Raw genomic sequence first — 57,671 nt, forward strand, 5'->3', positions numbered from 1 at the left:
TTGCCAAGGTTGGGGTCGCGAGTTCGAATCTCGTCTTTCGCTCTAAGTGCCTTCCCAACCAGAAGGCATTTTTTGTTTGCCGGTGCTTGATGATAGCGGGCATTAATGTAAACTAATCACTTTTTCCGCTTGTTTCTTTTTACCTGCTTCAGGAAAACCGCTTATTGAACCCATAATTTTACCACGATGACTTATAACGTTCCATCCGTTCCATATCCTCAGACATAAAATTTGGATCGCCCTTTTGAACTCTTAGCTGCGCTATCGCACTGATGAAGCCCAGTACGCCCTGCTTAAACCAGGGAAACTCGTCAGCCAATGACGACAGTTTGGCAATTGCTGGCAGTTCTTGATGATCATTGGAAAGAAACACAGCATGTTCCATACGAAATATGGGACACCAGTAATACTCATTGGCAAGAATTTCCCATGTGTGGCTATCAGCATTTCCAGCTCTTAAAAAATGGATGGCAAAAATAGAAGAATCCAGGTAATCCTTTCCAAATAAGAAATAATTAAGCAGCCCGATTTTCGTTTGGCTATCCTTGCTAATTTTCCCTTCCAACACCCCGTTGAACAAAGTGTGCGCAAGCTCCCTATCTGACTGATCACCAGAAATATGCAGCATATTAGCATACTCTACCTTAACCATATCCAGGTCTGGGCGAAGTTCATAGGCTCCCTTAGCATAACGCATGGCTTCCTCCCTCATATCTAAGCAACGGTACAGTTTAGAAAGGGCAACAATCAGCCGAATGTCCTGAAAATCTTCTTGGGTTACCTGTTCCCGGAAAAAAGCCAAAGCCCTGGTAGGATAACGGTCCTTGACCCAACGTTCCAGCACCTGCCATTTGGCCAGTTTGGTCAATTCAGTTTCGTCCCAGTGGGCAAACAGCACACCTCTTCGATCAGAGACGGAGCGAATGCCTTTCCAATGGGCGTAAGTTCCATCAAATGCCTCGTGTTCCAGATAGGTATTTCCTTCCGCATCGGTCAGGTTCAGGTTAATTTCGAGATCTGGAACACTATAATATCTTTGCAGGGAGGCATAGAGTTCAGTCTTAAACTGGTCTGGAGTATTCTGTTCCAGAGCCTCTGACCTACCGAGCATTTTAAGTAGCAGCTCCCGCTCCTCTTCAGAGAGCTGATCTTGCGAAGCAATATTTCCGGTTAATTGTTGCTGGACATTGTTATGGGGCTGAGCGGAAACATTTTCAGATTGTTCTTCCTGCTTGGAGGAACGGCCCAGCCACTTTTTAAGGAAATTCATTATTAATATAGATTTGACAACAAGTTAATTTTTTTAGGCAACAAAAAACAACTTTATTTTCAAGTATTTACCGCAGCACAAATCAGTACTTAGCCATAAACCACCAAGCTCATTGCATTGTTAGTATTTTATTTAGGAACGTAAATTATTAACAATGAAAAAATTAGCATTAGCCGTATTAGCCATAGGCTTGATATTCTCGGCGTGTAGTACGAGCCGAAACACGGATTCGACTACTACAGATTCGACAAGAACCGATACCGTATCGGCAGACACCACTAGAATGGAACGACCTCAACAATAGCATTTGGAGATTGCTCAAAGCTGGTTATTCTTTGGGCAATCTCTTCATGTAACGTGTACAGGCATTTACCCGTAATGGGTTTCAAGCTCAACCAACATCAATAATTACCTTTTCTGATTTGCACCTACGCCGGAAATAATGACAACATTGGAAACTTATAACCTACTTATGCTAGTGTGTAAACCGGATGTCATTAATTTGAGCAACCCATCAAAATGTTTTGATTTTCTTAACTTTGCTTTATGGCAACAAAACCAGAACGTTCCGTATCTAAATTTAACAATGAGCTTAAGTTAAAAGGCTTTAATGTGTGGGAACTGGACGAAGATTGTAAAGCGACGAGGGTTTACAGCCGAAAAGACTTTTACAAAATTTGCCTTTCTACAGGAACCAGTACCATTCACTACGCCGATAGAAGTTTTGAAGTAAATGATACGGTATTGTTTTTTGGAAATCCTCATGTTCCCTACTCATGGGAAACCCACTCTCCCCACTACACTGGCTATGCCTGCCTGTTTTCGGAAGATTTCCTGAGGCTATCCGAGCGTTCGGAAAGTTTGCTTCAATCGCCTTTTTTTAAAATTGGCGGTACCCCTATTTTAAACATTGGTCAAGCACAACGGGAGTTTTTGAATACCATTTTCCAAAAAATGATCGAGGAACAGCAAACAGAGTATCTCTACAAAGATGATTTGATGCGGAATTACATCCATCTCATTATTCACGAGGCGCTTAAGCTACAACCTTCCGAAAGCTTCGATCAACATAAAAACGCCCTTTCTAGAATCACTTCGGTTTTTCTCGAATTACTGGAACGTCAGTTCCCCATTGAAACGCCAGACCGTCCGTTACTGCTCAACACCGCCCAAGCCTATTCCAGCGCTTTAGCCATTCATGTAAATTACCTGAACCGGGCCGTAAAGGAAACCACTGGCAAATCAACCACCACTCACATTACCGAACGCGTTGCCCGAGAAGCCAGGGCCCTATTGCAACATACAGATTGGAACATTGCCGAAATCGCTTACGCTCTAGGCTTTGAATATCCTACCTATTTCAACAACTTCTTTAAAAAGATAACGGGAACCAATCCCTCAGCCTTTCGCGAAAATTTAGTTTGAAATTCTTAATCATTGGTTTGATGATTATAAACTGCCAACATCGCAATTAACGAACTTTGTGATATTAAAATCCTAGACTTAACCATAAAGTATTTTTTTTTTGCGCCTGGCAGGCAATGCTGTAAGCAGCTTAACGATAATGCTATTTAGTACGATCAAACTTTAATAAATTAGAATAAATTTCAAACCCCAACAAAAATAATAATCATGAACACCATCAACGTAAAAGCATACGGCACCGAGGCGGCCGATGCCCCATTACAAGGCCTCAGCATTCCGCGGAGAGAAGTAGCCGCACACGATGTAAAAATCGAGATCCTTTATTGCGGAGTATGCCACTCTGATTTACACACGGCCAGAAACGAATGGCATAATACCGTTTATCCAAACGTACCTGGACATGAGGTGGTTGGAAAGGTAGTAAGTGTGGGCAGCCATGTTAAAAAATTCAACGTTGGTGATACGGTAGGTATCGGTTGTATCGTAGATTCGTGCCGCGAATGCCAGTATTGCAACGAAGGTTTGGAGCAGTTTTGCGAACCAGGTATGACAGGCACCTACAATTCTCCCGACAAATATTTGCCAAACGTTCAAACTTATGGCGGTTATTCGGAGAGCATCGTGGTAGATGAAAATTATGTGCTTCGTATTCCTGAAAACCTTGACCTTGCTGCTACAGCACCTTTGTTATGCGCAGGGATTACCACCTACTCGCCTTTGAAACACTGGAACGTAGGCCCTGGTAAAAATGTAGGGATTGTAGGTATTGGTGGTTTAGGGCACATGGGCATCAAAATTGCCAAGGCTATGGGTGCGCACGTAGTTGCCTTTACCACTTCGGAAAGTAAATTTAAAGAAGCGCAGCGTTTAGGTGCTGATGAAGTCGTGCTTTCTAGCGATCCTGAGCAAATGAATAAATTCAGAGGTAAATTGCACTTCATTTTAGATGCGGTATCTGCCGAGCACGATATCAATGCCTATTTGAGCCTGCTTCGTGTAGATGGTTCATTAGCATTGGTTGGTGCTCCTGAGCAACCACTTCCTGTAGCCGCTTTCAGCGTTATTTTAGGTCGCAAAAGCTTTGCTGGCTCAATGATTGGTGGCATTGCCGAAACTCAAGAGATGCTTGATTTCTGTGGTAAACACAACATTACTGCCGACATTGAAATGATTGAAATGAACCAAATCAATGAGGCTTATGAACGCTTGTTAAAAGGTGACATCAAATATCGCTTTGTAATTGATATGGCTTCGTTGAAAAACTAATCCTAAAAATCTATTCACATCAAAGCCTTAGTCAATCGTAAAGAGTGGCTAAGGCTTTTTTTTTGGAATCGTTATGCAATAATAGGCCTTAATAACGTTTAAGGTTCCCAACTTACTTTCACAAAACGTTATTGCAAGGAAGGAAGCAATCTTCATACAATTGTCTTAGATAAGTTGTGAGATTCCCGCCTATGCGGGAATAACGCAGGGTTGAGAGGCAATGCTAAACCAAGCAAACTCCCTTGCCTACTCCTCGTCGCCAGTGTTCTTTAGTTTCATGAGTAACGAGTAAGCGCCTTTTATGGCCAGTTGCTTGCCTTTCAAATCAGTAGTGATGGCTGTTTTACCCGCTGAGGTTTCTCCCACCTGTACTTCCTGCATCACAAATTTACGAACCGCGGTCTGTACAAAAACATAATCCTTGTTTTCGAAACTTACTACGGCTTCTTCTGGCACAAACTGTACCTTTTGATTTGCAAATTGCAGTTCGGCATTCATATACATCCCTGGTACAAGGCTTTTATCATATTTCTCAAAATGGCAATGAACCTCGCTGCTTCCGCCCTCATCCACGTTGTGGCTAACCAAAATCACCTTGGTTTCATATTTTACCTCGGGCTTTACATTAGTGAAAGCGATCACCGTTTGACCAATACCTATTTTAGGTAAGTCCTTCTCAAAAATGGTCAGGTTCAAATGAATATCACTCGGATTGATCAGTTCTAAGATCACATCCGACGGCATCACATATTTACCAATATTCACATTTACTTTACTCACGTAACCGCTAATGGGCGAATAGATATTTACTGATTTAGAAATCTTTCCCTCATTAAGCTGGGAAGCATTGATATTGATCAGCTTCAATTTTTCAATCAGTGCCGCATGCTCTACCTTTAGGTTTTGGTATTCTGTTTCTGCTTGCTGCAAGGTTTTATCGCTATTGGCCTTACTTAAATTAAGTTCCTTTTGTCTGGCGAGCTCCTTGGTGGCATAACTGAGTTTATTGTTCACATTCAAATAATCTTGCTGCAATTGGATATACTGCGGATCTTCCATCACGGCAATCACTTGTCCTTTACTCACCTGTGTTCCTGGAAGCATTTTGGTAGCTTTAAGGTAGCCGCCCAATGGAATACTTACCGACACCAAGTTTTGCGGCGGCACGTCTATCTTTCCTTGCAGTTTCAAGGTCTCGTTAATTTCTCCAAAAGCCACTTGTCCAGTTTGCAATTGAATATGTTCGGCTTGCGCTGGGGTTAAGCTTACTTCATTTTCATTCACCGTTGCCTCAACTTCCTTTTGAGTTTCGGGTTTACTGTTACAGGCAAAAGTGAGGGCTATGGCTATTATGCCTAAGTATAATGGATACTTCATGTTATTGCGCTAAAAGATAATTAAGTTCTATAATGCTTTTGTTCAATTGTTGTACAGCTTCAAAGTAGCTTTCGTTAATGGCTATGGCCTGATTGTTCAATAGGGTCCATTCCAAATAATTGATTTCGCCATTTTGCAGTTGCTTGTTTAAGGTGGCCGTAATTTCCTTGGCAGATTTTAACCCGCTTTTTTCCAATCCTTCTACAATATCCATCTGCTGTTGATATTGAAGATAAACCGCTTTTAATTGCGTGTTGACCTGCTTCATGGCATTTTCGGTTTCCGATTTCCGATACGCTTGGTAAACCTTGGCCGATTTGACCTTGTTGCGCTGTGAGCCTCCAAACAACGGTATGCTCAAACCTAGCTGGAACGACTGAAAACGGTCACTCTGATCAAACCTGACATCATCTCTCAAGGTGGTATTGTTATAACCTAAGTTAAACTCCGGCAAAAGCTTCGCTTGCTCGGCTTTTGTGCTGGCCAATGCGGCTTTCTCCTCTTGCTGCTGTAGCTTAATCAAAGGATGGGCCGACCAATTCAGTGTGTCAAGGCGTGAAATAGGCACTTTCAAATCTGTTGCTTTGGGCTTTAACCATAATTGGGTGTTAAGCAAAAAGGCTAATTGCTGTTGCAGCGTTAATTGTTGCACTTGCAGGTTTTTCAGTTTGGTGTTAATCTGCAGCAATTGATTTTCGGCGCTTGCTTCTTCCAACAAATTACTCTCACCGCTTTTTAATCTTATTTCTGCCAACTGTTTCAACTTTCGGTAAGCACTATCGGCCTGTTGGTAAAGTTTCTGTTGTTGCAACAGTATTAGCAGGTCGTAAAATACTTGGGTAGTAATTTTAGTAAGCTCTGCCTTACTCAGTTCTTTTTGTAAAAGTGTGGTCTTCCACTCTTCCAGCAATTTATCTTTTTGCCTGGCATAAACACTTGGCAAGCTAAAACTTTGGTTAACACTCAGCTTATTGTCTGCCAAATTGCTATTGAACTTGCCATATTCCCCATTGATATTTAAAGGCGCAATGGTGGTAGCAGTTTTGCTCAGTTGTTGGCTGTAATCGGCCATTAACTGATGGCTTTTTAAACTGATATTGTTTTTGTACAAACTATCTAAGGCAGCATTTAAGGTAATGCTTTGTTGCGCATTGGCAGTAAGCGAGCCACCCAAGCAAATCAATATCACTGTCAATACTTTAAGGTGCTTCTTTTTTCTTTTCAAACCTTTTTCAAAACTCACATACAAAATTGGCAGTACAAATAACGTCAGCAAAGTGGCGATCATCAATCCGCCAATGACTACAGTAGCCAGCGGGCGCTGTACAGATGCCCCCGCACCATTACTAATGGCCATGGGCAAAAATCCCAAGGAGGCTACAAAAGCAGTCATCAGCACGGGTCTCAATCTTGTTTTAGTTCCCTTTAGTACTATTTTTTTCATATCCGGTTCTCCCGTTTTTTTGATGCTGTTAAACTCAGCAACCAGTACAATTCCGTTCAACACTGCAATACCAAATAAAGCGATAAAACCAACCCCCGCACTGATACTGAACGGCAATCCTCGCAGCGCCAATAAGAAAATCCCGCCTATGGCTGATAAAGGAATGGCGGTGTAAATAAGCAAGCCGTATTTGATAGAGCCAAAGGCGAAATAAAGCAACAGAAAGATCAAGATGAGCGAAACGGGCACGGCAATCATCAACCTTGATTTGGCTTCGTTAAGGTTTTCAAATGATCCGCCGTAGGTAATGCTATAGCCCGTGGGCAATTTAATTTCGGCCTTGACTTTTTCCTGCAGTTCGTTCACGATGCTTTCCACATCGCGGCCACCCACATTAAAACCTACCAAAATACGGCGCCTGGTATCTTCTCTTTGGATTTGGCTCGGGCTATTCACTAAAGAAACATTTGCCACCTGTGCCAAAGGAATTTGATTGCCATAAGGGGTAGGAATCAATAGGTTTTGTACGTCTTTAATGTTTTTCCGTTTATCATTTTGTAAACGTACTACTAAATCGAAACGCTTTTCACCTTCAAACACCAAGCCGGTACTTTGTCCAGCAAATGCCGTATTGATGTTTCGGTTGATGTCGGCAATGTTTAAACCATATTGAGCAATGGCCGCCCGGTTATATTGGATCACAATTTGTGGCGTTCCTGAGATTTGCTCCACATAAATTTCGGTAGCGCCAGGTACTTTCTTTACCAAGTTGCCCAGTTTTTTAGCATACAGTGCCAGCGTATCAAAATCCTCCCCAAAAATCTTACACACTACGTCCTGCCTGGCTCCTGTCATCAATTCATTAAAGCGCATTTGCACCGGAAATTGGAAACTGGTGGTTACTCCGGGGATTTCGCTGGCAGCTTCGCCCATTTTTTCTGATAATTCTTCGAAACTCTTGGCCGAGGTCCATTCGCTTTTGGGTTTGAGGTTAATGATCATATCGCCCATGTCCATTGGCAATGGCTCTGTGGGCACCTCGCTACTTCCTATCTTGGAAACAATGTTTTTTACTTCTGGAAACCTTGCTTTAAGGATGCCAGCCACTTTCTGCACATTATCGATGGTGGTGTTTAAATTACTTCCGGAAAGCACCCGTGTTTCTACCGCATAGTCTCCTTCTTCGATAGACGGAATAAATTCGCCACCTAAATTAGACAAGATCACTACCGCAGCCACAAACAGGGCCAATACTACCCCAATCACTATTTTGGGGATACCCAACACTTTACGAAGCATATTGGAATAGCTGTTCTCCACCTTGGCCATTACTTTATCGGAAATATTCGGTGTGGTTTTGATTTTCTTGCTTAAGAATAAGCTCGAAATCATTGGAATGTAGGTTAACGAAAGGATAAATGCGCCAAGCAAGGCAAAAGCAACAGTTTGTGCCATAGGTTTAAACATCTTCCCTTCAATGCCTTGTAAACTAAAAATGGGTAGGTAAACAATAAGGATGATGATTTGACCAAACACGGCGCTGTTCATCATTTTGGAAGAAGCACTTTTCACTTCCAAATCCATCTCATTTTGTTTCAGGATGGATAGGCCCGCAAATTTTTTACTGTGACTGAGCTGATGCATCACGGCTTCCACAATAATGACGGCACCATCTACAATCAATCCAAAATCTAAAGCCCCTAAACTCATCAAGTTGCCACTTACGCCAAACATGTTCATCATGATGATGGCAAACAGCATAGAGAGGGGGATTACCGAAGCAACAATGAAACCCGCACGTAAATTCCCCAGAAATATCACCAGCACAAATACCACGATGAGCGCACCTTCCAGCAAATTGGTTTCCACCGTTTTGATGGCATTGTTCACCATGCTGGTACGGTCCAGGAAAGGAACAATCTCTACCCCTTCTGGCAGGGTTTGTTCTATTTGTTTGATTTTGGCCTTGATGTCGTCAATCACCACATTGCTATTGGCACCTTTCAGCATCATGACAATGGCACCCGAAACCTCGCCTTCGTTGTTAAAAGTTAAGGCACCGTATCTGGTGGCAAAGCCGATTTCGATATTGGCTACATCCCTAATGAGCAGTGGTGTTGAGGCCTGGTTGTTCCTTACCACAATATTTTCGATGTCTTCTTTACTGCCAATCAAACCTTCACTTCTGATGTACAACACGGTAGATTGCTTTTCGATATAAGCGCCGCCCGTGTTTTGGTTATTACTTTCCAGCGCATTAAAAATATCGCTGATGGTAACCTTGTGGGCGACTAACTTATTAGGGTCAATGGTTACCTGGTATTGTTTAAGCTTGCCGCCAAAGCTACTCACCTCGGCTACGCCCTTAACGCCCAAAAGTTGGCGTCTAATTACCCAATCCTGAATAGTACGCAGTTCGGTAATGTCATATCGCTTTTCGTAACCCTTTTTGGGTTTTACGGCATATTGGTAAATTTCGCCCAAACCTGTAGAAATGGGTCCCATTTCTGGTTTACCAATGCCTTGCGGAATTTGCTCCTGTACCACCAATAAGCGTTCGGCCACTTGTTGTCGGGCCCAGTACACATCAACATCATCGTTAAAAACAAGGGTCACCAACGAAAGCCCAAAACGGCTGTAGCTTCGTATTTCTTTAATGCCAGCAATATTGCTGTTGGCCTGTTCCACTGGAAAAGTTACCAAGCGCTCAATGTCTGTTGCACCGTAAGACGGCGCAGTGGTGATGATCTGTACCTGGTTATTGGTAATATCTGGCACGGCATCAATGGGTAATTTGGTCAGCTCAAAGCTCCCGTATATGATTAGGCTAATGGTAAATAGCCCAATAATGAGTTTATTCTTGATAGAAAACTCAATAATTCTATTCAGCATGAAAATGGGGATAATCGTTTCTAATCAATCATTACGGCCTTATAAAAGCCGTTCAAGTATTAAGAAAAGATGACAGATTTTGGCGGTTGCCAAATTTTTCCAGCATAGGCTGAATTTGGAATATGATCATTGTTGATCAAGATCTTTTGTTTGGGTAGTATTTGATAGACTTTTTTAAGGCTTAGCCCAAAGGAAGGCGGCAAAGCAGGACTTAACGCATTAGCCGCGGAAAGGCCATGCGTTTTAAAGGGAAGTTGATTATCTCTTGCTTCGTCGTTATCGGTATGCGGAATATCGTTATAATGATGCTCCAAATAAGCGAAGAAGGTCATGTTACTATCCAGGCTTTTATGCTCAAAATAGTGCTGAAAAAGCACGGGCAGCCGGGCCAGTTCCTGTAACTCGGTAGAGGAAAACAAGTACAAGCTCAACAGCAATATGTGGAACATTCTTTTCAACACCCCAAAATTAGCCAAATGAGGCAAAAATGCAATGGTTGGTTGCCAATTGTTACATAAAGAAGGCCTTATGATGATTTGTTTTGTAAATTTACCCGAAAGCGGGGCAGTTTACGCCTAATTTTAAACCTTTTATCCTACACCGTTTGTCGGTATTTGGCAAACGGATGTTCATGCATTAGATAAACACCTCTGAACCTTCAATTTGATTTAACCTCATGCAGGGCACAAGTTAATATGCACTTAATATTCGGCAGCTAATTTTGTGCTATGATCAGAAGAGACTTTCTTAAAACCAGCACACTATCGGCACTGGGTATTTCTTTATTAAGTGCTACAGATACCTTTGGGCAGTTCTTTTCGACGGACGAAAAAGCCATCGGCACTGCTAAAAACATTATTTTTTTAGTGAGCGATGGAATGAGCAATGGTACCCTTACCATGGCCAATCTGCTATCCAGTCGCATGTACGGTCGCGAAAGCAAATGGATATCCCTATACCATGAAAACAAGGTGGTAAGGTCCTTCATGGACACTGCTTCGGCCAATTGCATGGTAACGGATTCGGCTGCATCGAGCTCAGCTTGGGGCGGTGGTGTAAGGGTTAACAACGGAAGACTAAACGTAAACGCCGACGGCTCATTTAACACGCCCATATTGCAAAAATTTAAAACAGCAGGTAAAAAAGTGGGTTGCGTTACTACCGTTCCCATTACACATGCTACCCCTGCGGGTTTCTGTATTGCCAATAAATCTCGGAACAACCAAGCCGAAATAGCCCTGCAATATCTTCCTCTTAAATTTGATGTAATGATGGGTGGAGGCGACAAATACTTTAACGCAAGTAAAAGAAGCGACGGGGTAGATGTCTATTCGCAATTTGAACAGGCAGATTATCAGGTGGTAAAAACCAAACGGCAAATGTTGGCACTGGATCATAAAAAACCCATACTTGGCGTATTTGACCACGATGCGCTCCCTTTCAGCATAGATTATGTCCACGATCAGAAATATCAAAGTACTATCCCAACCCTATCAGAAATGACCATGAAGGCCATTGAACTCATGAAAGATCACCACGAAGGCTTTGTATTGCAGGTAGAGGGTGGAAAAGTGGATTGGGCTGCGCATTCAAATGATACGCCGGGCTTATTGTTTGATCAATTGGAATTTGATTTGGCAGTAGAGCAGGCCATCAAATTTGCCGAAAAAGATCAAAATACATTGGTTATCATCACTACCGACCACGGAAATGGAAATCCTGGCCTTTTTGGAGAAGAAAATACCGATCAGAAATTTGATCTGTTACAGAAATTCAAACATAGCAACGACTGGGTACTGAACAATATCAAGCCAAATGATACGATAGCTAACCTCATTGAGATGATTGATGATGCGCAAGGCTACGCTATTTCCAACGAACAAGCAAAAAATCTATTAGCGCACTACGAAAAACTAGATGGCGAGGGACTATACAATGTGCGTAAACTACCTTTTGAGTTGTTTGGAAAAATACAAAGCAATTATACTTCAGTAAACTGGGGTTCAATGGAACATTCAGCAGATTACGTAGAATTGGCAGCTTTTGGCCCGGGCAGTACTTTAATGTCTCCCTTGGTACGCAACACCGAACTGCATAATCTCATGCTTAGCGCAACGGGTATAAAAGTTTAAACTTTTACACGCCAATACTTGGACAAATATTTAAACCGCAAGCTCAACAGCCCGTTTTTTTGACAAAAAATATACCGCTTAAAAGTTGTTATATTTACACAAATACAACATAACCAACCTTAAACTATTCAATAAAAAAATTGAATAGAAACAATAAAAAGGCTATCTTTGTTCATCATCAAAATTAAAGCAGAAAAGTGAACAGGCAAGAATTTAAGGACAGTGTATATAGCGAGTTATCAAAAGTATCCAAAGCAATAGCCAACCCAGTTAGACTAGAAATCATAGACCTATTGGTACACGGGCCCCTATCTGTGGAGCAAATTGCCTACAATATTGACCAATCAGTAGCAAACGCTTCGCAACACCTACAAAAATTAAAGAATGCCAAATTGGTAAAAATAGAACGCGAAGGCAATTTTATCTATTACTCCCTTACTGGCGATAATGTATTTAGGGCTTGGATTGCATTAAGAGATTTGGGAATTGCCTACAATGCGGAAGTAAAAAAAATCATCGAAGATTTTAGGGCGGGATACGGCAGTGGCCTTGATGCCATAGATCTGGACATGTTGAAAAAAATGCTCGAGAATAATGAAGTGATTTTATTGGATGTTAGGCCCGAAGAAGATTTTAACCGTGGACACATCCATAAAGCTATATGTGTTCCTATCGATAAATTAAAGGCCTTTATTCAAAAGCTACCTCACGATAAAACAGTAGTGGCCTATTGCAGGGGCCCATTGTGCATTTACTCTGATATGGCTGTTGCCATGCTCAAAGACCATGGGTACGATGCCAAACGAACTGACGAAGGTTATCCGGAATGGAAAATGAAGGGCTATCCTATACAAAAAACTCAAAACCATAAGTGAAGCGATCAACCGATCGCTTTTTTTATGCCCCCAAAACACGATCCGAACATATTTTTAAAAAAACTATTCAACAACTTAATTGAATGATTGAATTTTTTATATACCTTTGACTCAGACCCTATAAAGACCTATGAACAATCAAATTATCTTTAAGTACCGAGAGCTCTCCTGCATTGCTTCCTAACATGAGGCATATTTACAACATCCTGATCAGGTAGAATGGACATGAAGGAGTTTTTTGAAGGATATGGATTTGGCCAACAATATTTGACAAATGACATTAAAGGGGAAATCCATCAGAAAATGTAGATATGAAGGAACTCTCGGCACTTGAGTTAATTAAAGCTGAATACAGCAGGTTGTTTGCGGGCCAAAACCAAAACTAACAGGCCAATGGCAGCAAGGATTTTTAGCCACTGTAAATGCGGCATTTTGCTCGCCCACAAACCTATGTACCAAGCATCAATCAATAAAAAACAATGAAATATCAAACACTTAACACAAAAATTAAAATCAAGAAATCATGGAAGCAAGCACATTATTTTATGCTGTACTAGCCGCTTTGGGCTATATCGCTCTACAATCGTTTTTTATGATTGGGGTATGGATCTCTGCGCACGGAGATACCGAGAAAAAACCAGATGGAAAGGATTATGATAGTGAGATGATCCTCTTCCCGATTAAAAAATTTTTGACGCAATCCACCAAAGAAAAAGTGTTTTACGAGGGGAAGTACCTACAGCAGTTGGTTGAAAGGATAAAAGTTCAGCTGCCAGAGTTTGAATTTTCTTTTTCGGAGAAGGAAATATTGATGACCAGAGAACATCCCAATTATGTACAGTTTGTTCACTTATTGAACGAAAGGACTCCACGCATAGATCCCAACTTACAGGTGGAACTGCGTGATACCGGTTTAAGATTTTACAAGATGTACGTGCAGTATCGTTTCAATAAATACTTGCGCAAACCAATTATGCAATGCCCTGTTTGCATGTCTTCGGTGTGGAGTATTTTCAGCTACTGGATTCCGGTAATCTACGTTTTTGGCCTCAATGCCACAGTTATTTATCTTGGCGTAGCTAACTCGTTTATTCTGGCTGCAGTTAATTGGTGGATTGCTACCAGCAGGCCTCCAGTGCCTCATAAAGCATAGCCCATATTGTTTTTGAAAGATGCTCGACCTATCTTTTCCCCATAAAAGGCACTTCGAGCATCTCCAAAGGCACACATCAAATTATGTTGCCAAATAATGGATACGGCCTATTGATACACTACAATGCCTTAAGCTTGTTATAGCACTCCCGGTAAGCTTTCAGATCACCGGTGCTACTTTCATACATAAAAGGACCACTATAATTGATTTTTGTCAAAGCTTCAAAAATGGCCTTCCAGTTGTTTTCGCCCTTACCATCACAAGGGAAATAGTGCCTTTCGGCCTTACCATCCCCATCCGCTACGTGCAATGTTTTTACCCGTTTGCCCAAGGCCAGCAACAATTGCTCTGGTTTTGCGATATGGTTTAAATCTACCGCCGCATACACATCATGAGGAAACATCTTAAATATTGCGGTGGCCTCCTCTACGGTACGCAACAGTGGTCGTTCCTGATCGCCTTTAGTTACCAATAGTGCTGGGCCCAGCATATTTTCGACCACCATAGTAGCTTTAGCTGCTTTTACTTCAACATTAAGCTCTTTCACTGATTTAACCAATTGTTTGATACGCTCCTGACGTTCGTTTAAACCCAAGTAATAGCTTGGGTGAAACAAAATAATTTTTGGTTGTAATAGCTTAACATATTCGAGGGCCTTTTTATGGAAAGCGATCACTTTTTGACGGCGCTCTTCATCAACAAAAGAGATGTCTATTTCTTTTCCGTACGGCATGTGGATAGACCAAATCTGTATGCCCGCATCATCAGCAGCTTTTTTTGCGGCTTTGATCTTGCTGATCATCACTTCATCTGGAAATTTAAACGTCAAGGAATCTTTGTTGATATAGGCCGTAAGTCCGGTTTCGATACAATCAATATTTGCTTCCTTAATTTGCTGCATTTTTTTTGCGGTTAATGCATTAATACCGATAGAAAAGCCAATTTTGTGCGGCCCCTGGGCATAACTCAATGCTCCCATCGAAGCAAATAAAGTCAAAAGGAATAGTCTAATTTTCATTTTATGATATGCTGAAATGTGTTTAACATTTATTTTTACAATAGCTATTTATTTGATAAACAGGGCGGTTTCTACCATGCGCTGCCCATAGTGATCAAATTTTTTGTTATCTGTAGGGTAGTTTACGATACCGTTGGGCACCTGTCCTTTGATCCACATCATGGTTGAGCCACCTCCATCAATATTCATGGCAGCTTTGGGATTAAAAAAACGTTTTAAAAACTGGGTAAGTTCCTTTGCCGACATTCCCTTGGCCAAAGGGTTTCTACCGTCCACGGTAATGAGTAGCAATTTGCCCGCTTTAGTAACTGCCACGGCAGTACGTGGATGACGCACGCCTTGATGTTTAAGATAGTGTTCATAATGGAGCTTTTTCAAGTCTACCTTTAGCCCTGTAGTATCGGCAAAGGTTAAGCCCACGGGCCTGAAATCATCAATCAACATGGGAGCGCCGGTAATGATGTTAGATGCTTTAACTTTTGAAAAATCCGCTGGAGAAAACCCGATCTCAAACTGGGTACCCTTATCGTTAAAAGTCATCATCCCCTGATGTTTCCACCAATAGATACTGCTTTGGGGAACTTTTACCTGCTGGATATCCTTACCTTTCAAACGTAGGTGCATGTAATCTGCAGAGTCTTTCTTTTCAATAAAATAGGTAGCATTTATACCAGCAATGGCCCCGTCAATTCTGGAAGCGAATACGGAAAGCGAGTCTTTCTCTTTTTTATATTCCAACAGCGCAATCCCCATTTTCTTGTTGGGATCAAAGCTTACTACATTTACGTTTTGGTTGGCAAATTCAGGGTCGTTAGCCGAGCTGTACTGGTACCAAATAACATCTTTACGCAGGGTATCTATTTTCCAACCTTTTTTATCCAACAGTTCAGCGTTGGTGGCCAAACTTGCCACATGCGGTTTTGGAGAACATCCTAATACCCAAAAAGCAGCTAAAAACATTGCCAGATGTGCTTTATTTTTCATTTTATGTCCGTTTATTTATTTATATAAGTTGTGTGGTTTTGGAAGCCCTGCCATTACTGCTAAAAGCTTTAAATTTTAAGCTTTTGGTATAGTTAATGGGGGCAGTGTATAATTTACTTTTAATGGTAGGCTCCTTCCCGTCCGTAGTGTATCGTATTTGTAAGCCCGGGAACTGCGTTTTGGCAACAAGCTGGCCATCAATCAATTTTAGGCCAACCGGCGGAACCCGATAGGCAACGCCTCCCATATAGTAATCTAATTTTGGCAATTCCTTTTGCCCAATAGCATTCGCAAAAATTGACCAGGCTTGTCTATATTTTTCATCCGCCAGTTTTTCATCTTTTTCCTCGGCCCAAGCTGGCGAAACTGCCCATGCCCGCTCTGCGAATCCCAACAATTTAGGGAACAACATATATTCCAGGTGTTGTGGTGTGGTCACTTTTTCTGACCATAGCAAACACTGCAAACCTAATATATTTGTTTTTCCAAAGTCTGTTAAGCGTTCTTTATTTGCTAGCAATTGCTGATCTACCATTTGTCCCAAATAATTTTCTTTCGCTGTTTTATAATAGTCAAAAGGCACAAAATAGAATGGTTTATCAATATCTACATAGCCTCCCCAATACAGTCCCCGTTCATCGTTATCCCTGGAATAAGCCATATCCAGATAGAAATTACTTACCGAGGCCAGTACCGTTTTATAACCGGCATTGGCCAATTTATAGGCTAAATCTTCGTTTCCTTTGCCCCAAGCGGTATTCCATACATACACCTGAAAGTTTTCGTTTACAAAACCGGTATTTACAAGGTGCGTTGATTTTCCATTGAGCTTGGTTTTACGCAGAGCTATCTCCTCCCAACCTGCCAACGACAAACCTTTAGGCATAAACATTTTGCTTACTTTAGAAAAGTAATACTGCCACAAATGATCTGTAGTTTCAATAGTTCCCAATTGCAGCAGCTGCTTTACAGCTTTGGATTGATGCCAAGAGCCATTTGGCACTTCATCGCCTCCCAGGTGCACGGTCTTTAGTTTTAATCCAGCCTCGGCGTACATGCTGATCAGATCGTCAACCACTGTTTCAATAAAGCGATAGGTAGCGTTTAGGGCTACATTCATGACATTATCGGTAAAACCCTGAACAGATGTGCACAGAAGGGTCATCAGTTTCTACCAACAAAAATTCTTCAGCGGCCTCTTTTTTGCCCAAGGCCATCAGTTTCCGGTAGCGATAGTTCATGGCTTTTATTGCCGCTCTGGCGTGGCCGGGCGTTTCAATTTCTGGGATTACCTGAATGTGACGCTGGGCGGCGTACTGTAGTATTTCAATAAAATCTGCTTTGGTATAATGGCCTGTACCTGCTTGATTGGCGGTAGTTGGCCCCGACCCATAACTGGGCTGCAGATTGGCATCGGTGAAGTTATGGGCTCTTTTGGCGCCTACTTGTGTAAGCTCTGGCAGCGAAGGAATATCTAAACGCCAACCTTCATCGTCATTAAAGTGGAAATGCAGGGTATTTAACTTATAGATAGACATGAGATCTATTACCTTTTTCACTTGTGCCTTGGGTTGGAAATTTCTGGCAACGTCCATCATAAACGCTCTGTAGCTAAATCTGGGCTGATCTTTGATCGCTACTCCTTTCAGAATAAAAGGTTTGCTTTTGCCTTTCCAAACATGCGCAGGAAACAAATTAGTAAGAGACTTTACCCCATAAAACGCACCTGCCGGATAGCTTGCTTTGATCAAAATGTTATCCGAAATGATCAGCTCATACGCTTCGGCACCCAAACCTTCCACACGCTGCAACTGAATTTCACCTTTTAAAATCCCATTGCCCTCAACCATCAATTCCTTACCAAAGATTATTTTAAAATCACCGGCCAACAATTTTGCTTCATTAAGGAATGCTTTATCAGTGCTAATTTTCAGGTTGGCGTGCACGTTCACTGCGCCAGCTTTATTAACAGAACTTTGGGGCGTTGGAAAAACGCCCAGGTTTGCATAACTCAAATTTGCAGCGTGTCCATATTTTTCGAATAGTGTTTCTGCGCTTATATTTTCTACTCCTGCAGTCAAAATGGGTTTCACCGTAAAATTATGCACAGGAATAGCCTCGTTAGCCATCACAAAATACACTCCCGATATGGCATCTGTAATGTTTTGCGTAAAGCCCTTGGCCACAAATTGAATCATTATTTTTTTACCGGGCAATATGGCCTTAAAATCTCTCGTTGGCTGCATACTACTATAATCGCCTCGCAAATAATTAAAGTTCACCTCTTTTGTGAGTGTTTTGATTACTTCTCGGGGATAATTAAAGTACATGGTCCAGTTGCTTGCAGGAAAAACCTCCGTTTTTGATGTGTTATGGATAGTTAATTGGGCCAAAAACTGGTTAGGTTTACTTTCATATTTATTTTGTACCAGTTCCCAAGTAATGTCAAGATAATCCAGACGTCGGTCGGGACCTGATTGCGCTTTTAAATTAAGCACGCAGCAAACGTATGCCAACCATAATATGATCTTTCTTTTCATTATGTTTATTTTTGACTATGCTTTGTGCAGATGGCCCAACCATTTGCTACTTTTCTGGGGCTTCCATCTGAAGGTTGATTGCTTACGCTGATTTGCGTTTTATTGACTACGAAAGTTGAGGAACCTCCGCCATCTAAATTGATGGCTTCCTTTACCTCCAAAGCCTTCATGATAGCCGTTACGTCTGCCAAGGTCAATCCATTGGAATAACTTGGATTTCTACCATCGGCCACCAGAAAATACACGATTTTATTTGCTGTAAAACCTACTGCAGTTCTGGGATGCACACTTAAATCTGTTTGGGCAATGGGAAAGTTTTGTTTAATTAAGCGATGATAGCCGCCCAGGGCATCAACAATAGTAGTTTGCTGTGTTGAAAAAACAGAATAGTCGCCTATTATGGGTGCTCCGCTTTCATTAATCCCAAAATAACTGCGAATGGTTGGCAGGGTTGTACGCACTGCTTGTTTGTTTAAAATGACAATGCTCCGTGGCTCTCCGGTGCTGGTATTAAAAAAGTCGGAATTTACGGCACCTACAATTTTATATCCCGAAAATGTATTGACTTTCACCATATCTGGAATACTTTGCATGGCATATCGTTTTTCGCCGTTTGGTGTTAAAGGTTTTAGTTGGATATCCTTATTGTTCAGGTCTACCTTAAAAAAGAATAAAGCCATGGGTTGCGAATGTTGGTTAAGGTATTCCAACCTTGCTTCTTTTACACCGTCTGCTAGCTGAGCTTCGTTGAAAGAAACCACTTTTTTAATTAATGTGGTATTTCTTACGAGTTTAACCTCTAAACTTTCTTCAACTGTACCGCCAGTTTCGGTTGGGGTTTGATCTCCAACGTTGATGGCTGGCCTATCTTCTTTACAGGAAACCAGTAGAAAAATGAATGCCCAAATTAAGCTGTATTTATTCATGAGTAATTGGCTTTTTAGTTCCCCACTATAAATTTCTCCGATTTTTTCCCCTCGGTGTTGTAAAGTGCCACAACATACAAACCTTTATGCAGGGCAATAGGTAGTACCACTTCATTGGTTCCTTTTTGCAGGTAGGTTGTTTTTGACGCTAAAGCTTGTCCATTTAAATTATATACCACTATTTTAGCATCGCCTTGGGCAAAACCATTGGTAAATATTTTTATCGATTGAGCATGGTAATTAGCCATCAGGTTGGCGCTTGGCACCAGGCCAAAATCTATGCTTAGTACTTTGGATAAACTACTTTTCCCATCAAAATCAATTTGCTTCAGTTGATAGTAATTGAGTCCGGCTGAAGGCGCATGGTCTACAGTTCTATAATTGATCAGTTGATTACTATTGCCCGCTCCTTTAATTGAGGCCAGTTCGATCCATTTTTCACCGTCGTTGGATTTAAGCACTTCAAAATGGGAGTTATTTTGCTCAGAGATGGTTTCCCAAAATAAGTTTACCGAGCTATTTAGCCTTTTTGCTTCAAATTTAGTTAAGGTAATGGGAAGCGGTGGCGTGTAGGTTGAGGTTCCGGTAATGGTAAGTGCATCGTCTGAATTGCTTTCAGAAAGGCCTAATGCAAATGAGCCAGCGGCGCTGGTATATTCCCAAGAGTAAAGCCTAAATTTGATGGCTTTGGCGCCTTCCAAATTTTGCAGTGCTGAAATTGCGGTCAAATTTATAGGCTCCTGTTGTACGCCACTGGTAGCTGCATTGGTAAAACTAACCGGTGTAGTTGTAATCTCTTCAAAAGTGCCACCATCAATGCTGTAACTCCAGGAATATTTTTTTGCGCCAGCTCCCGAGCGGCGCAGCTTGGCATAAATTGTTTCTAAAGAGATTTTATAATTTGGTTTTATGTTGATGGAAAATTCCAGATAGCTGTTATTTGCTACCGCCGAAGCTTTATCTACGATATTGGAGAAATTGAGATTTGCATTTGTTCTGGAACTATATCCTTTGCTCAGCGACGATGCCTCTAAACCTGATCCCCTGGAAATTGCGGCGGGGCTTATTGCGGTTGAATTTAAGGTTGAATTTAAGGTTGAAGCTTCTCCCGACGATGAATTGGCACTCCAACCAATGAGCAGTTTATGATCCAACACCGCTTCGATATCGCCATTTATCACTACGCTGTTAGTATTATTTACCGAATATGGGCCCAGGCCAAAGGTTGCGGTAGTAGTTGTACCGCCCCAGGCGTACAACCTGAGGGAAACAGTTTTTCCAAAGCCAATGTGCTGGAGTTGCTGAACTTGGGTTAAGTCAATGGCGGCCTGCTGCCAGCCAAGTGAAATATTTGCCGAAGTATTTGCACCTTCGTGCCTAAAAGAAAAATCTGGTGTAATGAATGTTAAGGGCGTTGCAATTCCCCCCTCCTCTATCACATAAGCCCAGGCCCCTGTTGACGGTGCAGCTGTAGATGATCTTCTGATTGCATATTCTATTTCAAATAAGCTAACAGACCGCCCTGGCTTTGGTACGATTTTGAACTCAAAGTACTCATTTCTGGCAATTGCATTATCTCTTGTGGTCGCCAAATCTGTATTTACCCTAGATGATCCCATTCCTTTGGAAAGGCTTGAAATCTTAAAACCACTTCCTCTTTGCAAAGTGGCATTAAAAACACCCCCTGAGGTTAGGCTTGAAAGGTTGTTAAGTTCATTACCTGTAGTGTTTAAAGTGTTAAAGTTCCAGGCCAATAATTGGACACTTGGCACAACCGTTTTAAATCCTTCGAAATAAGCTGCATATTGGGTAAATAAATTAGCATTCAACAGGGTAACTAACACTTCATTATTGGTTTTTAAGGCGCCATCCGTATAATTATGGGACCCGGTTAAAATAACCTTTGCATTGGCAACGCCATTCCATGTTCCTTCTATCAACATCATTTTAGCATGGATGTTAAATTTGGCATCGCTACCTTCTTCCAGATTAAAAATTCTTACCGTAGCTCCCAAATTCGCTAATTGACGAAGTTTTGCCTTGGTTTGTACGCCTGCGGCATCTTTTGCATAAACCTCAATGGTAGCGCCCTGGTTACGCAACTGAATCAACTTATCGGCAATTGCTGGGCGGGAATCTGACCAATCAGACATGGCTATCTTAATTTTTGCATTTGCCACATCGGTAATTGCTGTTAAGTTTTCTACAATATCATCTCCGCCATCATGTACCCCATTAGTAATTCGAGGAAAGAATGTGAGTTTAGCATTTATCGCGTTTAAGTTGTAAGTATGGTAATTAAAATTCTGCTTCATTCCCGAAGCGGCATTTTGCTTCATCACTTGCCAATTGTCCAAAAACGCATTATAAATATCCGTTTCGTTAAATATCAGCGCATCCTGAATTTTGCCCATATCTGATGTGGTAAAATTATGAGAGGTTTGGAAAGTAACGTTGGTGGCCAATCCAGCTGTAGTACTTACACCAGAAAATAGCACATGCTTATGGTGATTAATGGCATTGGCACTCACATCATTTGTGGTTACGATAACTTCTGAACTAGCTAAATTACTCTGCAACCAAGGCAATGAGGTTGCATTGGCATTTTGTGGGTCGGGCCGGCTCATATCTACAATGAGGTGCAAATCAACACCTCTTGTTTCAGCGTTTTTCAGGGCATCCATTAAGGGCTGATAGTTAATCATATAAATGGAGATATGGATACTTTGCCCTGTTGGTGTGTTATCTATGAGCGTGATCAACCTATTCATTATTGTTGTAGAGGAGTTGCCCTTTGCTACGGTGGCCATGTCTGTAAACACTACTTCTGGAAATGAGATATTTACTTGGGCTTTAGTTCCCAAAACAACAAACAATAACATGATGCTCAGTAAGGCATACTTAATTTTTTGTAGCTTTTTCTTCATTTGATTTGATTTTTTTATAGGCTTGCAGTTGATCAATAGCAATCCCATTATCCGTTGAAAAGGATCCAGGTGATTTGGATATTCGTTTTTTGAATTGATAAGGAGCCGCTGCCAATGGCAGCAGCTCCTTATGTTTCGAAATTAGATTTTAGGTACCTTAACAATTTTTCTAATTCTATTGTTACTCATGTCGGCAATGAAGATATTGCCATCTTCATCTACAGTAACATCCGTAGGGTTGTAAAACTGAGATACCCCGGGTTTCCCTTCGGCAAAGCCTAGGGTACCATTACCTCCAATGGTAACTACCCTACCTTCGGGCGTAATCATCCTTACCGCATTATTGTTCAGTTCGGTAACGTAAATATTATTGTGTTTATCCGCATGGATACCGAAAGGATGGTTAAATGTGGCTTTTAGGGCTTCATCGTCTTTAAAACCGGCCGTACCCGTTCCTGCAATGGTAGTTGTTTTCCCGGTATGTCGGTCAATTTTTCGGATGGCGTTATTATATCGATCTGCCACCAGCAACATCCCATCTTTATCCAGGCAAATGCCCGAGGGTCTATTTAGTCTCACGTTGGGCCACGTCCCATCAACCAGTCCATTTTGAGAAGGGCCTGCGCCTGCCAAGGTAGTCACCGTTCCATCAGGGCTAATTTTTCTGATGGCACTGTTATTTGCATCAGCTACGTAAACAAACCCTTCATTATCCACCACGGCATCAATGGGAACATTAAACCTTGCGGTGGTACTAGGCCCATCAATAAAGCCGGTAGTTACCGTAGCGCCAGTTGGCCCGGCAAAGGTAGAGACCAAATTGGTGGCAATATCAATTTTCCTAATACGTGCCCCACCGTTATCTACCGTAAAAATATTCCCAAATTTATCTACCGCAACCTTGTATGGATTGTTAAATTTGGCCACATCCACTGCGCCGTTTACGGTACCTGCACCTTTTACACCGGCCACAAACTCCACCAAAGTTCCATTTTTCCTGATCCTTTTGATGATCTGGTTTCCCCTATCTGCCAAAATCAAATCGCCAGTACTTTCGTCAAGTGCCACGCCTTCCAGTGTTGAAAATTGGGCTTCGAGCAACGGTCCGTAGGTATTGCCAGCGGTTGCGGAACCAGCGTAAGTAGAAGTGACGTATTCGTATTCCACGGGGTCGTTTCCGGCAACTCCGTAGGTAAAAACAGGCCCTTTAGAAGTGTGGTTATTAATGGTGATGGTTACATTGCCCGTACTGCCGTTAACAGGAACTTTCACCTTTAACTCTGTTTCGGTTGCCGAAATGACCTCAGCCCTCACGCCTGCAAACTTGACTATATTTTCTGCAGCATTTTTTGAAAAACGTTTTCCATTGATAGCCACTATTTGATTGGCTTGTGCTACAGCGGGCACAATACTGCTGATAGATGGATTGGTAGGCGTATTTTCAGATGTATTTTTCTTGCAGGCAACCAATAAAACAACCGCTGCAAAGAAAATAGATAATATCTTTTTCATAATTATATGATTAATGTTTAATCGACATTTTGATATACTTTAAAATCGTCTATGTTCAACAGGCCGTTTTTCACCACTGCCCCGTTGGCTCCCAAGCCCAGCTTATTGATCCTAAACCTTACATTGCCAACAATATTCAAACTAAATGACGCTTCTTTGGCCACGGTGGCATCGCTGGTTAAGGAATTGCCAATTGGTGCCCAAGTGGCTCCGCCATCTTTAGAATATTCCAAAATGAAAGTGCTTGGCACTGCGGTACCCGTTGCGGGATTGGTAGCACCGTAGGAAAAGGTGATCTGCGATGCGCCGTTTGGCAGGTCAAAGTCCATCTCCAAATAAGCTGCTTCACTCAGTTGTTCCTGTAGCCTAATGGCTTGCTTTCCTATCGGATTAAACTTATCCTGATTAACCTTATCGCCTATAATGCCCTGATAAATTCGCCATGTACCCGTTCTGAAAGTAACTTTATCATTAATTGCGGGCATTAAAAACTGTGATTTAGCACTTGCCGGTGCCGCTTCAAAATCTTCTGGAAAATTTAAATAAACAGAGCCCGTTTGATTAAAGACCGCGTCTTCATTAGGCATTTTGAACAGCAGCTTTGCGGTGTTATAATAATCGGAACTTTCGTTGTAATAGGTAGGGATTCCGATAAAAGAAGCCACCATGGGCAAAAACTTTTGGGCAAAGCTCGCATCGGTACGTGTGCTCAACAATAAAGAGATCGCGGTATTTTCGCTCAATTTATACTCCCCTGCAAAAACTTCACCTCCCGTTAAATTGGGAATAGTGGCATTATTTAGTTGGATTAAGGTACTTTCTCTGGTGTAAAACTGCGAAAACAACTGTGTTGGGGTTAACACGGTAGGTTTAAGGGTGTTGTTGGAAGATACCTTGGTTACTTTTGAAAGTGCCAGATTGGTCCCTTTAATTTTCATCACACCTTTTTCCCGGGTTAGCACACAGTTTTCAATTTCTACTTTAACTGAATCTCCATAATTGATGGAGGTGTTTGCATCGTTTAGTTTGATGATCAAACCTGCAGTAGTTCCTTTGTTTGTATTTTGCAGTACAAACTCTTTGTCATCAAAGTTTCCGCTGTTCTTATCAGAGATTACCACGCCAGCAATTTGTGTGGCTCCCATTAATTTATCTTTAACCAAATTAACGTCGTCGCCATTATGAAGCGCCTTTACGTAATTGATGCCCACCACAGGGCTCACCATTCCAACGGCTTCGTTTTCATTTTTTGAACATGATGTTAAAACGAACAAGGCTAAGATAAATCCCAGGGCTATTTTTAAATTCTTTTTCATTTCCATCATTATTTATTCCACCAAACTTTAGTCTTCAAATCATCGCCGCCCATATTGGCTACGGCAGTTAAATAGTTTTCCCTGTTTACACGCTGTACGTTTACCGGGTATTTTAATCTGGTTGGCATTACGCCATCGTTTTGCAAGCCAAAACCTTTAGGTAGCACCGGGAAACCAGTACGACGATATTCTATCCAGGATTGGAAATCGGTAAAAAACAAGGAGTAGTATTTTTGGAGCATGATTTTATGCAGTTTCAAAGAAGCATCGTCATTGGGATACCATTGTGCGCTTGAATCGGTAAGGTAACCTGTAGGTACGGTAAGGCCCCACATGGTGATGGCAGCGGTTACCCCTGCTTCGTAATAAGGTTGCGCATCACCTGGGATATATCCTTTTAAAGCGCATTCTGCCAAGATGAATTGCAGCTCGGGATAATTTATGATATTTCCCAGCAATGGTTCACTTTTTAAACTGGCAAGGTATTGCGACTGCGGTGCGGGAACCTGCCCAACGGGATAACCGCTTTGAATGCCCACATAAGCATTATCTCTTTTAGAAGCCCATTTTTCGCGTCGTGGATCATTCCACTCGTTGAGGTTATCGATAAAAAATTCGCCCAGGCTGTTGTTCACCTGAAAATCAAGGTCACGATATTCTGCAAATTCTGACAGATAGGGAGCCGTAGTTTGAAATTTCAGGATTGCCGAATCGTTGTTGCTGGTAAAAATGGGATAATTGGTCTTCTTGGTATCCACAATTTCCCCTATTTTGCTTACGGCATTTAGTTCGCCAGTGCCCGAAACCCTTAGCAATAATCTTAAGTAAAGGCTATTTCCAAATTTTCTCCATTTGGTTAGATCACCTGCGTAAATGGGGTCTAATTTAGCTTCTGTATCAATCAAAGATGCAGTTTTAAATAGTTCATTGGCCTTTTCCAATTTCTTGAACAGGTCTTCATAAATGGCTTTTTGCCTATCAAAACGAGGTTGTAAAATACCTTCGCGGCCTTTGTTGGCATCAAAGTAAGGGATATCACCATATACATCCGTTAGTAGCGAAGATACCCAAGCATCCAAAACCAAAGAAATGCCCATGTAAGCATTGCTGTTAATGGCGTCGCCTCCGGTGTACATATCCCTAATGTTGGTTAACTGCAGGTACCAATTGTTCCACATATAGTCAGATTCCTGTGGCCTAATAACATATCGGTGTATTTCGTCGCTATCTGAAAGCGTTACGTGTACCTGCATCAGCTCGTGGGTAAGTCTCAAACACCTGTTCAGGTTTCTCTTCAATACATCGTGCACTGCGGGGCCCAACAAAGTTTCGGGGGTGGTCATTACCGCACCGTCTTTACTGGTATTTAATTCGCTAAAATTTTTGGTACAAGAAACTAAGCTTCCTGTAATGATTAATGTTGCTATAATCTTTTTCATCTTGGTTTCTTTTTAAAAACTAAATGATACGTTAACGCCGAATGATCTAACGGACGGGAATTGGGCCACCTCAAATCCTCGCTGGATATCGCTATTGCCCAAGGTCCCAAACTCTGGGTCGTACGCGGGCCAGTCGCTCCACACCCAAAGGTCGCGGCCATACACACCTACTACCGCCTTTTGCAGTTTCAGTTTCTTCGCCAATTTGGCTGGCAGGGTATAATCCAATCTCATTTCTCTTAGCTTGATAAAATCGGTGCTGAAGGTATTTGCCTCTACGTTATCACCTTTAAAATGCTCTGTGTAATAGGTGCCAATCTGCTCTGCTACCACATCATTCGGACGGTAGGTCCCATCAGGGTTTTGCTGTACGCCCTTACCAATAATCCCTGTATACCTTCCAGGTAGGCTATTGGTCAATTTACCTGCAACCGAGGCTGCCGAATGGGTATGAGAATAAGCTACGGCACCATATTGGCCATCAACCAATACTTTTAACCTCCATTGTTTGTACCTAAAATCATGACTAATTCCCCAATTGAAATCTGGTGTGGCCCTGCCCAGATAAATGGCCTGCTCGGTTAGCATGGGATAGCCCTGTGAATTATATACGATTTGTCCGTCTGGCGAGCGCAGATAGCCCAATCCATATAAATCGCCCATACGGCCACCTACCCTTGCTTCCATTGAACCGCGGGGGCCGGTTTGCATCAAATACGTATCTACGCTATCGGCCAAGGAAACAATGGTATTTCGATTAGCGGCAAATGTGGCGCTAATATTCCAGTTCAAGCCATTTTTTGATTTTAACGGAACCCCATTTAGTGCCAGCTCTATGCCCTTATTACGCACCAGGCCCGAGTTCATCACTTTATAATTATATCCAGCTGCCCGGTCTAACGGTACATTCAGGATTTGGTTCTTGATGTTACTTTTATAGAAAGTTGCATCTAAACCTAGCCTGCTATTTAAAATGCGAATATCAGTACCTAGTTCAATGGTCGTAGATAATTCATTTTTCAGGTTTTCATTGGATATAAATGTTGGATTGGCCATGCCTGACGGGTACACGGATTTAGGTATATAATAATACCCCGTTCTATAAGGCGTGGTGCCACCTCCACCAACCTGCGACCAAGATGCCCTTACTTTCCAAAATGAAATACTTTTAGGCAGCTTGATCATTTCCGACAGCAAACCGCTTAAATTTAAAGATGGATAGAAAAAACTAACATTACTTGTAGAAGATCTTGAAGCCAGAACTGAGGCCCAATCTACACGGCTGGTAAAATCAGCAAATAAATAATTTTTGTAGCTGGTTTGTATCATGCCGTACAAGCTATTTACCGCATATTCACTGGTAACGGAGCTAGATTCGACCTTATCCTGTACGTTTGCAAAAGTGTAAATGCCAGGATATCTCAACCTATCTGCGCTTAGCGAAATCATTTTATAGCTATTAAACATGGTTGATCCGCCAAATGTAAATGTAGTTTCGAAGTCTTTGGCCAATGTTGGTTTATAAGTTAACAGGAAATCGGTATTGGTTTCTTTTTGGTCTATATCCTGTGTACGGAACATCCCCTCCGGAAATCTCGCTGCATCTTTTGGTTTTTGCTGTGATCTCCCCTCAGCTGCCCAATCAATGGAACTTCTTACCATCAGGTTAAGGTTTTTAGAGAATTCGTAATTTGCGCTAATGGTACCGATAAGCTGATTTCTTTTCATCTTGTTCAGCATTTCATATACCGATAGGTAAATATTGTCTAAACCGTTGCTAAACATGCGCAGCTGTTTCAGTCCTTCGCTTCCTGGTACCCAATAGGTTTTATACCAATCAAGATTTGCATTTGGCACCAAGGCGATGATATTGTACATCACCGTTTGGTTATTGTACCCCGTAGTTGGGAGGTTATCGCTACTTTTATTGTTATAACTTAATTTAGTAGTGATGGAAAGTTTATCGTTTACTTTTTGTGCAACGTTTAAAGCAATGGTATTTCTATCGTACCCTGTATTGGGGACAATCCATTTATTTTGAAGATTGGTGAAGCTTAAACGTGCGGTAGTTTTTGCATTGCCGCCACTGATCGACAAATTGTTGGTGTAGGTTTGTGAAACATCAAAAAAATCTTTCCTATTGTTTTTGTATGGTACCCAGGGTGTTCTTTCGTTACCTCTGGTAAATAAGTTTGGATCCCATTGATAATATTCCTGTCCATCAAACTTAGGGCCCCAAGCGGCTCCCGTGTTTTTGGTATTTGGCCCATCCTCGGTAACTCCCCACGAGTAATAATCGTTAACGCCAATGGCACCCTGTCCATATTCATATTGAAAATCGGGCCATCTGTTAATGGTGCCAAAGGTTGCATTTGAGTTGAACGAAATACCTAAGCCCTTTTGGCTCTCCTTACCTGATTTGGTGGTAATGATAATGGCTCCGTTGGCGCCCCTTGAGCCGTAAAGTGCCGCAGCACCTGGCCCCTTCAATACCGATACACTTTCGATGTCTTCGGGGTTCAGATCGCTAATTCCGTTACCGTGATCCACCGGATTTTCCGAACCCAAATAAGATCCATTGCTTTCCGATATTTTTGAACTTACCACTACACCATCTACCACAATGAGGGCCGAGTTGTCGCCACTTAAAGTGCTTTCGCCCCTTAGGATGATTTTATTGGTACCTGCCGGGCCACCGCCTGATTTGATCATGTTTAGGCCGGCTACCTTACCCGTTAGGGCATCGGTCCAATTGTTAGACATGGCGTCGGTAAGTTCCTCGCCCTTGATTTGGGTTACCGAGTAACCTAATGACTTTTCTTCGCGTTTAATGCCCAAGGCCGTTACCACTACCTCGTTCAGCGCACTAACATTTTCTTTGAGCACCACCTTTAAATTGGTTTGATTGCCCACTTTGACTTCGGTACTTTCAAAGCCCAAAAAGGAAAATACCAAAACGGCATTGCTATGGGGTACGTTAATGCTAAATTTCCCGTCGGCATTAGTGAGCTCAACCACTTTAGTGCTCTTAAGCGTTACCGAAACATTGGGAATGGGGATATTGTCCTTGTCAACCACGGTGCCCGTAATTTTAATTTGGGCTTGCTTTTGCTCCTTTTCTACAATAACAACGGTATTGCCATTGATGGTAAAGCTTAGCGATTGATTTTCCAAGGCCTTATGGAGCACTTGATTGAGGGAAGCATTTTTAAGGGATATGTTGATATTACCGATCTTGCTGATCATCCCAGAGTTATAGATAAAGTTATAACCCGTTTGCTTTTCCAGTTCGGCAATTACGCTTTCCAGTTTTGCGTTGGTTTTGGATATGGAGATTTGCTGGGCAAAGCTTGTAGCACTGGCCATTTGCAAACCTACCGTGGTTAATAAAACAATGATGAGTTTCATTATGAGCAATATTTTTATAGGCACGCGGAAAACTCCACGTAATAAAGAAGTATAATTTTTATACATTTGATTACTGGTTAAATTAAATCTGTCTCTTCTTTTGTCAGTTTAGTTACCGGAAAGCATTTGATGCTTGTAAATCGGGAGAGGGTCCAAGCTCTCCTGATTTTTTGTAACTGTTGGGGATTTGGTAGCATTATTGCATTACAGTTACCCTCCTTCCCTCGATTTTAAATTTCACGGTTCCTGTAAGTTCCAAACTGCTGAGCAGTTCGGCGAGCGAGCTGTCTTTCAGGTATTTTCCACCAAAAGCTTCGTTGCTGATATTGCCCTGATAATTAACTTCTATATTATACCATCGGCTTATCTTTTTCATGATCTCGCTGATGGGCTCGTTTCTGAAAATGAAATAGCCATTTTTCCAGTCCATAACCTCGTCAGGGTCAAAGTTTTTCGCCACAATTTGTGATGAACCTCTTTTTAAAACAGCTTGCTGGTTGGGCTTTAACAACTGGGCTGAGTTCCCGTGGCTGGCTTTAACGGAACCTTCAATCAAACTTGCCTCAACCACGTTATCGTCATCGTAGGCTGAAATATTGAAATGTGTTCCCAATACCTGGATATTCATCTCTCTGGCCGAAACCAGAAAAGGCTTGGCCTTGTTGTGCACAACTTCAAAATAACCTTCGCCCTCCAATTCAACGCTACGTTGGTTTTTGCCAAAAGCCACAGGGAATTTAAGTGTTGACTTGGCATTTAGCCAAACCTTAGTTCCGTCTGATAAAATCAGTTGGGAGGTTTTGCCCACAGGCGTAGAAATGGTATTATAGGCCAATTCATCATCTCCCACGTCCATGTTTTCTAAGTTATAAATGATCTGTCCATCCGAAGTTTTGGAGATCAGCGCATGCTTGTCACTCCCCAGCTCTCCATCGGCAGTTTGATCTAAAACAAGTTTTTTCCCGTTAGACAGGGTTAATACGATGTGTCCGCTTTGTTCATCCAACTTCCTGGCATACGATGCATTTGTTGTGTTTGTGCCACGCTTTAATTCTAGTATTTGATGCCTATAAACATATAGCCCCAAGAAACAGCAAATAAGTACTGCCGCCGCCGCGTAATACCTTAAGGCATTGCGATTAGTTAATTTAGCGATGAGGGTTTGCTTCTTTGGAGCAGCGGTTTTGAAACGAGGGTGGTTAACAATTTTGGCATACAGTCCGTCATCAATATCGTCAGCAGCAAGGTCGCTACTTTCCCAGTTGCGCCTCATTTGCGTTTCAATGCCTTCGCTATCTTCAAAATGTTTCAGCAGCGCTGCAAGCTCATCCAGTTCTTCCCTGGTAATGGTTTGATCAATCAGTGCTTGTAACAAAAATTGCAACCGGTAGTTTTCTGAGTTCATATTGGTTAAAGAGCAGCAAATTGCGGCTACCTATCAAGAATACGTACCAACAGCACATTAGGACTAGTTGAATTGTTCCATTTCATCAAATAAAACACAACCAACTAATAATGAGCACAATAATTTTAAACAAAATAAATCAGAAAGGCTAGTGCGTAAGTCATCTCTTGGCTAGCCAATTGTGTTTTCAAGGTTTTTAAGGCCACTACCAAATGATTTTTCACGGTATTTTTTGAAAGGTTTAAACGTTCTCCTATTTCCTCATAGGACAGTCCTTCAAAGCGGCTTAAACGAAAAACAACTTGTTGTTGCCTGGGCAGCTCCCGTATCGCTTTTTCGGCAAAAGCCATCAAATCAGAAAGAATAATACTTTCTTCGGTCTCGTTATGGTTTTCGGAAATTTTCAGCATTAATTTTTCCCTTAAAGCTTGAGAACTGGTTGCCTTTCTGAGACTATCTAATACCAAACGTTTGGATATGGTAAACAGATAAGGCTCCAATGGCCTTTCTTGGTCAAGTTTTTCTCTGTTTTCCCAAAGCGTGATAAAGGCTTCCTGTACCACCTCTTCACTTTGCGCCTTATCTTTCAAGAAGCGATAGGCAAAACCGTATACTTTTGGCGCAAGGGATTGATAAACGTGTTGAAACGCAGATTCATTTCCTTCTCGCAAGCGCTTTATTTGTTCATTACTAAATGTCCGGAAAGGAAGCATATCTTAACCCCAAAATATTGTTTTATTTTCTATCGTTTACTTTCTTTTTGAAATGAAGCACGCAAGTAAAAGTAACAAAAAGAAAATCAACCTACAACAAGGTAGATATTCTTAAAAGTTTTATCTATAAAATGTGCTTTTTGAACTTTAGCCGCAAAATAACAACCTTATTGTTAAGCAAACATTAAGCAGAGATTAGCAAAAAACTTGCAAAGAGGGGCTATACCTATCCCACAATATAAAGTTAGCAGCGGAAATCCATCCACATCACCAGCGGAAAATCCATGGAAAAAGCTTGTGTAGTTCACCAAAATGAGGATACATCCAATGAACATACCCCAATCTCTATAATATCACTCTGCATATTTTCTGGAGAACTGCCTTCCCAACAAGTGGCCTCAATATCCACCACTAAAATCTTATCTAAATTTTTTGCCATTTTACTTACTTACAGCCAGTTAATTTGGTATGCCAATCATCCAACATGAAGTTATAGTTTTTATAAATCCATTAAAAAAATTCAACCCCTTAAATACTGGACACAGTTTTCAGAAATAAAAAAACCCTTCAGAGTTATTATCTGAAGGGTTTCGTCGGGGTGGCAGGATTCGAACCTACGACCTCCACATCCCAAATGTGGCGCGATACCGGGCTACGCTACACCCCGATGGTGGTATCACCTTTTGGCGGTGAGGGCGGGATTCGAACCCGCGGTACCGTTACCAGTACGACAGTTTAGCAAACTGTTCCTTTCGGCCTCTCAGGCACCTCACCTTCTCTACACATTTTCTGCGTTTCGAGGTTGCAAATATAGCAATTCATTAATGTTTGCAAAAAAAAATTACGTAGTTTGTGGATAATCTACGCGAACATGGTAGATGCTCATTAACATCGTCTTGAAAATCAACTTAATAGTTTCCAAATCTTTTAACGTCAAATCACAATTATCTAATTGGTTTTGCTCCAATTTGTAGTCAATAATGCGTTCAACCAGGTCATTGATGTTCTGTGCATCCGGATTTTTTAAACTTCTGGAGGCCGCTTCCACCGAATCGGCCAACATTAAAACGCCTGTTTCTTTCGAAAACGGAATAGGTCCAGGATAGCGGAAAATATTCTCGTCGATGAATTTTTCTGGCGAATTTTTCAGGAAAGATTGATAGAAATAATCCACCCGGGTATTCCCGTGGTGCGTACGTATGAAATCGATGATTGACTCCGGCAATTTATGTCTCCTGGTAATCTCAATACCTTTATGCACATGACGGATGATAATTTGCGCACTTTGCTCATATGGCAATTTATCATGCGGACTCTGCCCGGTTTGGTTTTCGATAAAATATTGCGGGTTTTCCATCTTGCCGATATCATGGTACAAAGCTCCTGCCCTCACCAGCAAAGCATCCCCTCCTATTTTAAAAATTGCCGCTTCCGCTAAATTGGCTACCTGCAACGAGTGTTGGAAAGTGCCTGGCGCCTTAAACGCAAGCTCCCTTAATAGTTTATTATTGGTATTGGTCAGTTCGATCAGTGCAACATCAGAGGTGATTCCAAAAACCCTTTCAAAAGCGTAAATTAATGGATAGGCCAATAACGATAAAAGCACGCTGAAAACAAAGGGAAGGAAATTAGCCCACTCAATATGGCTTAACGAGCCCTCTCTGAGCAAAGCAATCCCCACAAAGGACACAAAGTAGGCACTCAATATAAATGAGGCCGAAATCAGCAATTGCTCACGTTTCACCAAATTCTTGATGCTATAGATGGCCACCATGCCCGCAGTGGTCTGGTAAAATACAAACTCAAAGCTGTTGGGCACAAAAAAACCGGCAATTAAAATCACCAACAAGTGAAGGTTTAACGCCAACCTTGTATCAAACAATATCCTAATGATAATTGGTACAATACAAAAAGGGAGCAAATAAAGATTAGAAAGGTTGAATTTAATGGACCAGGTAAGTACCAGCAACATCGAGGTGATCACTAACAACAACAAAGAGAGTTGGCGGTTATCTGCATAAATATCCTTTCTGAAAAGATAAAGGAATACCATCAGGAGCGTTACGATAAAGCCCACCAGCAATACCTGCCCAAAAAACACCAATTTATCGTCGCCTACACTTTTGGTCTGTGCATCGTAGTTTTCCCTAAACGATACTAGCTTTTGATATACCTCCTCATCAATTACCGTTTCCTTTGCCACAATCAGTTCGCCCTTTTGCACCATCCCTTTGGTAGTAGAAATACTGTTTAGGGCATTGTTTTGAACCGTAGCCGTTAAGGTTTCGTTAAATTTAATATTAGGCTTAAGATGGCTTTCTGCCAAATCAAACACCGTTTTGGCAATTTCAGGCTCACTGGCTTTAAAACTTGCTTTCAAATAAGCCAATGCCGTTTCTGTTGTAAAAACATCTTGCGAATTGCTCTTGGTCGAAATATTGTTTCGCACCAGAGAGAAATCGTAATAGCCGCCCCCTTTTTGATGTTTGGGATTAATATCGATAATGCCTTTGGTATAAATAGATTGCAGGATTTGGTACGAACGTTGCCTGTTCACCTCCTTATCGCGATCGTTCAAGGTGTTTGACTTCCATTTCACATCAAACTCGTTTAAATAAGCATCGCCTTGGTCCTTAAACACCTCCTCCTGATATTCATAAATAGGCAAAACATTATCAAGTACCGTTTTTTTATCCAGATTGATTTGTTGTGGCGTTTTTAAAATGGCAAAGCTAAAAGGCGAAACCAGGTCTTTGTTCAACCAAGTTTTACCTTTCTCAAATTCATACCTGAATCGCGGCTGCTTGGGCAAATAAAGTGTAATTATCAATACACAAACCGCCATCATCACGTACTTTAGGTTAGATGAATACTTGCGGTAAAGTATTTTGTGCGAGTTCTTTTTAATTTTGGCCAAAATGTATAGTCCTTTATTTCAACCAAAATTAGTATTTATTTCTGCAATAGCCTACAAAGCACCTCAGAGAAACAAATCTCTTGCGCAAAAAAGCATTTTATTCTCCAATTTTTTAATTTATATTTGATATCAAAATAATATCAAATATGCAAACAGAAAAAATCATCAGGCCACCATCGGGCTATCTTACCTTAGGCATTTTTATCGTATTACTCGCAGCTGGCATCTACCTGATGGCCATTCGTCAGTTTGGCTGGGGCGCCGCAGTACTATTGGTAGATTTCATCTTGGTTTTACCGGGATTAATTATTGTAAATCCTAATGAATCCAAAGTATTAACATTATTTGGCAAATACGTAGGCACCGTTAAGTCGGATGGTTTCTTTTGGGTGAATCCCCTAACCACCAAGAAAAAACTATCACTGAGAGCCAGAAACCTCAACGGCCAGCAATTAAAGGTAAACGACAAGATGGGCAATCCCATTGAAATTGGTGCCGTGGTGGTATGGCAGGTACAGGAAACTGCCAAAGCCAGTTTCTCGGTGGAGGATTACATCCAATATGTAAGCATACAGAGCGAAGCCGCCGTTAGACACCTGGCCAATAGCTTTGCCTATGACAACTTGGAAGATGAAGATGCTGGAATTACCCTTAAAGATGGTGCGGAAAAGGTAAACGCATTACTGGAAGAAGAGTTGAATGAACGCTTGTCAAGAGCCGGCATTGAAGTGATAGAAGCCAGAATTTCACATTTGGCCTATGCACAGGAAATTGCCAGCGCCATGTTGCAACGCCAGCAAGCTACCGCCGTAATTGCCGCCCGAAAACTCATTGTTGAAGGTGCTGTGGGCATGGTAGAAATGGCTTTAGAGCGACTGTCGGAAAAAGAAATTGTTTCCCTTGATGAAGAAAGAAAAGCCGCCATGGTAAGCAATTTACTGGTAGTGCTTTGCGGCGACAGGAATGCGCAGCCAGTGGTAAATGCCGGTACACTTTACAATTAATAACCTGAGTTCAATTAGTAATTAACTAATTTGTAATCGTTTTACCATTTTAATGTACGGCGGTCCCTGAAATAAATTTATTGCATAACTTTCTGTTTCGCTACAGGTCAGGGTGACGCTAAATCAATGCTCCGTCATGCTGAATTTAGTTCAGCATCAGCTATACAGATTAACTACCAATCGAACTCAGATGAATAGAATCGATGTAATATAAGGCGAGCAGGAGCCAAATAAAACATCATCTTTTAATGATAAAAACAATGCCCGAGAAAGATAAGAAAGCATTTGCATTGAGGATAAGCCCCACATTGCTCAAAGAGATAGAGACCTGGGCAAGCGAAGAGTTTAGGAGCACCAATGGCCAAATTGAATTTTTGCTGAACGAGGCGGTAAAATCTAGAAGGAAAAAAGCCAATAGAAAAACGAACGATGATAATGTATAGCTAACGTAAATAAAATGTGGCTTGTGGCGGTATTTTAAAGATTATCCCTAAATTGCGCCCAACCAAATATAATATAAACATTACTATATGAAAGAAGTAGTTATCGTATCAGCGGTTAGAACTCCTATTGGTAGTTTTGGCGGCTCACTTTCAGGATTTTCGGCTACGCAACTAGGTGGTTTTGCCATCAAAGGAGCCTTAGAAAGCATTGGTCTTAAACCAGAATTGGTACAGGAAGTGTACATGGGCAACGTATTGTCGGCCAATTTGGGTCAGGCACCTGCTACACAGGCGGCAAAGTACGCTGGCTTACCTGATTTGCCCGCTACCACCATCAACAAGGTCTGCGCATCAGGCACCAAAGCCATTATGCTGGCTGCGCAAAGCATTGCCTTGGGCCAAAACGACATTGTAGTTGCTGGCGGAATGGAAAGCATGAGCAACGTTCCCTACTACTTGGACAAAGCCAGAAATGGCTATCGCCTGGGGCACGGACAAATTACCGACGGCTTGGTAAAAGATGGTTTGTGGGATGTGTATAATGATTATCACATGGGTTCGGCAGCGGAGCTTTGCGCCGAAACTTGCAACATCAGCCGCGAAGATCAAGACAACTTTGCCATCCAATCTTACCAAAGAGCGCAACAAGCGCAAAGCGATGGAAAATTCAAGGACGAAATTGTTGCCGTAGAAATCAAGGACAGAAAAGGAGAAATCACCTTGTTTGCCCATGATGAAGAACCAGCAGCAGTAAAATTCGACAAAATTCCTACGTTAAAGCCTGTTTTTAAAAAAGATGGAACCGTAACCGCAGCCAACGCCTCCACCCTAAATGACGGTGCTGCTGCCCTAATTTTAATGAGTGCCGAAAAAGCAAAAGAACTAGGACTTACTCCATTAGCGAAAGTATTGGCTTACGCCGATGCCCAACAAGCCCCAGAATGGTTCACTACGGCCCCTTCTAAAGCTATTCCTTTGGCTTTGCAAAGAGCAAATATCACCAAAGAGCAAGTAGATTATTTTGAAATCAACGAGGCTTTCTCGGTGGTATCTTTAGCAAATAACCAAGCTTTGGGCCTTAATGGCGACAAAGTAAATGTGAATGGTGGCGCAGTAGCCATTGGCCATCCTCTTGGTGCTTCAGGTGCCAGAATTGTGGTTACGTTGTTATCCGTATTGTCTCAAAACAATGGAAAGATAGGCGTTGCCGGAATTTGCAATGGCGGAGGTGGTGCCAGTGCAATAGTTATTGAAAATCTTCGTTAAAAAGGTTTAAATGCAAAGCAGTTTTTTGAAGACATTTTTTCCACTTTTAGTAGTGTGCTTGATTGCAGGGAATTTAAAAGCCCAACAATCCGCAGCACCTGCTCAACTGCCCCAATTGTTAAAAATTCAAGACACCCTTGCGGCCTATAGCGATTCGACCGTAAGTGTTAAGGATGACGTAGAACGGGCGGCGTACAACACCATGTTTGTAAAAAAACTCATCAGCGTCTTAAAAACCCCTCATTCCTTCCGGTTTAATTTCGATTCCCTTGCCAACGTAACGGTGCTCAATGCCCCTAACCAATCGTTCCGGATTTTCACTTGGTCGGTTCCACTTACCGATGGTGGCTATAAATTTTATGGCACAATCCAATTAGCCACCAAAGATGGTTCTTTAAAAATGATCCCCCTGAACGATGCGACGGAAACTTTTACCGACGACAACATCATTACCAACCAAAAGAAATGGTACGGCGCCCGTTATTATGAAATGATTCCAGTGACCTATCCTGGCAAAAACCCCTATTATATTTTATTGGGATGGAAAGGCAACAATAACAAGACCAACAAAAAAGTTATCGAGGTTTTATCCTTCGAAAAAGACGACGCTGTATTTGGCAAAAATGTTTTCGAGTTGAGCAGAAAAGTACCTGTAAAAAACAGGATAGTATTTGAATATGCCAAGAAAAACTCCATGACTTTAGCTTTCGACAAAAAGGTAAATATGATTGTTTTTGACCATTTGGCTCCTTTTGAAGCCAATATGGAAGGCAACTTCGAATATTATGCTTCCGATTTAAGCTTTGACGGCTACGCCATTAGCTATCCAAGGCTATATTTGAAGGAGAATGTGGAAGTAAGAAACGACGCTTCTAATTTAGACGAACTATACAGCACTCCGCGTAAAGCGACGACACTTTTCCAAAAGGGCAAACATTAATTTTGCTGAAATGTAAATGTATTCGCCTATATTGCACCAATTTTTTTTAAAAAACTAAGACTAACTTATTAAATAATCTATGCAAACAAATACTGCAGAAAATCCAAACGATTTTTTTAAAAGCAAGGTATTAGGGCACCCATCGGGGCTTTTTGTACTTTTCTTTACCGAAATGTGGGAGCGTTTCTCCTACTATGGAATGCGAGCCCTATTGGTTTTGTTTTTCAGCGCTTCTGTTTTAGATAGCGGCTGGGGATGGCCAAAAGAACATGCGCTGGCCATTTTCGGAACCTATACTGCATTAGTTTACCTTTCAACCATGCTTGGCGGCTATTTTGCCGATAAAGTAATTGGTATCCGCTGGGCCGTAGTGATAGGTGCACTGTTAATGACCTTAGGACACGCTTGTATGGCCTTGGAAACCTCGTTTTTTATCTACGCAGGTTTGGTTTTACTGGTGTTCGGTAGTGGTTTCTTTAAACCCAACATGACTTCCATTGTATCGGAAATGTACAAAGATTTTCCTGAAAAAAAGGACGGGGCTTACACCATCTTCTATATGGGCGTAAATGCTGGAGCATTTTTCGGAATCATGCTTTGTGGCTATTTAGGTGAAAAAATTGGCTGGAGCTGGGGATTTGGCGTAGCAGGTATTTTTATGCTGTTTGGCTTGTTGCAATTCTGGCTTGCCCAAAATATTTTTGGAACCATTGGCCTAAAGCCTGTGAAAGCAACCCCTGCAGAAAAAGCGGCGGCGGCCTCAGTACAACAAGAAGGTGGCAAATTGAATCCATTTACACGCTTTCACATGGTATTAATTGTGCTGTGTGTTGGTTTAGGGTTGGCATGGATTTTAAATGACCCTGTTAATAAAATCTCGGAAGGCACAACAAACCTATTCAGTTTCAGTTTATTTGGAGTTGACGGCAGTAATTTCATCATCTTAACAGCTTTGGTACTTTTCTTAATTTTATTGGTATCCAGAATTAACAGATACGATAAGGTACTTAAAGACAGGATGATTGCCATTGTGTTTTTTGCCATCATTACGATGATCTTTTGGTCGATATTTGAGCAGGCGCCAGGCTCGTTAACCTTGTTTGCAAAAGATTATACGCAACGGATCTTAGAAGGAACTTCGGGCACTATTTTTAAAATCGTTAACTCCTTAATCACCCTTGGTCCTTTGGCCATCATTACCTGGGTGCTCTTTAAATTGTTCGGGCAAACCTTCAACAAGTACAAACTATCCAACTTGATTTTAGGTTTCAGTTTCTTGATCATCTGGGGAATTGCCATCTGGATGGTAACCAACGAATACAAGTCTACTTCATACAATGTTCAATATAAAAATCTTAACGGCGTAGTGAACAACGATAAGGTGGTTTCGTCCGAATCTTATAAAGACAACCAAGAAATCGCCATTTTAGATATCGAACGAACTTCATTCTATAAAGCTGATGAGAAAACTACCGTGGAGAACAACGCCTTGGTAGACAAAGACAAAAACTATCTTGGCGATGTATTTAACGGTAAAATCAGCAATATTGTTGACCGGGAAAAACCAGGTGCATTCGGTACAGTGGTGAGCTATGCCGAAATAGAATTTGCCAACACTGCAGGCCAAACACTCAAAAGAGAAATCAGATTGGCAAAAGGCGAAAAAGAGTCATTAAAAGTAGGTGATACTAAAGAAATTTTGATTAACCACAACATCAAATACGATGCTGATCAAACTTCGCCTATCAAGGCAACTATCACTTCGAAAGTTGCCGCTACCGAAGTAAACGCCAGTTGGTTCAACATCTTAAACTCACTTTTCATCATTACCTTAGCCCCATTGTTCTCTAAATGGTGGAGCAGTAAACGCAACCCATCGGCCAATAACAAATATGCTATCGGGATGTTGTTCTTAGCTATCGGAATGGCTTTTGTAGCCTTTGGCGCAGCCTCTATCCCTGCGGGAGCTAAATCAGCATCGGTAAGTATGATGTGGCTAGTATTCGTTTACCTATTCCATACCATGGCCGAACTTTGTGTATCACCGGTAGCACTTTCTTATGTTAGTAAATTGGTACCAGGCCGCATGATTGCCATTATGTTTGGGGTTTGGTACTTAGCTGTAGCTATCGGGAACAAGTTGGCCGGTATATTTGGTGAGGTTTCAGAAAGCATAGCAGGTGAAAAAGGCTATAGCTATTTCTTCTGGACACTAACAGGTGTATCATTAGCCGCATCTTTATTAGCCTTTGCTTTAGGCCCAATTGTTAAAAAGCTGATGCACGGTGTAAAATAGGCATCGCATCATGATCCATAACGATAAAGGCTCCCAATTTGGGAGCCTTTATCGTTTATCCAAAAGTTAATCTACTTATTTGGTTGAGGAGTTGTCCTCAAATACGGCTTAATCACTTTATGTCCTTTGGGAAACTTAGCTGGAATATCTTCCGTTTTAATGCTATTTACCACAATTACATCTTCACCGTCCTTCCAGTCGGCAGGTGTGGCCACGCTATAATTAGCGGTTAGCTGCAATGAGTCAATCACTCTTAGTACTTCATTAAAGTTCCTACCCGTAGATGCAGGATAAGTGATGATCAGTTTTACCTTTTTATCAGGCCCTATTACAAAAAGCGAACGTACGGTTAAAGTTTCCGAAGCATTCGGGTGGATCATGTCATAAAGATTTGCCACCTTCTTGTCGGAGTCGGCAATGATGGGAAAATCAACATTCGTATTTTGGGTTTCGTTGATATCCTTAATCCAGCCTAAATGCGAGTCTACAGGATCAACACTTAATGCTAAAACTTTTACATTCCTTTGATCGAATTCACCTTTCAAAGCAGCTGTTCTACCCAGTTCTGTGGTGCAAACTGGTGTATAATCCGCGGGATGTGAAAACAAAACTCCCCAACTATCGCCAAGGTATTCATAAAAGTCTATCTCACCTATAGATGTTGTAGCTTTAAAATTTGGAGCGATATCGCCTATTCTTATGCTCATCGTATTAATATTTAAATGAAAAATCGATTAATTATATGTTCAAGTTACGAAAAAATCAAGAGAACAAATCGCCCTGCCCTTTTAAGAAATTGATACGAGGCAGTTTACTCCCTAATTTTTGATTGAATTTTTCGATGGTATAGTCGGCAATAATGGGCGTATCACTTTCATCATGCTGGTGCAAAAAGAAATAGATTTCCTCTAGTCCCCTGTTCAACCAATCGTCTAAACGTACCATCCAATCGTCTATCCTTTTTTGATCAGAGCTTTCCAGAAACTGGCCACCATTCCCTACAAAACGAATAAATGCTTTAGGTGTGGGGAGTTCCATGTGTACACAATCACGTCTGCCACTTGCGTCGGTAATGGCGGCACCTATGTTAAGATCTGCTAAAAGCGAGAATAAGGCTTTTCGATCATCAGCCTTAGCAAACCAATCCTCATGGCGTACTTCCAAAAACAAATTCAAATCTCTTGGTAAAGCTTTTAGATATTGATGCATGGCATCAAAGTTTTTAGGCCCAAAATTATCGCCCAACTGCAAAAAACAAGGGCCTAGTTTATCTCCAAAGGCACTAATGGCTTTTAAGTACAAATCCGTTTCGGCCTGTGCATTGTTTAAACGTTTAATATGGGTTATCGCTCGCGAAAATTTCGGGCAAAATACAAAATCTGGACGCCGTTCTGCCATTTCCTTCCATTTCAAAATCTGCTCCTCTTTAGGAATCCCATAAAAAACCGCATTTAATTCTATAGAGTTAAAATGCTTTACATATTCCGCTAAAAAGTCTTTCTCTTTAGTTTTAGCGGGATAAATCAAATTCACCCATTCCTTTCTGCCCCATTTGGCACAACCCACAAAAAACTTTGGGTCGGCAACAGCCTTGCCTTTTAAAGTAAGCTTGGTTTGTTCGCCATCTGGCGGCAAGGTAAAATCTACTTGATTAATTTCACTGGGTTCAACTCTTCCAAATTCCATGGTTAAATATAGTTAATTAACCACAGATAATATTTGGGCAATGTGTATTTACACCTATAGCTGACCCTATGTGCCTATGTGGCTCATTGAACACATAGGCACATAGCAAACTCAACAATATGAACAAACAAACAATCTGCGTAGCTGTGGCTCACAAAAACTTCATTCCAAAGAAAAACCCCGAAAACAATCAAATGTTTCGGGGCTCGAACTATATAAATTGTAAAAACTAGTTGTTGTTATACACTTTAATCATAAATACGTAATCCTGCATTTTTTGCACTTGTTTATTACGTTTCAAACCACGCAAGCTGCTTTTCTTACCATAAGAAACTTTTCTGCTTAATGAGTCTTGAGGAATAGCATTTAAAGCTTCCATGATATACTTTGATTTTACGGCAAAAGTAGCACCATCGGTTTTATTTTCTTTTCCGTTAATAATCCCTACCACGTTACCGCTATTATCCAACAAAGGGCCGCCACTGTTGCCCGGATTTACCGGAATAGCTACCTGATAGGCCAAAGTATCCCCATTAATACCATTTCTTGAACTCACATAACCATCGCCCAATACAATATCATCTTTAGGGAAACCCAAAGTGAACACAGATTCGCCAATGCCAGAAGAGCCACGTTTCATGGTATAAGGCAATGCAGGTAAACTTTCAAAGCGTTTATCGCTAATTTTCAGGATAGCAATATCGTTTACAGGATCGCTATAAAACGACTTCGCTTTATAAGAACCATTACTATTTTGTACATAAACAGAATCTGCACCACGAACTACATGGTAATTGGTAACAATGTAACCGTTACCAGAAATAGCGAAACCAGTTCCGCCAAATCTTGCGTTATTGCTATTATTATTACTACTATTATTAGCCTCCCTGGTTTTAATATCCCTGATCAAGGTATTTTGCGTACTTCTAATCTTAGCCATATCCTTGCTCATCGCCTCAAAAGTACCTGCTTGTTTATTATTACTTTGTATAGAGTACAACGAAACCATAGCCAACAATATAAACGAAGCGGCAATAGCCACTGCCGATCTATTGTTACGCCAAAGCTTCACCCATTTCGAAGGATGTGGTCTTAAATTTTCAGCCAGGGCTGCAACGTCAATTTGCGAGTGCACAGCGTCCATTTGTTCCTTTAATTTCACCACATGTGCATATTGAGCCATCGAATCCAAGAAAACCTTATGAGCTACAACCTTGTGATCAATCACGGGATCATTGCTGCGCAACTGTTCAAACGCTATGCGCTCCTCTGCCGTAAGTTTACCTTTTAGATAATCTTCAATAATAGCTTCAAGTTCTATCTCGTTTCTCATTTCCTATGATTGAAAAAATAATTTCTTTAACCTCTGCAAACACTTGTATTTCTGTGTTTTTGCATTATCTGTATTCGTATATCCAAACTTTTCACAAATTTCCTGCATGGAATGGTTATGGATATAAAAATCCTGGATAATTGTTTTGCAAGGCTCGCCCAAATTATCCAGTGCCACTTTCATCTTATCAAACTGCATGTCCTTTTCCTCATGCATTTCCAACTCGTCATCTACCGCCAACACATCTTCAAAATCGGCAATGTTATTAGCCTTCTTGCTCTGCTGGGTAAGTTTTTTCAGCCAAATCCGCCTGCCTACCGAATAGATATAGGTTTTCAGCTTACTGCTCAACTCAAAATTCCCACTGCGCACCTTATTGTAAAGCACAATAATGGCCTCCTGATAAACATCCTTGGCATCATCCTCATCACCACTGTTATTTAAAACAAACTGCAGCACCATGGGGAAATATGCCAAATACAATTTATTTAAAGCCTCTACCGAGTTATTGAGTATCCCTAGTACAACTTCTCTATCTGTTGGTATCTGACTGCTAAACTTTATACTCACCTATTAATACAATTAAAATCAAATGGTAACCCAATAATAATCAAAAAAATCACAAGCTATCCACAAGCAAGCAATCTATATCTATTTGGGAAAGCAATAATTGTGCTATAATCATCGTCTTGCCCCGCTTTCCGCTATATCCCTCGTTTTACTCGGGATGCTCGCTACAATCGGGTTTATAATGCCCCTTTTGTACAAAAAAACTTTTTTTTTAATACCAAATCCGGTAAATAGTAACCCGCAAAAAAGTTGAAAAAAATATTTTAATTTTTTGCTAAAACCTGAGGTTACCTTTTTACCTTTGCGGCATTAAGATGTAAAACTAATTAATTATTAAATCAGAAAATTAAAATGAAAAACTTATTCAAATTTGGCTTTTTAGCATTAGCATTATCTTTAACTGTAGTTGCTTGTTCTTCTGAGAAAAAAGCTGAAGGTACTGACACTGCTGCTGTTGATACAACTGTAGTTGATACAACTGCCGCTGTTGATACTACTAAAGCTGCTCCTGCTGCTCACTAGTCAATAGTTGAAACAAAGTATAAAAGCCTTTCCAAAAATTGGAAAGGCTTTTTTTATGACAGAAAGCAAAGGGCTTTTAGCAGATACCAAAAACATTCTTATACGCTCTTATACGCTTAAAAACAAGCCGTTTCAGAAATTTTGATTTTTTTGAACTTTTATTGGGTTACCTTTTAGCGATTGCCGTATTAATGAACAATTAATTAATTATAAAATAGTTTAAACTAGAAATTAAAATGAAAAACTTATTCAAATTTGGCTTTTTAGCATTAGCATTATCTTTAACTGTAGTTGCTTGTTCTTCTGAGAAAAAAGCTGAAGGTACTGACACTATCGGTGCTGACACTACTGTAACTGCTGATACTACTGTAACCGACACAGTTGTTAAAACTGACACTACTGTTGTTGACTCAACTGTAAAACACTAAGCCAAAATTTAGTGAAAGCATAAAAAAGTCCCGCAAATGTGGGACTTTTTTGATATCCGGGAAATGAATAACCACAAAAAATACGCTTAAAAAATATTTTTATCACACTGACAAACAGCTAATTAAAAATTAAATTATTTTTTTCATCATTTTATCGGGTTACCTTTTAGCGATTGCCGTATTAATGAACAATTAATTAATTATAAAATAGTTTAAACTAGAAATTAAAATGAAAAACTTATTCAAATTTGGCTTTTTAGCATTAGCATTATCTTTAACTGTAGTTGCTTGTTCTTCTGAGAAAAAAGCTGAAGGTACTGACACTATCGGTGCTGACACTACTGTAACTGCTGATACTACTGTAACCGACACAGTTGTTAAAACTGACACTACTGTTGTTGACTCAACTGTAAAACACTAAGCCAAAATTTAGTGAAAGCATAAAAAAAGTCCCGCAAATGTGGGACTTTTTTTATGATAGCATCTTTTTACCTCAAGTTTTTCGCCCCTGGGTAAATCTCAATGAGTATCGCTCCAAAAAATCCATTCGATAAATTTCTCCAATAGGAATTTCGAACGGATCAATATATATTGTACGGGCGTCAAATGAAACTACATGATCTATATTCACAATGTATGATTTACTTACCCTACAAAAACTGGCTGAACTGATTTTTCGTTGTATATTTTTCAAGTTCATTGCGGTAATAAGTTTCTGATTTCCACTGTAAACAATCACGTAGTCCTTTAGCCCTTCAATAAATTGGATATCCCTAAAGTTGATTTTGTACTGTCTTCTATCGGCCTTGATCAACAAATACTCCTGATCGTCTTCATCGGAGCTGTTTTTGGATGCTTTAGCCAACAACAGTTTTTTATAGGCCTGTGCCTTGCTAATTGATTTGGCCAAACGTTCAATACCTATGGGCTTTAACAAATAGTCAAAAGCATTTAAATCGTAACTTTTTAAGGCATATTGCTCATAGGCCGTTGTAAAAATGATCAAGGTATGCTTTGGGATTTGAGCGGCAAATTCCAATCCGGTAACCTTGGGCATCTGAATGTCCAAAAAAATCAGGTCTACCTCATTCCTTGCCAAAAAATCGGAAGCAAGGAAAGCACTTGAAAATTTCCCAACAATTTCCAGATCGGCAACTTCCGCTATCAATGCTTGTAAGCCCTCTCGGGCCAAAGGCTCATCATCTACAATGATACAGTTCATATGGGAATGATTAGATTTACAACATGTTCTTTAGCGGATGTTTCTGAAGTAAGGTGATAGTTATTGGCATACAGCAGTTCCAGCCTCCTTTTAATATTGGCTAGGCCCATTCCTCCCCTAGCCAGCGCAGGCCGAAACCGCTCGTGGCCCACAATGGAATTAATGCACCTGAAATGCAAGCGGCTTTCATCTGCCACAATCCGTAAATGAACATAACTATGGCCACCGGTATCATCAGCACTATGTTTTACGGCATTTTCCACAAAAGTAGTAAAAAGGTTAGGCGGCAATAATATGGTTTTATTTCCGTGGCTAACATTAATGTCAAAGGCAAAATCATCCCGCCTTATCTTTTCCAGGTTGAGAAAATTCGACAAAAAATCCAGTTCGGCTGCGAGGTTGGTATATTCTTCATCATTATCATAAAGTTGGTAGCGCAAAAAGTCGGATAATTTCAAGATTACCAATGATGCCTTTTGCGGGTTAACCTTCACCAAGGTATTTACGTTGTTCAGCATATTGAACAAAAAGTGGGGATTAATCTGGTTCTTGAGGCCATTGAGTTCCATCCTTAGGGTAATATTTTTCATTTCGCTGATCCGCTCGTTATCTTTAATCCAACGCTGCACCAATTTAATAGTGGTTGATACCATAATAAAGGGAACAAAAAATACCACGCCAGAGATAATCACCCTAGTTAAACTGATAGGATGCCGCTCCAAAATACGATAAGGCTCAAAATACTTTTCAATCACCGAAAACATGATAGATAACACCAAAGCCAGCAACACCATTAATACCGTTAAATAGGCAATGTACATGCCCTTAAAGAAAAACATGGGCACTAACAGATAGATATTGATGTATACCAAAAAAACAATGACGGAGTAGTAAACCAATAAGCTATATTGTTCATAGCTGCCACTATAATCGTTGCTGGCTTTGGCATTAAACAATATCAACAATAAACTCAATAGCATGATAGCATGCCTCACGTAAGCGTAGTGCTTATCTATTAAAAAACTGATCAGCTTTTTATTTTGAAAAGCCTTGGAGCCATCATCCACAGAAAAATAGTCTTTCATATTCAAATTGTCTCAAAAATAGCGATATATAGCATTTAAGAGGGCTATAAATTATACGAAACGGCATTAAAATTATACCAAACTTACCTTAGTATAAAAAAAGGCAAGCTTGGTATAAAAAGAAATAAAACCTGCCACACTTTCTTCTTTTTTGCATTAAAAACAAAAAATGCCTTTACGATTAACGAAGTACCCCCCAAGATCGCTCCTCAAAATTCTTACTTCTAATAGAAACGCTCCCCTGTCTTTTGTTTTGTTGCTCATTGGCAGTTCCTGCTTTGGGCAAAAGAAAGATAGCATTCCCCAAAAAATTACTGCCTATGTGGCTGATAAATTTCCCTCAACCCGGGTACTCAATATTGAGCATTACCAGTTGGCCTCGCACAAATTCAACTCTACCTTATTAAATGGCCCGCAAACCCATGGTGAAATCACCAACATGTACCAAACAAAGATTAACCTCAACCAAAACTTCATTCAAAAAAGAAGATGGTCGCTGGGTGGGTCATTTACCTATCGGCACATTGGCGCTACCGCCGTATATACTGATCCTGCTAGCCAAATGCAGCTCATTACCAAAAATAGCTACCATTACCATACCTCTGCCTTAAGTATCGCCTATTTCTCAAAACTTTTAGATAAAACGGTGATTTACTCTGGCGCTGTAGCAGTGGATGGCAGCGAGAAAAATTTCGAAAGGGTAAAAGGGCTGTTTACCGCTACCATGGTATTGAAAGTCAATTTAAAAACCAAAATGACACTTGGCTTGGTGGGTATTGTTGATCCTAGCGCACAAATTCCGGTCATCCCAACTTTCTCCTATGAACATAAATTTAAAAGAAACTGGGCCCTTGATATTGTTTTACCACAACGATTACTTCTTAAAAAAGAAGTTTTTGGCAATGGCAGGATTTCACTTGGTGGCGAACTTGACGGTACAGGTCTTTACCTTTATCAGTTCAACAGATCATCTGGAACGCATGAATTTAGGCAAATTGAAATTAACATGGGTGCCATTTACGAACATTATTTCGGCGGTTCATTGATAGGAACCCTTAAAACAGGCTACAAGAGCATCACTTCGGGGCGGGTGTTTGAAAAGAGCAAGTCGTTTGACAACTATGTTTTTGAAGCTAAACCTAACGGTGCCATGTATTTAAATCTGGGTATTTCCTTTAATCCATTTGCCAAGGGCAAAAGTAAAATTTCAATCTAATGATGAATGATATCAAAATTTTTAAAACGAACGTAGTTAACGCTAAGGATGCCGGCTACATTATGCTGTGTTTACAAAAATTGGTTTCCGACTGCCAGTTTCATTTTGACCTGCAGGACTGTGATCGCATCTTACGTATCGAAGGGAAGCGAATTTCGTCCCAAAAAGTGGTAGATAGCCTTAAAAAACTGGGCTATCAATGTGCAGAGCTTTTTTAGTTGCCAAACCAATCTAATATGGTACGGCACTAGTCTATTTGCTTTTTCGGCTATGTTAATAGCCAACAAATGTTAACTTTGCACATCTTAATAAAAATCAGCAAAATATGACTTTATCTCCGCTACAAGCTATTTCCCCTATTGATGGCCGTTACAGAAAAACCACCGCTAAACTTGCCGACTATTTTTCTGAGTACGCATTGATCAAATATCGCATTTTGGTAGAGGTTGAGTATTTCATTGCCTTGGTTGAAGCCAATGTACCCGGAACTGAGCGTTTTAACAGGAGCTTATTCCCACAGTTAAGAGACATCTACCAATCTTTTAGCGAAGCTGATGCGCAAAATGTAAAAGATACCGAAAGCGTAACCAACCATGATGTAAAAGCAGTAGAGTATTTCATCAAAGCCAAATTTGATGGCCTGAACCTACAAGCTTATAAAGAGTTTATCCACTTTGGCCTAACTTCACAGGATATCAACAACACTGCTATTCCTTATACTTTCAAATTGGCTTTAACCGAAAGCTATGTGCCCGCTTTGGAGCAATTGATTGAAAAACTAAGTGAACTGGCCGAAGAATGGAAAAATGTACCGTTATTGGCACACACCCACGGACAACCCGCTTCGCCAACCAAACTGGGCAAGGAGTTTATGGTGTTTGTAGAGCGCTTGAAAGTACAATTGGCCAATCTAAAAAATGTTCCAAACGGTGCAAAATTTGGCGGTGCTACAGGAAATTTCAATGCACACTACATTGCTTATCCTCAAATTAACTGGGTTGATTTTTCCAATAACTTTGTAAATGAAGTTTTAGGTTTAAGCAGGGCCCAATATACCACCCAAATTGAGCATTACGATCAGTTTGCGGCACAATGTGATGCTCTGAAACGCATCAACAACATCATCATCGATCTTGATCGCGATATTTGGACTTATATTTCCAAGAACTACTTCAAACAAAAAATTAAAGAGGGTGAAGTGGGCTCATCGGCCATGCCGCACAAGGTAAACCCTATTGATTTTGAAAATGCGGAAGGAAATGCCGGAATTGCCAATGCTGTTTTTGAATTTTTAGCGGCTAAATTGCCAATCTCTCGTTTACAGAGAGATTTAACCGACTCAACCGTACTGAGAAATATTGGCGTGCCAATGGCGCATACTTTAATTGCCATCAACTCGACCATGAGAGGCTTGGGCAAAATCATCCTCAACCAACAGGCCATTGATGCTGATTTGGAAGATAACTGGGCAGTAGTTGCCGAGGCTATCCAAACGGTATTGCGTAGAGAAGCCTATCCTAATCCTTACGAAGCTTTAAAAGCACTCACCAGAACTAACCAGAAAATTACCGCTGAAACCATTGCTGTATTTATCGACGGTTTAGAGGTTAGCGATAGCATTAAAGCAGAATTGAAACAAATTACGCCATTTAGCTATACAGGCATTTTTTAGTTGGTTGGTTGGTTGGTTTGTTTTTTAGTTGTTTGGGACTTAAACGAGTTCTTAGCCACTAAAAGATAAATGACCTAAAATAGACATGAGTTGGCATTGCAATTATATATTTTTGTATTTGTAAATTTGATTAGACATGACCATAAACGTATATACAGAGCAAACTCCTAATCCTGCTACCATGAAATTCATGGTGAACAAGCTTTTAATTAATGGCAGTGAAGATTTTGCGACCAGAGAAAGTGCTGAAAGCTCACCTTTTGCCAAAGAACTTTTTAAGTTCAACTTTGTAAATGGTGTTTTCTTTGCCAGTAATTTTGTAACCATCACTAAAACTGATGATGCAGAATGGAGCGATATCGAAGCGATTTTAAAAGAGTTTGTGAAAGGTGCTGTGGAAGCAGAACTAAAAATTAAGGACGCTGCAGAGGAAGCACCTAACTTTGAAGGTTCTGAAACTGAAATTAAAATCCAACAAATCCTACACGACTATGTTCGCCCTGCGGTAGAGCAAGATGGTGGTGCAATTACCTACAAATCATTTGAAGAAGGCATTGTAACGGTAGAATTGAGAGGTTCATGCAGTGGTTGCCCGTCAAGCACCATCACCTTGAAATCAGGCATTCAAAATTTATTGCAACGTATGGTGCCAGAAGTAAAAGAAGTTGTTTCTGAAGCATTATAAGATTGCATTGGTTAAATAATGAAAGCCGCAGTATCACCTACTGCGGCTTTTTTATGTTTTTTGATATAGAAAGCGGCTACTGATTAGCGTCATTGCGAGGTACGAAGCAATCTCTTTATACCCTTTAGATTGCTTCGTACCTCGCAATGACGAACGAATTAACGAAAGTTAAAAATGCTTCTTAATCGTGTCCAAAATTTCCTGGGTAACTAGCCCATTAGAAGCGACAATTTCCCGGGTATTCAAATACTCGTTGCCGCCAGAAAAATTGTGCAATTGTCCGCCGGCTTGCTTCACCAAAAATGCACCGGCGGCCATATCGTATGAATTCAGGTTATATTCGAAATAGGCATCAAACCTGCCACAAGCTACGTAGGCCAAATCAACCGCAGCCGAACCTATCCTACGCAAACCATGGCACTTCTGCATCATTTCGGTAAATAATTGAATGTATTGAGGCTGCTTGTCAAACTGATAATACGGGAAACCAGTGGCCAGCAAACACTGTGATAAATTACTAGCTTGCGATACCCTAATTTCCTTGTTATTCAAATAAGCCGGAGCGCCTTTGTAGGAGTAGAACATCTCGCCCCTGTTAATTTCATATACCACGCCCAATACCGGCTCTAAACCTTCGTAAAGTGCAATGCTGATCGAAAAAGTTGGAATTCCGTGGATGAAGTTAGTGGTACCATCTAAAGGATCAATAATCCAGGTAAAAGGTTGGTTATAGGTATTTTCCGTTTCGTCTTCTTCGGTAATAAACCCAGCCTCAGGCAATATTTTCTTGAGGTTTTTAACCAATTGTCGCTCTGCTGTTTTATCTACATACGAAACAAGGTCGTTAAGTCCCTTATATTCTATTTTGGCATCATCAAAGTTTAAGGATTCTTTCCTAATAAAGTTCCCCGTAAGCCTAGCAATGGCAATTACCTTGTTACACAATAATTCGTAGTTCATTTGCTAGTAATTTGCTAGTTTATCCTTGTTTTTAGATGAATATGAGATCAGCAATATCCCAGCAATAAACAAGATCAATGAGATCAGCTCGGCCTGTGTAAATGAAATTCCGGCTACGGTATATTTAGAGTTTACCCTGATCAATTCTACCAGGAAACGCTCCACACCGGCAAACATCAAATAAATACCGAACATTACCCCAGGCAATTTCACCTTGGTTCTAATTTTCCACAAAAACCAGAAAATCAACAGTGCAGCAATCACTTCGTAAATAGGCGTTGGATACACTGGCTGCGCTAATTCATTGCAAAATTTGCCCACACAACCAGGAATTGGGTTGCCTTCGCCCGCTACGTTGTTTGGATAGGTATAGGCCCACAACCAATCTGGCAACCAGCTAAACGGTTTAGGGTTGAGGTTCACAATCCCCCAATCACCGTCACCAGAAAGATGGCAGCCAATACGGCCAACTCCATACGCCAACATCATTCCGGGCGCACCAACATCAAGCATGTGAAGCGGCTTGATGCCGTTTTTGCGGGCAATATACAATACCGCGGCACCGCCGCAAATCAAACCGCCGTAAAAGGTTAAACCGCTAAAAGAAAGCAGGCCACCAATAGGATCTTTAACAAAAGTATCCCAATGCTCTAGGTTATCGAATATTTTAGCGCCTAAAAAGCCCCAAACGGCTGCCCAAACAACCATGTTGCTCATCAGTTCGTGTGGACGTACGGTTACTTCCACTTTTTTGGGGCTAGGCAACTTAGTTTTTTCCTTTTCTTTATAGGACCAGTACACAAAAAGCGCCGCCAAAGCCAAGCCTCCCAACAGGTTGCCTTTGGTTGAAAGCAAAACCTCTTGCGAATCGGCCACAAACAACTGGTAGTTCACCAACGCATAGATTAATTTATAACCTATTAAAAAGCCAAAAACACCATTCGAAACCAATTCCAAAGTGCTGGCAGGCTCGCCTATGGTGGTTATGCGCTTGGTGGGCTTAATCAATCCTAGCGCTTCCTTGCGTTGAAGCTCTTTGCTAAAAGCCCAATAAGCGGCCAAAAAGGCCAACGCGACAAATACACCGAACGTATTAAAAGGCAATGGCACTTCAATGCCAAATAAATACGAAATAAAATGTGATACGGTTGGGAACATACGTAAAAAGTTTAGGCGAATATATAAAATTTGCCCATTCTTTTGCCCTTTTCAAGAGCTTTTTAAGCCTTTACAAAGTCATTTTTAGGATTAGAAAAGCATGGTTCTGTGCTTATCGTTGCGGTAGTCCCGCTATCCGCTTTACTTCGCTACGCTGCGTGCTCGCTCCTATCGGGTTTAGCTGGCAAGTTTTATGCACAGGTTAATGTGCTATAAACCCGATTGCAATGGAAATCCTTTTTGGTGCGGGAAAAACCTCATAGGTTTCCCCTTGCATCATACCGATCAACCTATGAGGTTTGGGGAAGGGGCCAACAAAAAGATTGAAATGTAAAGCGGGACTAGCGTTGTGATGAGCTACTGAAGTTGCTTTTCTAAATAGATTCGCCATAAAATCAACCATTAAACAATTAAGTATATTAAGCCTTAATGTTTAAAATTACAAAGGCAGTTATTTCAACCTAAAATCGTAACTCGTAAATCTTAATGATGTGCGTAAACGGTTTCCAGCTCTGCAACTTCCACTTCACCATCGGCGGTGAGGGCTACCAATCTAACTTCCTTCAATTCATTTACCATTAAAGGATCGTATTTGGCTTTTACCTTCACATAGTTTTTAGTGAAACCATGCATGAAACCATTTTTTTGATCGTCTTCGAAAAGCACTTGAGCATTTGCACCTATCTGCGATTCGTAGAAAGCTCTTCGTTTTTTATCAGACAGGATATGCAGCATTTTATTACGCTCAAAACGAGTGCTGCCAGCTACTTTACCTTTCATGATGGCCGCTTCGGTTTGTTCACGCTCCGAATAGGTGAATACGTGCAAATAAGAAACATCCAGGCCATTTAGGAATTCGTAGGTATCCAGAAAGTCTTCTTGAGTTTCGCCTGGGAAGCCCACAATTACATCCACCCCGATACAGCAATTAGGCATCAGTTCTTTAATTTTAGCTACCCTGTCCACATAAAGTTCGCGTTGGTAGCGACGTTTCATTAGGCCCAAAATTTTATTAGAACCCGATTGTAATGGTATATGGAAATGCGGCACAAAACGTTTGGAGCTGGCCACAAATTCAATAATATCATTGCTCAGCAAATTAGGTTCAATAGATGAGATACGGATTCTCTCGATTCCTTCCACCTCATCCAAAGCTTTCACCAAGTCAAAAAAGCGATCTTCCCTTTTTCCTGCTCTAATGCCAAAATCGCCAAGGTTTACGCCTGTAAGTACAATTTCTTTGACACCACTAGCTGCAATTTGCTGCGCTTTTTGAACCACACTTTCAATGGTATCGCTACGGCTGCCGCCACGGGCCAAAGGAATGGTGCAATAGGTACAAGGATAATCGCAACCATCCTGCACTTTTAGGAAAGTACGGGTTCTGTCGCCAATAGAATAAGCTGCAATAAAATTATGGTTAACTTTTTCGATATCCTGTTGGTGCACTACCGCTTTGGGTTGTTTGGTCAAATCGGTAATAAACTCTACGATACGGAATTTTTCGGCAGCACCTAAAACCATGTCAACACCTTCAATCTCGGCAATTTCCTGTGGTTTGAGCTGAGCATAACAACCTACAATGGTTACATAGGCATTAGGCGAATATTTAAGTGCTTCTTTTACTACCTTCCTGCATTTTTTATCGGCATGGTCAGTTACTGAACAAGTGTTGATCACGTACACGTCTGCCTTATCGGTAAATTCAACCACGCTGTAACCAGCATCGGTGAACAACCTGCCTATGGTTGAAGTTTCGGAGAAATTCAACTTACAACCCAGTGTATAAAAAGCTACTTTTTTCATTAAGGCAGCAAAGATACGAAAATGTGATAAGTTGTAGATTACCTGTGGTAACTTTTAAGTCATAAGTTAAACCTAAAACGCCACTTTTAGTGTCCTGCTTTAAACTTACCACGTGCTAGTCGTTCCAACGGTAGCTTTCCTTTTCTAATCCTGCTAAATCAATCACCCTATCTACCACGGTTTGCGCCACTTCTTCAATGGTTTTGGGCAAGCTATAAAAAGATGGGTTGGCTGGACAGATGATCCCTCCTGCTTCGGTCACCAGTTTCATATTCTGCAGATGGATGAGGCTGAAGGGGGTGTCACGTACTACAGCAATCAGTTTCCTGCGCTCTTTTAAGATAACATCGGCAGCTCTCGAGATCAGGTCATTAGAAATACCATGGGCGATACGCCCCAAGGTTCCCATGGAACAAGGTGCAATAATCATGGTATCGTACTTTGCAGATCCGGAGGCAAAAGGCGCATTGAAATCTGTTTTGGCATAGAAGTCAAATGGGTAGTGTTTGTAGTGGTCGTTGCCCAGTTCATATTGCCAAACTTCCTTAGCATTATCAGACATCACAACGCCTATTTTTTCTACTTGTGCCGACAGCTTGCGAAGATCATCTAACAACAACTTAGCATAAATAGACCCACTTGCACCTGTAACTGCTACTACAATTTTTCTCTTTTGCATAAGCACAAATATACAATGCGTATTTTAATGTGTAGGTAAAATCGCAAATGTGACGTTTTAATGGACTAAAGGAACTTTTATTCATTGTGCAAAATAGGCAGGTTGCAAATAATCCGACTAAAAATCAACGCAGTACAACTTATAAGCATTTTTTATTTGCAGGTAAAACTGGATGTTTCTATATTTGCACCTCCTTAGAACGAAGGAAGATTCCGTAGCTCAGCTGGTAGAGCATTACACTTTTAATGTAGTGGTCCTGGGTTCGAATCCCAGCGGGATCACAAAAAGGCCCGTCCGGTCCGCAAAGTCACTCTTTTAGAGTGGCTTTTTTCGTTTAAAACCGCTCAAATATGCGGTTCTGTTGAGAAAAGCATAACAGATAACAACAAAGAATTACAGACATGTAGGGTACCTATTCGGGTACCCATTCTATTTGTCTAAATTGGTACCCTCGATTGACCCAATGGATTTGTGCGTAGGGTTTTTAGGATTGAGCAAAGCAATTATTCAACCACCTAAAAAATGTGTTATGAAGGTTAACGAAAAGCTTTCCATCTTGCTGATGCTGGAAAAGGCCAGGACAACAAAAGATGGCAAATCGCCCATTACGGTAAGGCTTACCGTGGACGGCAAAAGAGCCGAGCTCTCGCTCGGGCAGAAGATAAATGCCAATATGTGGAGCCAGGATGCCGGAATGGCCCGCGGCAGTTCACAGGAGGCCCGTCTGATCAATACGGTTATTGACCGTGTAAAGGGTAAACTCCGGCAGCATTACGATCTGCTGTCATCCCGGTACGACTATGTTTCGGCGGCTATGGTAAAAGAGGCATTCCAGGGTAAAACAAAGCGCCAGAATGAAAAGACATTATTACAGGCCTTCGATTTTGTGATCGAAAGAATGGGGAAAAAGGTAGAAAAAGGGCTTAGGGCTAGGCCTACCCTCGTTAAGCTAAAGGGAACGAGGGACAAAGTATGCTCCTTTCTTAAAAAGGAGTACAATGTTGCGGACATGGCATTGGAGAAGATCACCTACTCCTTTGCGGAGGACTTTACCGATTTCCTGATGCTGGAACAGGGTTTAGAAAACAACTCGGCCATGAAGCACATCAAGAATACCAAACATGTCATTAAGACCGCACTTGAACGGGATTGGGTAAGGAAGAATGCCATTACCGGTTATAAGTGCTCGTATATAGACCCCGACAGGGATATATTGAACGACGATGAATTAGTACTCCTGTATTCAAAGAAGATGCCCATAAAACGCTTGGAGGAAATAAGGGATGCTTACCTGTTTATGTGCTTTACAGGGTTTGCCTACAAGGATGCAAGTATGCTTGCCCCTGAACATGTTACCACGTTTTTTGACGGAGAAGAATGGATTGTCAAGAATAGGGAAAAGACCTGGTGCCGCGAAAACGTACCCTTGTTGCCAGTAGCCAAAGAGATTATAAAAAAGTATGAAAACCATCCCTCTTGTGTTGCCAATAACACCCTTCTCCCGTTGAAGAGCAACCAGAAGTTCAATGCCTATCTGAAGGAAATAGTTGATATCTGCGGCATCAACAAGAACCTGACTACACATACGGCAAGGCATACATTCGCCACTACAGTAACGTTGGCCAACGGTGTACCCTTGGAAACGGTCAGTGCGCTATTGGGCCATAAATCTATAAGAACGACACAGATTTATGCAAAGATTGTGGCACAGAAAGTCAGTTCGGACATGAAGCTTCTGAAAGCCAGGTTGAGTATAAAAAT

At 41.0% G+C, this 57,671-nt stretch carries 46 protein-coding genes and 3 tRNA genes (1 of these 49 cut by a window edge); 20 read left to right on the top strand and 29 right to left on the bottom strand.

Features of this window, described 5'->3' with window-relative positions; translation table 11 throughout:
* Positions 1 to 178 precede the first annotated feature (178 nt).
* Positions 179 to 1,270, bottom strand: coding sequence for a tetratricopeptide repeat protein (locus DUT71_RS09555; protein ID WP_113662308.1), 1,092 nt, complete (start codon positions 1,268 to 1,270; stop codon positions 179 to 181).
* Positions 1,271 to 1,424: 154 nt separating this feature from the next.
* Between DUT71_RS09555 and DUT71_RS20190 the strand changes: the two genes are divergently transcribed.
* From DUT71_RS20190 to DUT71_RS09565, 3 genes are all read left to right on the top strand, one after another.
* On the top strand, positions 1,425 to 1,574 hold the full coding sequence (locus DUT71_RS20190; protein WP_162796005.1) for a hypothetical protein: 150 nt from the start codon (positions 1,425 to 1,427) through the stop codon (positions 1,572 to 1,574).
* 242 nt (positions 1,575 to 1,816) lie between these two features.
* Positions 1,817 to 2,695 (top strand): helix-turn-helix domain-containing protein, encoded by an 879-nt coding sequence (locus DUT71_RS09560; protein ID WP_113662309.1) that lies wholly within the window; start codon positions 1,817 to 1,819, stop codon positions 2,693 to 2,695.
* A 207-nt stretch (positions 2,696 to 2,902) separates the two neighbouring features.
* Complete coding sequence (locus tag DUT71_RS09565) at positions 2,903 to 3,961, top strand: NAD(P)-dependent alcohol dehydrogenase (RefSeq protein WP_113662310.1); 1,059 nt, start codon at positions 2,903 to 2,905, stop codon at positions 3,959 to 3,961.
* 246 nt (positions 3,962 to 4,207) lie between these two features.
* Here DUT71_RS09565 and DUT71_RS09570 read toward each other — a convergent pair whose 3' ends face one another.
* From DUT71_RS09570 to DUT71_RS09580, 3 genes are read right to left on the bottom strand one after another with little or no spacing between them, the layout of a single operon-like run.
* Positions 4,208 to 5,338: an efflux RND transporter periplasmic adaptor subunit gene (locus tag DUT71_RS09570; RefSeq protein WP_113662311.1), complete on the bottom strand. Its 1,131-nt coding sequence runs from the start codon at positions 5,336 to 5,338 to the stop codon at positions 4,208 to 4,210.
* A 1-nt stretch (position 5,339) separates the two neighbouring features.
* Complete coding sequence (locus tag DUT71_RS09575; RefSeq protein WP_113662312.1) at positions 5,340 to 9,674, bottom strand: CusA/CzcA family heavy metal efflux RND transporter; 4,335 nt, start codon at positions 9,672 to 9,674, stop codon at positions 5,340 to 5,342.
* A gap of 59 nt (positions 9,675 to 9,733) precedes the next feature.
* Positions 9,734 to 10,132 (bottom strand): hypothetical protein, encoded by a 399-nt coding sequence (locus DUT71_RS09580; protein WP_162796006.1) that lies wholly within the window; start codon positions 10,130 to 10,132, stop codon positions 9,734 to 9,736.
* Positions 10,133 to 10,402: 270 nt separating this feature from the next.
* On the opposite strand from DUT71_RS09580, the gene DUT71_RS09585 reads away from it, so the two are divergent.
* The 3 genes from DUT71_RS09585 to DUT71_RS09595 all read left to right on the top strand — a co-directional run bounded on the left by DUT71_RS09585 (position 10,403) and on the right by DUT71_RS09595 (position 13,834).
* Complete coding sequence (locus tag DUT71_RS09585) at positions 10,403 to 11,806, top strand: alkaline phosphatase (protein ID WP_113662314.1); 1,404 nt, start codon at positions 10,403 to 10,405, stop codon at positions 11,804 to 11,806.
* Between the two features lie 197 nt (positions 11,807 to 12,003).
* Positions 12,004 to 12,681 (top strand): ArsR/SmtB family transcription factor, encoded by a 678-nt coding sequence (locus tag DUT71_RS09590; protein ID WP_113662315.1) that lies wholly within the window; start codon positions 12,004 to 12,006, stop codon positions 12,679 to 12,681.
* Positions 12,682 to 13,204: 523 nt separating this feature from the next.
* Complete coding sequence (locus tag DUT71_RS09595; protein ID WP_113662316.1) at positions 13,205 to 13,834, top strand: hypothetical protein; 630 nt, start codon at positions 13,205 to 13,207, stop codon at positions 13,832 to 13,834.
* 118 nt (positions 13,835 to 13,952) lie between these two features.
* On the opposite strand, the gene DUT71_RS09600 is transcribed toward DUT71_RS09595, so the two are convergent.
* From DUT71_RS09600 to DUT71_RS09675, 15 genes are all read right to left on the bottom strand, one after another.
* A complete protein-coding gene (locus tag DUT71_RS09600; RefSeq protein WP_113662317.1) occupies positions 13,953 to 14,852 on the bottom strand; it encodes a sugar phosphate isomerase/epimerase family protein in 900 nt (299 codons plus the stop codon).
* Positions 14,853 to 14,900: 48 nt separating this feature from the next.
* Positions 14,901 to 15,836, bottom strand: a complete 936-nt coding sequence (locus DUT71_RS09605; RefSeq protein ID WP_113662318.1) for a phosphodiester glycosidase family protein — start codon at positions 15,834 to 15,836, stop codon at positions 14,901 to 14,903.
* A 19-nt stretch (positions 15,837 to 15,855) separates the two neighbouring features.
* Positions 15,856 to 16,956, bottom strand: coding sequence for a family 20 glycosylhydrolase (locus tag DUT71_RS20525; RefSeq protein ID WP_162796007.1), 1,101 nt, complete (start codon positions 16,954 to 16,956; stop codon positions 15,856 to 15,858).
* A gap of 4 nt (positions 16,957 to 16,960) precedes the next feature.
* Positions 16,961 to 18,376 carry a family 20 glycosylhydrolase gene (locus tag DUT71_RS09615; protein WP_113662320.1) on the bottom strand — a complete coding sequence of 472 codons (1,416 nt, stop codon included), beginning with the start codon at positions 18,374 to 18,376 and terminating at the stop codon, positions 16,961 to 16,963.
* 5 nt (positions 18,377 to 18,381) lie between these two features.
* A complete protein-coding gene (locus DUT71_RS09620) occupies positions 18,382 to 19,302 on the bottom strand; it encodes a phosphodiester glycosidase family protein (RefSeq protein ID WP_113662321.1) in 921 nt (306 codons plus the stop codon).
* A 14-nt stretch (positions 19,303 to 19,316) separates the two neighbouring features.
* Positions 19,317 to 22,229: a phospholipase D-like domain-containing protein gene (locus tag DUT71_RS09625; protein WP_162796008.1), complete on the bottom strand. Its 2,913-nt coding sequence runs from the start codon at positions 22,227 to 22,229 to the stop codon at positions 19,317 to 19,319.
* A gap of 141 nt (positions 22,230 to 22,370) precedes the next feature.
* The gene (locus DUT71_RS09630) at positions 22,371 to 23,741 is read right to left on the bottom strand and encodes an IPT/TIG domain-containing protein (protein WP_113662323.1); all 1,371 of its coding nucleotides are present in this window, start codon (positions 23,739 to 23,741) and stop codon (positions 22,371 to 22,373) included.
* A gap of 17 nt (positions 23,742 to 23,758) precedes the next feature.
* Positions 23,759 to 25,057, bottom strand: a complete 1,299-nt coding sequence (locus tag DUT71_RS09635) for a DUF5689 domain-containing protein (RefSeq protein ID WP_162796009.1) — start codon at positions 25,055 to 25,057, stop codon at positions 23,759 to 23,761.
* Positions 25,058 to 25,065: 8 nt separating this feature from the next.
* The gene (locus DUT71_RS09640) at positions 25,066 to 26,496 is read right to left on the bottom strand and encodes a SusD/RagB family nutrient-binding outer membrane lipoprotein (RefSeq protein ID WP_113662325.1); all 1,431 of its coding nucleotides are present in this window, start codon (positions 26,494 to 26,496) and stop codon (positions 25,066 to 25,068) included.
* A gap of 12 nt (positions 26,497 to 26,508) precedes the next feature.
* Positions 26,509 to 29,904 carry a SusC/RagA family TonB-linked outer membrane protein gene (locus tag DUT71_RS09645; protein WP_113662326.1) on the bottom strand — a complete coding sequence of 1,132 codons (3,396 nt, stop codon included), beginning with the start codon at positions 29,902 to 29,904 and terminating at the stop codon, positions 26,509 to 26,511.
* A 196-nt stretch (positions 29,905 to 30,100) separates the two neighbouring features.
* Entirely contained in the window at positions 30,101 to 31,309 is a 1,209-nt protein-coding gene (locus DUT71_RS09650; RefSeq protein WP_113662327.1) for a FecR family protein, read from the bottom strand.
* Between the two features lie 125 nt (positions 31,310 to 31,434).
* Entirely contained in the window at positions 31,435 to 31,980 is a 546-nt protein-coding gene (locus tag DUT71_RS09655) for an RNA polymerase sigma factor (RefSeq protein ID WP_162796010.1), read from the bottom strand.
* A gap of 635 nt (positions 31,981 to 32,615) precedes the next feature.
* A tRNA-Pro gene (locus tag DUT71_RS09665) sits at positions 32,616 to 32,689 on the bottom strand.
* Between the two features lie 17 nt (positions 32,690 to 32,706).
* Positions 32,707 to 32,796, bottom strand: a tRNA-Ser gene (locus DUT71_RS09670).
* 67 nt (positions 32,797 to 32,863) lie between these two features.
* Positions 32,864 to 34,939: an HD family phosphohydrolase gene (locus DUT71_RS09675; RefSeq protein ID WP_394341144.1), complete on the bottom strand. Its 2,076-nt coding sequence runs from the start codon at positions 34,937 to 34,939 to the stop codon at positions 32,864 to 32,866.
* A 146-nt stretch (positions 34,940 to 35,085) separates the two neighbouring features.
* Here DUT71_RS09675 and DUT71_RS09680 point away from each other — a divergent pair, with 146 nt between their 5' ends.
* From DUT71_RS09680 to DUT71_RS20465, 5 genes are all read left to right on the top strand, one after another.
* Positions 35,086 to 35,943 carry an SPFH domain-containing protein gene (locus tag DUT71_RS09680; protein ID WP_113662329.1) on the top strand — a complete coding sequence of 286 codons (858 nt, stop codon included), beginning with the start codon at positions 35,086 to 35,088 and terminating at the stop codon, positions 35,941 to 35,943.
* Positions 35,944 to 36,191: 248 nt separating this feature from the next.
* Positions 36,192 to 36,386, top strand: a complete 195-nt coding sequence (locus tag DUT71_RS09685; RefSeq protein ID WP_394341145.1) for an Arc family DNA binding domain-containing protein — start codon at positions 36,192 to 36,194, stop codon at positions 36,384 to 36,386.
* Positions 36,387 to 36,473: 87 nt separating this feature from the next.
* Positions 36,474 to 37,652, top strand: a complete 1,179-nt coding sequence (locus DUT71_RS09690; RefSeq protein WP_113662331.1) for an acetyl-CoA C-acyltransferase — start codon at positions 36,474 to 36,476, stop codon at positions 37,650 to 37,652.
* Positions 37,653 to 37,662: 10 nt separating this feature from the next.
* Positions 37,663 to 38,592 carry a hypothetical protein gene (locus DUT71_RS09695; protein WP_240186896.1) on the top strand — a complete coding sequence of 310 codons (930 nt, stop codon included), beginning with the start codon at positions 37,663 to 37,665 and terminating at the stop codon, positions 38,590 to 38,592.
* Positions 38,593 to 38,671: 79 nt separating this feature from the next.
* On the top strand, positions 38,672 to 40,888 hold the full coding sequence (locus DUT71_RS20465; RefSeq protein WP_113662332.1) for a peptide MFS transporter: 2,217 nt from the start codon (positions 38,672 to 38,674) through the stop codon (positions 40,886 to 40,888).
* Between the two features lie 71 nt (positions 40,889 to 40,959).
* Here the strand turns inward: DUT71_RS20465 and DUT71_RS09705 are convergent, their stop codons facing one another.
* The 4 genes from DUT71_RS09705 to DUT71_RS09720 all read right to left on the bottom strand — a co-directional run bounded on the left by DUT71_RS09705 (position 40,960) and on the right by DUT71_RS09720 (position 44,477).
* Complete coding sequence (locus DUT71_RS09705) at positions 40,960 to 41,595, bottom strand: peroxiredoxin (RefSeq protein ID WP_113662333.1); 636 nt, start codon at positions 41,593 to 41,595, stop codon at positions 40,960 to 40,962.
* A gap of 55 nt (positions 41,596 to 41,650) precedes the next feature.
* The gene (locus DUT71_RS09710) at positions 41,651 to 42,574 is read right to left on the bottom strand and encodes a DUF72 domain-containing protein (RefSeq protein ID WP_113662334.1); all 924 of its coding nucleotides are present in this window, start codon (positions 42,572 to 42,574) and stop codon (positions 41,651 to 41,653) included.
* 229 nt (positions 42,575 to 42,803) lie between these two features.
* Positions 42,804 to 43,907, bottom strand: coding sequence for a trypsin-like peptidase domain-containing protein (locus tag DUT71_RS09715; RefSeq protein WP_113662335.1), 1,104 nt, complete (start codon positions 43,905 to 43,907; stop codon positions 42,804 to 42,806).
* Positions 43,908 to 43,910: 3 nt separating this feature from the next.
* Positions 43,911 to 44,477 (bottom strand): RNA polymerase sigma factor, encoded by a 567-nt coding sequence (locus DUT71_RS09720; RefSeq protein ID WP_113662336.1) that lies wholly within the window; start codon positions 44,475 to 44,477, stop codon positions 43,911 to 43,913.
* A 351-nt stretch (positions 44,478 to 44,828) separates the two neighbouring features.
* Here DUT71_RS09720 and DUT71_RS20375 point away from each other — a divergent pair, with 351 nt between their 5' ends.
* From DUT71_RS20375 to DUT71_RS09730, 3 genes are all read left to right on the top strand, one after another.
* Positions 44,829 to 44,999 carry a hypothetical protein gene (locus DUT71_RS20375; protein ID WP_205313900.1) on the top strand — a complete coding sequence of 57 codons (171 nt, stop codon included), beginning with the start codon at positions 44,829 to 44,831 and terminating at the stop codon, positions 44,997 to 44,999.
* A gap of 236 nt (positions 45,000 to 45,235) precedes the next feature.
* Positions 45,236 to 45,427 (top strand): hypothetical protein, encoded by a 192-nt coding sequence (locus DUT71_RS09725; protein ID WP_113662337.1) that lies wholly within the window; start codon positions 45,236 to 45,238, stop codon positions 45,425 to 45,427.
* 229 nt (positions 45,428 to 45,656) lie between these two features.
* Positions 45,657 to 45,848 (top strand): hypothetical protein, encoded by a 192-nt coding sequence (locus tag DUT71_RS09730; protein WP_113662337.1) that lies wholly within the window; start codon positions 45,657 to 45,659, stop codon positions 45,846 to 45,848.
* Positions 45,849 to 45,920: 72 nt separating this feature from the next.
* Here the strand turns inward: DUT71_RS09730 and DUT71_RS09735 are convergent, their stop codons facing one another.
* Complete coding sequence (locus DUT71_RS09735; protein ID WP_113662338.1) at positions 45,921 to 46,649, bottom strand: LytR/AlgR family response regulator transcription factor; 729 nt, start codon at positions 46,647 to 46,649, stop codon at positions 45,921 to 45,923.
* On the bottom strand, positions 46,646 to 47,734 hold the full coding sequence (locus DUT71_RS09740; protein ID WP_113662339.1) for a sensor histidine kinase: 1,089 nt from the start codon (positions 47,732 to 47,734) through the stop codon (positions 46,646 to 46,648). The genes DUT71_RS09735 and DUT71_RS09740 overlap by 4 nt, the downstream gene beginning before the upstream one ends.
* Before the next feature lie 169 nt (positions 47,735 to 47,903).
* Here DUT71_RS09740 and DUT71_RS09745 point away from each other — a divergent pair, with 169 nt between their 5' ends.
* From DUT71_RS09745 to DUT71_RS09760, 4 genes are all read left to right on the top strand, one after another.
* Positions 47,904 to 48,950, top strand: a complete 1,047-nt coding sequence (locus DUT71_RS09745) for a hypothetical protein (protein ID WP_162796011.1) — start codon at positions 47,904 to 47,906, stop codon at positions 48,948 to 48,950.
* Positions 48,950 to 49,168: a hypothetical protein gene (locus DUT71_RS09750; protein ID WP_162796012.1), complete on the top strand. Its 219-nt coding sequence runs from the start codon at positions 48,950 to 48,952 to the stop codon at positions 49,166 to 49,168. The genes DUT71_RS09745 and DUT71_RS09750 overlap by 1 nt, the downstream gene beginning before the upstream one ends.
* Before the next feature lie 107 nt (positions 49,169 to 49,275).
* Positions 49,276 to 50,622, top strand: a complete 1,347-nt coding sequence (gene purB / locus DUT71_RS09755) for an adenylosuccinate lyase (RefSeq protein ID WP_113662342.1) — start codon at positions 49,276 to 49,278, stop codon at positions 50,620 to 50,622.
* A 136-nt stretch (positions 50,623 to 50,758) separates the two neighbouring features.
* On the top strand, positions 50,759 to 51,307 hold the full coding sequence (locus tag DUT71_RS09760; protein ID WP_113662343.1) for a NifU family protein: 549 nt from the start codon (positions 50,759 to 50,761) through the stop codon (positions 51,305 to 51,307).
* Between the two features lie 168 nt (positions 51,308 to 51,475).
* On the opposite strand, the gene DUT71_RS09765 is transcribed toward DUT71_RS09760, so the two are convergent.
* From DUT71_RS09765 to DUT71_RS09785, 4 genes are all read right to left on the bottom strand, one after another.
* Positions 51,476 to 52,267 (bottom strand): inositol monophosphatase family protein, encoded by a 792-nt coding sequence (locus tag DUT71_RS09765; protein ID WP_113662344.1) that lies wholly within the window; start codon positions 52,265 to 52,267, stop codon positions 51,476 to 51,478.
* Between the two features lie 3 nt (positions 52,268 to 52,270).
* On the bottom strand, positions 52,271 to 53,425 hold the full coding sequence (locus tag DUT71_RS09770; RefSeq protein ID WP_113662345.1) for a prolipoprotein diacylglyceryl transferase: 1,155 nt from the start codon (positions 53,423 to 53,425) through the stop codon (positions 52,271 to 52,273).
* A gap of 483 nt (positions 53,426 to 53,908) precedes the next feature.
* The gene (gene mtaB / locus DUT71_RS09780; RefSeq protein ID WP_113662347.1) at positions 53,909 to 55,231 is read right to left on the bottom strand and encodes a tRNA (N(6)-L-threonylcarbamoyladenosine(37)-C(2))-methylthiotransferase MtaB; all 1,323 of its coding nucleotides are present in this window, start codon (positions 55,229 to 55,231) and stop codon (positions 53,909 to 53,911) included.
* Between the two features lie 115 nt (positions 55,232 to 55,346).
* Positions 55,347 to 55,910 (bottom strand): UbiX family flavin prenyltransferase, encoded by a 564-nt coding sequence (locus DUT71_RS09785; protein WP_113662348.1) that lies wholly within the window; start codon positions 55,908 to 55,910, stop codon positions 55,347 to 55,349.
* 208 nt (positions 55,911 to 56,118) lie between these two features.
* Between DUT71_RS09785 and DUT71_RS09790 the strand changes: the two genes are divergently transcribed.
* Positions 56,119 to 56,191 (top strand) — tRNA-Lys (locus tag DUT71_RS09790).
* Positions 56,192 to 56,439: 248 nt separating this feature from the next.
* On the top strand, positions 56,440 to 57,671 hold the 5' portion of the coding sequence (locus tag DUT71_RS09795; protein WP_162796013.1) for a site-specific integrase. The gene runs 34 nt beyond the window's last position; only the first 1,232 of its 1,266 coding nucleotides appear in the window; it begins with the start codon at positions 56,440 to 56,442; the stop codon falls past the right edge of the window.

The sequence above is a fragment of the Pedobacter nanyangensis genome, assembly GCF_003313505.1.
GTDB lineage: Bacteria > Bacteroidota > Bacteroidia > Sphingobacteriales > Sphingobacteriaceae > Pedobacter > Pedobacter nanyangensis.

Bases quoted from the DNA above. Each gene is read 5' to 3' on its own strand.
- DUT71_RS09760 (WP_113662343.1), top strand. From the start codon at position 50,759: ATGACCATAAACGTATATACAGAGCAAACTCCTAATCCTGCTACCATG.
- DUT71_RS20525 (WP_162796007.1), bottom strand. From the start codon at position 16,956: ATGAATGTAGCCCTAAACGCTACCTATCGCTTTATTGAAACAGTGGTT.
- mtaB (WP_113662347.1), bottom strand. From the start codon at position 55,231: ATGAAAAAAGTAGCTTTTTATACACTGGGTTGTAAGTTGAATTTCTCC.
- DUT71_RS09745 (WP_162796011.1), top strand. From the start codon at position 47,904: ATGCCTTTACGATTAACGAAGTACCCCCCAAGATCGCTCCTCAAAATT.
- DUT71_RS09705 (WP_113662333.1), bottom strand. From the start codon at position 41,595: ATGAGCATAAGAATAGGCGATATCGCTCCAAATTTTAAAGCTACAACA.
- DUT71_RS20190 (WP_162796005.1), top strand. From the start codon at position 1,425: ATGAAAAAATTAGCATTAGCCGTATTAGCCATAGGCTTGATATTCTCG.
- DUT71_RS09630 (WP_113662323.1), bottom strand. From the start codon at position 23,741: ATGAAAAAGATATTATCTATTTTCTTTGCAGCGGTTGTTTTATTGGTT.
- DUT71_RS09645 (WP_113662326.1), bottom strand. From the start codon at position 29,904: ATGAAACTCATCATTGTTTTATTAACCACGGTAGGTTTGCAAATGGCC.
- DUT71_RS09640 (WP_113662325.1), bottom strand. From the start codon at position 26,496: ATGAAAAAGATTATAGCAACATTAATCATTACAGGAAGCTTAGTTTCT.
- DUT71_RS09740 (WP_113662339.1), bottom strand. From the start codon at position 47,734: ATGAAAGACTATTTTTCTGTGGATGATGGCTCCAAGGCTTTTCAAAAT.
- DUT71_RS09690 (WP_113662331.1), top strand. From the start codon at position 36,474: ATGAAAGAAGTAGTTATCGTATCAGCGGTTAGAACTCCTATTGGTAGT.
- DUT71_RS09715 (WP_113662335.1), bottom strand. From the start codon at position 43,907: ATGAGAAACGAGATAGAACTTGAAGCTATTATTGAAGATTATCTAAAA.
- DUT71_RS09735 (WP_113662338.1), bottom strand. From the start codon at position 46,649: ATGAACTGTATCATTGTAGATGATGAGCCTTTGGCCCGAGAGGGCTTA.
- DUT71_RS09765 (WP_113662344.1), bottom strand. From the start codon at position 52,267: ATGAACTACGAATTATTGTGTAACAAGGTAATTGCCATTGCTAGGCTT.
- DUT71_RS09710 (WP_113662334.1), bottom strand. From the start codon at position 42,574: ATGGAATTTGGAAGAGTTGAACCCAGTGAAATTAATCAAGTAGATTTT.
- DUT71_RS20375 (WP_205313900.1), top strand. From the start codon at position 44,829: ATGAAAAACTTATTCAAATTTGGCTTTTTAGCATTAGCATTATCTTTA.
- DUT71_RS09565 (WP_113662310.1), top strand. From the start codon at position 2,903: ATGAACACCATCAACGTAAAAGCATACGGCACCGAGGCGGCCGATGCC.
- DUT71_RS09605 (WP_113662318.1), bottom strand. From the start codon at position 15,836: ATGAAAAATAAAGCACATCTGGCAATGTTTTTAGCTGCTTTTTGGGTA.
- DUT71_RS09650 (WP_113662327.1), bottom strand. From the start codon at position 31,309: ATGAACTCAGAAAACTACCGGTTGCAATTTTTGTTACAAGCACTGATT.
- DUT71_RS09555 (WP_113662308.1), bottom strand. From the start codon at position 1,270: ATGAATTTCCTTAAAAAGTGGCTGGGCCGTTCCTCCAAGCAGGAAGAA.
- DUT71_RS09625 (WP_162796008.1), bottom strand. From the start codon at position 22,229: ATGAAGAAAAAGCTACAAAAAATTAAGTATGCCTTACTGAGCATCATG.
- DUT71_RS09600 (WP_113662317.1), bottom strand. From the start codon at position 14,852: ATGAAAATTAGACTATTCCTTTTGACTTTATTTGCTTCGATGGGAGCA.
- DUT71_RS09585 (WP_113662314.1), top strand. From the start codon at position 10,403: ATGATCAGAAGAGACTTTCTTAAAACCAGCACACTATCGGCACTGGGT.
- DUT71_RS09785 (WP_113662348.1), bottom strand. From the start codon at position 55,910: ATGCAAAAGAGAAAAATTGTAGTAGCAGTTACAGGTGCAAGTGGGTCT.
- DUT71_RS09560 (WP_113662309.1), top strand. From the start codon at position 1,817: ATGGCAACAAAACCAGAACGTTCCGTATCTAAATTTAACAATGAGCTT.
- DUT71_RS09685 (WP_394341145.1), top strand. From the start codon at position 36,192: ATGATAAAAACAATGCCCGAGAAAGATAAGAAAGCATTTGCATTGAGG.
- purB (WP_113662342.1), top strand. From the start codon at position 49,276: ATGACTTTATCTCCGCTACAAGCTATTTCCCCTATTGATGGCCGTTAC.
- DUT71_RS09680 (WP_113662329.1), top strand. From the start codon at position 35,086: ATGCAAACAGAAAAAATCATCAGGCCACCATCGGGCTATCTTACCTTA.
- DUT71_RS09620 (WP_113662321.1), bottom strand. From the start codon at position 19,302: ATGAATAAATACAGCTTAATTTGGGCATTCATTTTTCTACTGGTTTCC.
- DUT71_RS09570 (WP_113662311.1), bottom strand. From the start codon at position 5,338: ATGAAGTATCCATTATACTTAGGCATAATAGCCATAGCCCTCACTTTT.
- DUT71_RS09725 (WP_113662337.1), top strand. From the start codon at position 45,236: ATGAAAAACTTATTCAAATTTGGCTTTTTAGCATTAGCATTATCTTTA.
- DUT71_RS09575 (WP_113662312.1), bottom strand. From the start codon at position 9,674: ATGCTGAATAGAATTATTGAGTTTTCTATCAAGAATAAACTCATTATT.
- DUT71_RS09730 (WP_113662337.1), top strand. From the start codon at position 45,657: ATGAAAAACTTATTCAAATTTGGCTTTTTAGCATTAGCATTATCTTTA.
- DUT71_RS09615 (WP_113662320.1), bottom strand. From the start codon at position 18,376: ATGAAAAGAAAGATCATATTATGGTTGGCATACGTTTGCTGCGTGCTT.
- DUT71_RS09595 (WP_113662316.1), top strand. From the start codon at position 13,205: ATGGAAGCAAGCACATTATTTTATGCTGTACTAGCCGCTTTGGGCTAT.
- DUT71_RS09695 (WP_240186896.1), top strand. From the start codon at position 37,663: ATGCAAAGCAGTTTTTTGAAGACATTTTTTCCACTTTTAGTAGTGTGC.
- DUT71_RS09635 (WP_162796009.1), bottom strand. From the start codon at position 25,057: ATGAAAAAGAATTTAAAAATAGCCCTGGGATTTATCTTAGCCTTGTTC.
- DUT71_RS09750 (WP_162796012.1), top strand. From the start codon at position 48,950: ATGATGAATGATATCAAAATTTTTAAAACGAACGTAGTTAACGCTAAG.
- DUT71_RS09770 (WP_113662345.1), bottom strand. From the start codon at position 53,425: ATGTTCCCAACCGTATCACATTTTATTTCGTATTTATTTGGCATTGAA.
- DUT71_RS20465 (WP_113662332.1), top strand. From the start codon at position 38,672: ATGCAAACAAATACTGCAGAAAATCCAAACGATTTTTTTAAAAGCAAG.